This window comes from Aurantimicrobium photophilum (assembly GCF_003194085.1).
Taxonomy (GTDB): Bacteria; Actinomycetota; Actinomycetes; order Actinomycetales; family Microbacteriaceae; genus Aurantimicrobium; species Aurantimicrobium photophilum.
Genome location: NZ_CP023994.1, coordinates 338826 through 395082, shown reverse-complemented (window position 1 = coordinate 395082; position 56257 = coordinate 338826). Strand labels below are relative to the sequence as shown.

The following is a 56257-nucleotide window of genomic DNA, read 5'->3' as shown; positions in this document are numbered from 1 at the left end:
AGCCAGATCTTTCCAACGCAGCGCCATTCTTGGCTGCTGCAGTTGTGACTGGCGGATCTGTCACCATTTCAGGTTGGCCTATTGAAACCACTCAGGTGGGCAACGACTTACTTGAGATCTTGCCTCTCTTTGGTGCAACTGTCTCTCGTGATGGTGACAAGGTGACCGTCACAGGAAAGAGTGACGAAGCAGGAAACCCTGTGGTGCACGGCATCACACTTGACCTCACCACCGGAGGCGAACTTGCCCCTGCAATCGTGGCAATTGCTGCTCTGGCAACAACTCCCAGCACGATCACAGGCATTGGCCACATTCGCCACCATGAAACAGACCGCTTGGCAGCACTCGCCAATGAATTAAACAAACTTGGCGGCAAGGTTACTGAGCTCGAGGATGGGCTCCAGATTGAACCCGCCGAACTCCATGGCGGAGTGTGGTTGAGCTACGAAGACCACCGCATGGCCACATCTGGAGCCATTATTGGCCTTGTCGTGCCTGGTGTTGAGATAGAAAACATTGGTACAACGTCAAAGACCCTGCCTGAATTCCCTGAACTGTGGTCATCACTTGTGGAGTCTTCTCACTCATGAGTTGGTGGTCTGCAAACTCTGACGAGAACTCACTCGGTGAGCAATACGACGAGTCAGACATTCGGATTCGTCCGAACCCCAAAGCAAATAAGCCCCGCACCAAAACCCGTCCCGACCACGCTGACGCCGTTACCGGAATGGTGACAGGAGTTGACCGTGGTCGATACACCGTTCTCATCAATGAGATACCCGTCACGTGTTCACGTGCCCGCGAACTCAGTAAGAACGCCATCGTTATTGGTGATTTCGTCAACGTGGTTGGCGATGTCACGGGGGAACCTGGCAGCCTGGGACGAATTGTTCGCGTCGACCCAAGGTCTACAGTTCTCCGTCGTAGTGCAGATGACACTGACGAAGTGGAACGCGTTATTGTTGCCAACGCTGACCAGCTGTTGATTGTGATTGCTGCAGCAAACCCTGAACCACGGGTTCGTTTGGTAGACCGCTATCTGGTCGCTGCTTTTGATGCAGGAATTAAGCCACTCATTGTCATCACGAAGTGTGACACCCATGATCCTTCTGAATTCCTGGCAAACTTTGCCGGGCTTGATGTTCCCATCTTCCGAAGTGGTACTGATCAAGTTCCTCTTGAGGAGCTCCAGCAGGCCCTTGCAGGACACACAACTGTGGCTGTGGGCCACTCCGGCGTGGGGAAATCCACTCTGGTCAACGTTCTAGTTCCGGGAGCACACCGCGCTACTGGCCATGTCAACGAAGTGACCGGCCGTGGCCGTCACACCTCAAGCTCAAGTATCTGTTTCAAGTTGGAGTCTTCTTTCGGGAACGGCTGGATTATTGACACCCCCGGTATTCGTTCATTCGGCCTCGGGCACGTGAACCCTGACAACATCTTGGGCTCATTCAGCGACTTAACTGAACTAGCTGAGAAATGTCCTCGTGGATGCTCGCACCTCTCTGACGCTCCAGATTGCGCACTCAATGAAGCTCTTGCAGATGGGATACTGGGAGCTAATGGCGCTCACAGAATTGATTCTTTACAGCGCTTGCTTTTGACGTTTAAATCTCTTTAGGGTTCGGGGGAATTGTGAGAGTTTTAGTAACAGGTGGGGCCGGGTACATCGGCTCTCACACGGTGCTAGCTTTGCTAGAACAAGGACACATCCCTGTCGTCGTTGACAACCTAAGCAACAGTTCAGTTGAGTCCCTGAACAGAGTCTCTGAGATCACAGGCAAACCAATTGAGTTCCACAACATTGATTTATGTGATGAGCACGAGTTCCATTCATTTTTGCGCGAGCAATCTTTTGATGCCATCTTGCATTTTGCAGGATTTAAGGCAGTCGGTGAATCAGTTGCCAACCCGTTGAAGTATTACGAAAACAACATCGGATCCACGGTTTCGCTGCTCAAAGCAATCAATGCCTCAACGAGCTCAGCTCCCCCAAAAGTCATTTTCAGCTCTTCAGCCACGGTATATGGAAGCTCAACAGAACTCCCTCTGACCGAATCGTCTAAGACAGGTGAGGGAATTACCAACCCCTACGGCTATACAAAATTTGTGTGTGAACGCATTCTCACAGACACCGTTGCAGCGAATTCAGCTTTCCAAGCGATTGCTTTGCGCTACTTCAACCCCATTGGCGCCCACAAAAGCGGCAGGATTGGTGAAGATCCCGCAGGGATTCCCAACAATCTGGCGCCATACATCACCCAGGTGGCATCCGGGAAGCTCTCTGAGCTCTCCGTATTCGGTGATGACTATGACACTGCAGACGGCACGGGTATTCGCGACTATATCCACGTGATGGACGTTGCCGAAGGTCACGTAGCTGCACTGGGTCTTTCAGAACCAGGGTTCCACGCCGTCAACCTTGGAACTGGACAAGGAACATCTGTATTTGAACTCCTCACGGCCTTTGAAGCTGTAGTTGGAAGCCCAATTCCCTACGCAGTCACTCCACGTCGTCCTGGCGACATTGCTGCGTGTTATGCAGATACTTCACTGGCTAAGAAGCTCTTGGGATGGTCTTCAACTCGCGATATCTCAGAAGCATGCGCGGATGCCTGGAGATGGCAGTCCCAAAACCCCCAAGGATACTAATCAGCTAGAGAGATACTGCTGAAGTCTCTCTTGCCATGAAGCCGGAGACAATCCCGTGCTAATGATCTTTGACAGATCAAGCATGCTGTTGAGTGGACGAGGAGCAATTCCCTCTTTGCCCGCAAAATATTCTGCGGTAGTAACTCCGGTGACATCACCAGAATGATGACCTAACAATTCATAGACCTGTGAGGCGATATCTGCCCAGCTGGAAGCAGGTCCCTCATTGCTGAGGTTGTAGACCCCATAGGCAGGCCTAGTCGCCAGTAAGTGCTGAATAGCAGCTGCAAGATCTTGGGTGAAGGTCAATCTGCCAACTTGATCGTTCACTACAGAAGGTTTGATCCCTCGTTCTGCGAGTGAGGCCATGGTGCGAACGAAATTGTCCCCTTCTCCAATGACCCAGCTTGTGCGGAGAACGAAATGCTGTGGGACGGTTTCAACGAGTGCATCTGCAGCAGCTTTTGTCTGGCCGTAGACACCGAGAGGACTCAATGGCTCGTCTTCACGGTATGGCAATGTAGCGGAGCCATCAAAGACGTAGTCACTGGAGATATGCACCAATGTAATTCGGTTTTCAGTGCAGGCTTTGGCCAGCCAACCAACTGCCGTGACATTTGTTTTCCATGCAGAAGCTCGGCCTTCAGGAGTTTCAGCAGCATCTACTGCAGTAAATGCTGAGGCATTAATAACAGTGTCGTATTGTCTCCAGGGGAATGACACGTAGGCAGAGTGGGTTGTAACATCAAACTCTTCACGAGTGGCAAAATCAGCCTCCGGCATTACTTTGCGAAGTGCTAATCCCAATTGTCCGTTTGCCCCTAGAACCAAGGTCTTCTTGGGCCTCATGGGTACTACGGCATCTAGACGAGGGTGTGCTTGGTCTTTCTCAGAAAGAAGCGCGTTCTCTAGTGGAATAGGCCATTGAATACCAATGGTTTCATCTGCCAAATTCACAAAAGTGTATTCGGCGTCTGGACTCCAGTGGTCGTTGACGAGATAGACATATGCAGTGTCCGCCTCGAGAGTTTGGTAAGAGTTCGCAACACCTCGTGGCACGAATACTGCTGTCGAAGCATCAATTTCTGCTGTGAAGACGGAGCCAAATGACTCCCCTTCACGCAGATCAACCCATGCACCGAATATTTTGCCGCTGGCGACTGATACAAACTTGTCCCAGGGTTCAGCATGAATACCGCGGGTCACACCTATTTCGTCATTGAAAGAAATGTTGTTTTGTACAGGCCCAAAATCTGGAAGTCCAGCAGCACGCATCTTCTCTCTCTGCCAGTTCTCTTTGAACCAACCTCGCGAGTCTCCGTGAACGGGGAGGTCAAGAATCAGGAGACCAGGGATGCTGGTCTCCTGGATTCCCAGAGATTTACCAAACTCAGTCATTACTGGCCTTTAGAAGCGTAGAAAGCCTCAGTGGCGTCCTTAGTTGGAGCCCACCATGATTCGTTTGCCTTGTACCAGTCGATAGTTGCCGCAATACCTGACTCAAAGTCTGCATGAGTGGGCTTCCAACCAAGCTCGGTGCGCAGCTTGGTGGAATCAATAGCGTAACGCAGGTCGTGACCTGGACGATCTGTCACATGATCATAGGCGTCAGCTGGCTGTCCCATTGTGGTGAGGATCAGTTCAACGACGTCTTTGTTGTTCTTTTCTCCGTCAGCACCAATGAGGTAAGTCTCACCGAGGACACCCTTATCCACGATGGTCATCACTGCGCTTGAGTGGTCATCAGCGTGGATCCAGTCACGGACGTTCTCCCCAGCTCCGTAGAGCTTGGGTCGAACGCCACGGATCACGTTCGTGATCTGGCGAGGGATGAACTTCTCAACGTGCTGGTAAGGACCATAGTTGTTGGAGCAGTTCGAGATTGTTGCTCGAACACCGAATGAACGAACCCACGCACGAACCAGCAGGTCGCTTCCGGCCTTAGTCGAGGAGTATGGGCTCGAAGGGTTATAGGGGGTGGATTCACTAAAACGCTCAGGGTCGTCTAACTCCAGATCGCCATAAACCTCATCTGTAGAGATGTGGTGAAGTCTGGTGTCATATTTCCGCGCTGCTTCCAGGAGAGTGTAAGTACCAATGATGTTGGTCTCCAAGAATGGACGTGGGTTATCCAACGAGTTGTCATTGTGAGACTCTGCTGCGTAGTGAACAACAGTGTCACTCTTACTGAATAGCTCGTCTACGAGCTCAGCGTCACGGATGTCCCCGTGGACAAACGTAAATCGGTTCGAAGGTAGATCTAAAAGAGATGCCTTGTTACCTGCATAGGTCAGAGAATCAAGAACTGTAACTTCATGATCAGTGTTGTCCATGAGATAGTGCACAAAGTTAGAACCGATGAAGCCTGCTCCACCAGTAACGAGAATCTTGCTCACTTAACACACCTCAAACTAGCCATTTCGAATGAATGTCCAGTTTATCTGGCAGAGACCAAGTAGCAGGGTTTGCTCTGCAGGAATAACCTGTACATATGAGTACACGCCTTGAAGCTGGAAACACAGCACCCGCATTTACCCTTCCTGACCAGAACGGTAACCCCGTCAGTCTTTCTGACTACGCAGGCAAGAAAGTCATCCTGTACTTCTACCCAGCAGCCTCGACCCCTGGCTGCACTAAGCAGGCTTGTGACTTCCGCGACAGCCTGACTTCACTCGCAGCTTCCGGCTACGTTGTTCTCGGTGTTTCCAAAGATGCTCCAGCCAAGCTTAAGAAGTTTGAAACCAACGAAAGCCTCACCTTTCCGCTTCTGAGTGACCCAGAGCTTGCCGTCCACAACGCTTACGCTACTTATGGTGAGAAGTCGATGTACGGGAAGACTGTGATGGGTGTTATTCGTTCAACCTTCGTCATTGACGAGGCCGGACAGATTGAGCTTCCCCTCTACAACGTCAAGGCAACCGGTCACGTGGCTAGCCTTCGCAATAAATTAGGACTCTAACCCAGCTCAACCTCTACTATTAGGATACGTACAAATCCAAATCAAAGGTTTGATAAAGATGTCTGAAGACATCACCAACTACGAGCACAAGTTCGCACTTGCCATCAAGCACTTCAGAAAGAGTCGTGGACTCTCCCAAGAAGCGCTTGCTCACAAAGCTGGACTGGATAGAAAAACCATCAATCGCATTGAGCAGGGCCATTACACCCCGACAATGACTAACTTCTTCAGCATTTCTGCTGCTCTAGAAGTAGAACCTCAAGAACTTCTCACCGCTCATGTCGGTGGGTAAAGTTACTCTCCCCTAAAACTACAAATCATCGTTTTCTTGAGAAAACGGGGTAAGTTAAAGGGGCAGTCATGGTACATCTTTTGGGGGATTTCTTGGTTTTACAATCCGTACTGGAAACTTTAGACCAAGCAGGTTGCGGCTACACTATTGATTCATTCAAATTCGGCCCCCGCGGAGAACGTGCGGTTCAGTGGGTGGTAGCCCGACCTCTCAATCTCGATGAGCCTCAGAGTTGGCCTCCACTACAGGGAGTTCTTGAAGAACTTCCCCGTGAGCACAATCTAGAACTTGGACTTTCCAACTCCTCTGCCGAATTGCCAGCATGCCCGTTCCAGCCCGCGTTGTGCAGTGGCGCACACCACGTGGCTAGTGGTGTCGGAGTAATTGCCTAATTTATGTTCAGTCGGTTGGTTTCAACATCTGCTTTACGACTAGAAAACAAGTTGCAAAAGATAGAGCGATGAGCGTCCATCCCACAGGCTGCCATTCAATAATTCCTTGTATGAAAGATGTAGCAATTGCGAACTGAAGTATTTGCCATGTCAGGATCGCCCCACGGGTCCACGGCTGTGCCCTAAATGTCCCTATGGATGTAGCAATAAGTCCAACAGCCATGACTAGTGTGATTCCAAAGATCACAATTGCACCCGTGAGATTATCCGGGGTTTCCAGGAAGATTCTGCTCAGAAAATAGAGTGCACCGGCGGAGACCAACATTGCTTCGATGCTCACCAGCACACCTAGGAAGATAGCCAAAGGACTACGACGTTTTTGTCCGCGTCCATTTGAGCCCGGATTATTGGGTTTTTCAGGTGTAATTTCGGTCATTTCCTGCATTTCTTTGAAAAAAGTCTTGACCTTAACTTGAAGGCGTGTAACCATTATCTAAGTTGATAAGCCCCTACGTCGTTGTGGGCAAGCAAATATTCGCTCTGAATATTGCTTGGGACTGGCTCTCGACACGCATTCGTTTATTAGTCCGAATGCATCTTCACTTGGTTTTTCCCATGCCCGCAAACAAGGAGTATCCCCATGGATTGGCGTAATGACGCAGCTTGTCTCACAGTAGACCCAGAGCTGTTCTTCCCAGTAGGTAACACCGGCCCCGCTGTCGACCAGATCGACAAGGCAAAGGTTGTCTGCTCTCGCTGCACCGTCACCGAGATGTGCCTTCAGTACGCTCTCGAGACCGGTCAGGACTCTGGCGTATGGGGTGGCCTCAGTGAAGACGAGCGTCGCGCTCTCAAGCGTCGCGCTGCACGTGCACGTCGCGCTAGCTAATTAGCTTCACCAAATAAGGCCGTGAGTAATTCTCACTGCCTTATTTCATTTAAGCGTCTTTTGGAGAAGCACTGTCCCCAGCCATCGGTCGAACTTGAACCCCACTCGACCCATGCGGCCAATTTCTTTGAAACCAAAGTCTTCATGAAGTTTGAGCGAGGACTCAGCTCCCCCATCAGCGATGACAGCAATGATCTCTTTCAATCCCGCAGCTTCTGAGCGTTCCATGAGTTCCTTCATGAGTGCTTTACCCAAGCCTTTGCCGGTTGACGCAGCACGAAGGTAGATGGAGTTCTCCACGGTGTAGCGATAAGCACGTTTTTGCTTCCATGGAGTTACTAAGGCATATCCAAGAACCTGCTGGCCAGGAGAAACAGCAACGATGAAAGGCATCTTGAGTTTCTCAAGATAGGCGAACTTCTGCTTCCATTCCTTAAGCGTCATTTGGTCTTCGTCAAACGTGACCACGCTGTTGAGGACGTAGTAGTTATAGATTTCTCGGATATCCGGAAGGTCAGCAGCTGTTGCCTCACGAATAGTGAAAGAGAATGGGGCTTCTGGCTCTGGCCGTTTCTGCAGGTGTAACGGGAGCTGACGTGGTTTGAGATATTCCTCGGGAAGCACGAGCACAAGCCTACCTACTAGAACAAGGCAGATTGAGTTGGTAATGGCCAATTAATTGCTGTTTGCCCAGCTTCAACAAGAGCAGTATTTACCTTGCTGAACGGACGCGAGCCAAAGAATCCTCGTGAAGCAGACATCGGGCTCGGATGGGCAGACTCAATCACCACTGAATTGCTTAGGAATTCAGTGGCAGACTTGGCGTCATTGCCCCAGAGCACAGCAGCCAGGGGTTTGTTCACTCTGTCATTGAGTGCCCTCAAGGCCTGTTCTGTTACCTGTTCCCATCCGATTCCTCGGTGGGAACCGGCCTCGCCAGAACGGACGGTGAGTACCCGGTTGAGCAACATGACTCCTTGCTCCGCCCAAGGAGATAAGTCCCCCGTTGCAGGTAAATCGCAACCTAAGTCTGCATGGAGTTCAGAGAAGATGTTCTTCAAGCTACGAGGAAGATCATGTCTGTCGGGAGAAACAGAAAAAGACAATCCGACCGCGTCTCCTGGGGTGGGATATGGATCCTGCCCCACAATGACAACTTTGACCAGGTCATATGGAATTGTGAACGCCCTCAAAATGTTCGATGAGGAGGGGAGTATTTGCTCACCTGCGTCAATCTCCTGATTGAGCCTCTGAGCAATCTGATCCAAAACACTTTGTACTGGGAGAAGTTGATTGACCCAGCTCGAATCAATCAAGCCCTTGTTAGCTAAATCCTCAAGAGTGAGGTTGATTGTCATCGTGTTTGTGGGTGTCGTTGAGGTGAGCTGCGTGCTCTTGAGACTTCTTGTGAACTGTCTGGACTTTTTCGCTCAAGTAAGAAATGACTGTAGCTGTCGTTGCACCAACAATCACCACACCGCCCAACATTAACAAGGACGCATACACACGGCCTGCGATCGTAACCGGGATCATGTCGCCATAACCCACGGTGGTGATGGTTTCGATGGCCCACCACACTGAGTCACCGTAATTGAGGATGGTGGCACCGGCTGCATTTCTTTCTGCCGCATAAACAGCCAAAGAAAGTACGTAGATATACATCAAGGCAAACGAAGCTGCATAAGCCACAAGCCGAGCTCGCACAGAAGAGCCCTGGCGGCCACGGAACCAACGCAGTCTTGATAAATACATCAAGAGCAAGAATGGGCGCGTGAATGGAATTGCCATTGAGATGAGGTCTATGACGTTGCGCTTGAAAAAGATGCGCTTATTCGTGGAAAGTGTGAGTCGAACAAAGTAATCAATGATGAACATGATCCAGATGACACCTAGTGTCAGGAGGATGTACTTATCTATGCCCTGGGTAAATACCTCATCGTTGAGGATCAGAACCGAGTAGCCCAGTAGGAATATGAAAGACAAGAAGATAAAGGGAAGTGTGGTGAATTTCTCCCACTTGATCTCTTTGGGGCTTCTTGTATCTTCCACGAGAACGCCTGCAGCGTTCATAATGACTGGCTTTGGAGTCGATTCCATAGTTCTAGGCTAGTTAATATGAGCACACAGCGGGTCGCGTTATGGGATAACGCCCGTTTTGGAGCCATCGCGCTCATGGTTGCCGGCCACACTTTGACCAAGATGGTCGGCGAAAACGACGCGGCTTTCACTCTCTATGTGTTTATCTACGCGTTCCACGTTCCCGTCTTTGTAGCTGTGTCTGGCTACTTCACCAAGGGAACTGCGCCGGATGACCGGCGTATTCGCTCTGTGTACACTGACATTCTGGTTCCGTACATCATCTTTGAAGTGATTTGGTCCGTAGTTCTCTTCTTCTACACCGGCAACTTCCGTCTTGACCTCACCAGAGCATCATGGACTCTCTGGTTCCTTCTAGCTCTCGCTATTTGGCGAATTGTGCTGCCCTATTTGGTCGCACTGAAATATCCACTTCTCATCAGCATTATTATTTCCATAGCATCTGGCTACTTCCCCATCGATCAAACTTTCTCAGCAGCACGAGTACTTGGGTTCCTACCCTTCTTCGTATTCGGCTGGCAGTTGCGTGAATGGAACCTCGGCGAGCGCTGGATGGCGCTGTGCTCACAATCCGTCATTCGATGGCGAGTGATTGCAACTGTTTTCATGGTACTTGTTGCCGTGGGCATAGCTGTCAGTGTTCCCTTCCTCCGTGAAGCTCAGATCCGCAGTTTCATTACATATGACTCTGGCTACGCCACCTTTGGATATGACCAGTGGTCGGGTGGCCTGGGCCGTCTCGCCACCATGCTGGTGGCGGCGGCCATGATTATGGCCTTCTTGATTCTGATTCCTCGTGAACAAACCTGGTTTACCCAGTTTGGCCAAGCAACAATGTATGTCTACTTACTGCACACGTTTGTGCTCTATCCCCTGCGTGAGAACGGTGTCCTCGACGGGGAGCGTCCGCTCTGGTACATCCTCCTAGCCGTTATTGGCTCATTTGGATTGACCGTTCTACTCTCCACAAAACCAGTGGTGAAACTGTTCAAACCGATTGTTCAACCCAACCTCAATTGGCTCTTTGTTACACCGCGTGACTTGCGCAATTGAGTACTACTCCTGGCGGGCGTAACGTCAAAGCAAGTTTTCACCACCCGCCTAAGGAGCACACCATGAGCAACGACCAAGCAAACTGGAAGTTTGAAACCAAGCAGATCCACTCAGGCGCGCAGCCAGACCCCGTCACTAACGCTCGTGCGACTCCGATCTACCAAACCACCTCCTACGTCTTCAACAACGCAGAGCACGCCAAGAACCTCTTCGCTCTTGCCGAGTTTGGAAACATCTACACCCGTATCCAGAACCCCACTCAAGACGTCGTTGAGCAGCGTGTTGCAGCACTTGAGGGTGGAACTGCAGCACTCCTGGTTTCTTCCGGTCAAGCAGCTGAAACTTTTGCTGTTCTGAACATTGCTGAAGCTGGTGACCACATTGTGTCTTCCAGCTCGATCTACGGTGGTACCTACAACCTGTTCAAGTACACCCTGGCGAAGCTTGGTATCGAAGTGACATTCGTCGAGAACCAAGATGACGCAGATGAATGGCGTGCAGCTGTTCGCCACAACACCAAGCTCTTCTTCGGTGAGACCATTGGTAACCCACGTATCAACATCTTGGACATCGGTCTGGTTTCTAAGGTTGCCCACGAAGCTGGTGTGCCTCTCATCGTGGACAACACCATTGCTACGCCCTACCTGATTCGCCCTCTCGAGCACGGTGCTGACATCGTTGTTCACTCAGCTACCAAGTTCCTCGGTGGTCACGGAACCGTTATCGGTGGTGTCATCGTGGACGGTGGCAAGTTCGAATGGTCTAAGAATGTAGAGAAGTTCCCAGGTCTCACCGAACCAGACCCCTCGTACCATGGCGCGAGCTACACCACCGTTCTTGGTGACGCTATTGCCTACATCATCAAGGCACGTGTTCAGCTTCTTCGTGACCTCGGTTCTTCCATCGCTCCTGCGAGCGCATGGCAAATCATTCAGGGCATCGAAACCTTAAGCCTGCGTATCGAGCGCCACGTGGAAAATGCAACTGCTGTTGCAGAGTGGCTGGAAGCACACCCTCAGGTTGCTTCTGTCAACTACGCAGCACTTCCCTCCAGCCCCTGGTACACCGCAGCTAACCGCTACGCACCTAAGGGTGTTGGTGCAGTGCTGTCCTTCGAACTCAAGGGTGGCGTTGAAGCAGGTAAGGCATTCGTGGACAACCTTGACCTGTTTAGTCACTTGGCAAACATTGGTGACGTTCGTTCATTGGTTATCCACCCAGCGTCCACCACTCACTCGCAGCTCACTCCTGAACAGCAGCTGACCAGTGGTGTGACTCCTGGATTGGTTCGTCTTTCTGTTGGTCTCGAGAACATCGAAGACATCAAGGCAGACCTCGCGAAGGGTCTTGCTGCAGCTGCAGCAATCTAGGACTAAACGCACTAGTAACTAGTCGAGGGGCTTTGCTTTGAAGCAGAAGCTGCTCTAAGGCAAAGCCCCCTTAGTTTTTTGAAAAACTTCACCCGCCAAATTGTTTTCTTGATATCTCTGAAGATTAAGTAGAATTTGGAATATGTCTGCTGCAAATAATGAACTGCCATTCGAGCTGCAAATTCGTCTTGATAATCAACAAGAAACTGGAGTTTTTGCAGATTTTGCAAGTATCTGGCATACACCTTCTTCCTTTGTCTTAGATTTCATCTCTGTAGTACAACCAGCAATGTTGCGAAAAACTGAGGATGGCAGTGAAGCGCCGCCGCTAATGAACGGAACCGTCTGTTCCAGAGTTCGTATTCCACCTGAACAAATTTTTCAAATTATTAAGGCACTTGAAATTCAAAGCCAACAATGGCTCTCAGAATCTGGAAGATCGGAACCACCTCCCCCCTGGAACCCAGATTTTTCACGAGAAACCAATTAAAGTTGAGAATTTGAAATGAGCAATTTACGCATCCCCCAATTCATTTATTCAATGCCCACGGTCCAGTCAGTCGATGATAAGAGTTGGAACGTTCTTGTTGGTCCAGGAACTATTTCAATAAATAAATATCAATCAACTTTCATTGATCTCCGAATTGTTAAAGAAATTGAACCAGCATACGTAAATCACCACTGGGTGAATGATTGGTCTTCTGCTGAAGACGCTCTATACGACGAACTATGAAACCTGGTGATATCTACTTAGTTTGGTTCCCCTTTAGCAATGAAGAACTCAGTTCTTTCAAAAAAAGGCCAATCGTCGTATTGTCTGAACACAAAAGTTTCAACCCTCATGATGAATCAGCACTTGTAGCGATGGTCACTGGGAGTGAATCAAGAGTAAATAATCCGGCATCCGGCGATGTATTAGTAGAAGACTGGCAGAATTGCGGTCTCGTCAAAACAAGTGTCATTAGAACATCTCGTCTTTGGACATTAGAAACCCGAGATATTGACAAAAAACTCGGTAATTTAAAGCCCACACAATTAAGTGAAATTCAATCTAAAATTCTGACTACTTTTCCAGAACTCAAGAAATGTTGTTAGGCATTATTTGATGACAAGGCATAACGCTATTCTGCTGGTATCAACAGTAGGTCACATTCGCCACCTGCAACTCAATCGCGCGGAGAAGATGAATGCTGCCAATAGGCAGATGCTCTCTGAACTCTCCCTTGAATATGCTGAGGCAGACCGCGACGATAACGTCCGCGTTGTCGTCGTATCTGCCGCAGGCGACCACTTCACTGCCGGTCTAGACCTCGGCGATGTTTTGGGAACAGCCTCCCAATCTGGACTTGATCTCACTCCTCAAGGCGGTATAGACCCCTGGGGAATTACAACAGCTCCTATTTCCAAGCCTGTCATTGTGGCAGTTCAGGGAACATGCCTGACTTTGGGCGTGGAATTGATCCTTGCCTCTGAACTGGCTGTGGCAGATGAAACCACTGTATTCGGACAACTCGAGGTCACTCGCGGAATTATGCCGTTTGGCGGGGCAACAACGCGCTTTGCTCAGCGCGTGGGCTGGGCACATGCTTCTCGTTATCTCCTCACCGGAGAAACCTTCTCCGCTGCAGAAGCACTTCGTATTGGACTTATCAATGAAGTTGTTCCAGCTGGTACCCAAGTGGAACGAGCAATGGAGCTTGCCGGGCTTATTGCAGAACAAGCTCCACTGGCAGTTCAGGCCACGTTACGCAATGCCCGTGTAGCTCGAGCAGTCGTTGAGAAAGAAGCACTCAGCCAGCTTCCGAAGGAACTGTCCGCGCTTCTTTCCAGCCAAGACTTCCACGCAGGCGTTGCTGCATTTACTACTAGGTCAAAGCCAGAGTTCACAGGCAAGTAGGCTTAATCCACTATGGATTGGCAAGATTCGGCCGACAACCTGCCCTCAGGCTTTATTACTGATGAGCAGGTTCGTTCTGTTGCCGGAAAGCCCCCCGTTACAGGCGCATGGCGTGATGGTGATGCCCCCGGCAACCGTCAGTTTGCCAACTTAGGCCCCTTTGACTTTGAATGTGGTGGATCACTCCCCCACGTGCGCATTGCCTATGAAACCTGGGGCACGCTCAACGAAGCCAAAGACAATGCCGTGCTTGTTCTACACGCCCTCACTGGCGACAGCCATGTTGTGGGGCCAGCTGGTGGCGGTCACACCACAGCTGGCTGGTGGAACGAAGTAGTTGGCTCAGGTCTCGCTATCGACACTGACAAGTGGTTTGTCGTTGCACCAAACGTTCTAGGTGGCTGCCAAGGTTCTTCTGGACCTGCTTCTCTTGCTCCAGATGGATACGAGTGGGGTTCACGCTTCCCCTACACAACCATTCGTGACCAAGCACGTGCTCAGGCTCAGTTCTCTGACGTTATTGGTATTGATAAGTGGGCGGCTGTCATAGGTGGCTCCATGGGTGGCATGCATGCACTCGAATGGGGAGCCATGTTCCCTGAGCGAGTGGAACGCTTGGCTGTTCTCGCGGCCCCACCTGCAACGAGTGCGGATGAAATCGCTCTGAACACAGTTCAGATCGAAGCAATCATGCTCGACCCTGCATTCCGCGCTGGTCACTATTACGAAGCTCGTGATGGCGAAGGCCCCTTCCGCGGCCTTGCACTTGCGCGCCGAATTTCATTCCAGAATTTCCGCACGCCCTCAGAACTCAACGAACGCTTTGACCGCTCTTCACAGAGTGACATTAGCCCTCTGGGCAAGGGCGGCCGCTTCGCAGTTGCCAGCTATCTCGACTTCCACGGCAATAAGTTCACTCGTCGCTTTGACGCCAACAGCTATGTGACGCTCGTAGAAGCCATGAACTCTCACGACTTGGGACGCAACAGAGAAAGCATCGAATCGGTGCTAGAGTCCATCACGATTCCCACACTGATTATCGGCATTGATAGTGACCGCTTCTTCCCACTTGCAGGTCAGAAGCGTCTGGCTGCTCACATTCCAGGAAACATCAATGGTGACGAGCCTGCTCTCCTAGAGTCAGACTTTGGTCACGACGCATTCTTGATTGAATCAGAGTTTGTCGGAGCTCAGATCTCTCGCCTCTTGGCTTCATAGAGCACCGAAGCAGAGACGGCCAGCAAGACGAGCTCACCTATATTGCGCAAGGTGAGAATGCTGAGTTCAAGTGGCTGAACATTGAGCACACCGTTGTAGAGATACGGGTAGAAGCCCTGCGTGAGTGCACCAAGCACAAGGGCAATCACTGCCGGCGCAACGAACCTTTTTTGCTCAAGGATTAACCCAGCAATAATCGGTGCTGCAAGCCAGCCAATGTATTGCGGGGAACCCACCTTGTTGAACACAATCAACACCATGGTCAAGGTCAATGCCACAGCAGGTAGAACATGGCTGGGGCTTGAACCCTTGCGGTGAAGCCAGATACCCCAGCCCAAAGTTCCGAGGAAACCAACGCCGAGGAGGACTGAGGAGAGTTCGGCAACTGTTCCTGTGCCATCTCCCATGACCTGGAAGGTAAGAATGACACTGTCGTAGTAAACGGCATATCCCTGTTCATGGAACGAAGCCAACCAGAGGAAAGGAGTGGCAAGCGGAGCTTCAATTTGGAGCCCGCGATCTGTCTGCTCCCCCAGGAAGCTGAAGATATTTGCTGCGCCGCCTATGATGATCGCGATTGCAACAATCATCACGGAAGTAATCACAACCGAAAGCAACACAGTTTTGCGCTTGTTGACTGCAACCAGCACTGCTGCAATCAATGCAGCAGGCCACACCTTGATCCATGTTGCGAGTGCAAGGAGAGCCCCTGCTATTGCCGGGCGCTGCACGGCAGTGAGCAATCCAACAATTGCTAACGGTGTGACGATGCTGTCGAGCCTTGCCACGGAGATCGGTCCAAGTAAAAGCAGGAATGCAAGCCACCACCATGCAGCGGTGCGCTGAAGATCGTTTCGCTTCGTTCCACGGGCCGAGTACAACAAATATGCGAACGCCCCCGCATTGAGGGCGGTGACCAAAACAATCCAGCCAATGGGATAGAGTCCCGGCCCGGCAAGTAGCGGCAAGAGAATCGGGATCAAAGCGGCAGCTGGGTATACCCATTGTGAATCCAGCCCAACTATTCCAGCCCCACCTGCTGCCTGGCCTGCCCAGAACTCATAGACAAAGCTCACATCACCATAGGGAACGGCCTCAGCAACATATCCCTGCCATCCCAGCCACAAGCTGAGCACTGCAAATGCAGACCACATCAGCACAGGGTTGAGCCAGTAGGTTTTCCTAAACATTTTTAGTGCTTGCCTTCAGAAAGAACCCACGCGACTGCACGACCAACAGACTCTGCAACATCAAGTGCAGGAAATGGCCCATCTTCACCAGCTAGTTCTGCAGCTTTACCATGCAGAAAGACTCCAGTTGCAGCCAACTCAGCTAATTCATGAAGTGATGGAACTCTCTTCACCGAATGAGTGGCAACAACTGCCGCAATAATTCCTGCAAGAACATCTCCCGTTCCCGCGGTCGCAAGCCATGCTGTGGGAGAAGTGACTTTCACCAGGAACCTGCCACCAGTAGCTTCTTCAGGAGTTGCGACAAGTGTTTCATGCCCTTTGAGTACAACGACAACACCTAATTGGTCAGCTGCTGAAGCAACCCATTCTTCTCTCGTTGAACCATTTCGCGGAACGAGTCGTTCCAGCTCACCCTCATGCGGAGTAATGATGGCTGGCGCAGAGACATGGCCGAGGAAACCTAATCCGCCAGCATCAACGACGACTGGTTGAAGTCCTAATGCTGCGTGAGCGAGCGCTGGAAGTTCAGGATTGAGACCTGGCGTTGATTCCATTCCAGAACCCACGATCCATGCATCGACGGCCCCAGAAACGGTGACCGTTTCAGGCCGACGTGCCAAGGCGAGGCCTGCAGGGGCCTTTTCTCCTAAGAATCTGACCATGCCGATGCCTGTACGGTGTGCTGCTTCGACGCCGAGTACAGCAGCTCCTGGATATTTCTCGGAGCCTGTAACGACTCCCAAAACCCCGTGGCTGTATTTGTTGTCTTGTGGACCAGGGACACGAATGTGGCGTGCTGCGTCAGCAGCTCCCCATTCTCGTATCTGTTCCGTCACGGCAAATCCCTCGATTACCTGCGCCTGGTGGCGTCTTGGACTTCACCGACGAGTTCTTCAATGATGTCCTCCAAGAACAACACACCAGTGGTGTTCCCTTGAAGATCAACAACTCGAGCAATATGAATACCGCTGCGCTGCAGTTCTGCCAAAGCGTCTTCGAGGTCTGTGGTTTCGGTCAACGTGGCCAGCTGGCGAATGCGCTTGGCTTTAATGGGTCCAGTGTGGGTTCCAGCTTCAGAGATGTCGTCATCGAAGGTCAGGACATCTTTGAGGTGGACATAGCCAATGGGTTCGTTATCAGCGTCGCTGATGACGTAACGAGAGAAGCCATACTTGGCCACAGCTTGTTCAAGGTCGCTCACGCTTGCCGACTCGGGCAAGGTGACGAGGTTCGCAAGCTCAACCTTGATATCCCCCGCCTTTTTGGTGGTGAATTCAAACGCCGCAGACAAAGTTCCTGAGAAGTCTTCAATCATTCCCTCTCGAGTGGAATGAGAAACAATGGTGGCCACTTCGTTGAGAGAGAAAACACTATTGGCTTCTTCACGGGGTTCAACCTTAACAAGTCTCAATACAGCGTTGGCCACACCGTTCATGGCCCAGATAACAGGCTTTACAACCCGAGCAATAAAGACAAGAGGTGGCGCCAGCAAAAGTATGGCCTTTTCAGGAACGGAGAACGATGCATTCTTTGGCACCATTTCCCCAAAGATGACGTGCAGGAAGGTGACCAAGATTAAGGCAACAGCGAAGCTGATGCCACTTATCCACCCGTCATCCAAACCAGTTCCAGAAAGTCCCAACTCAACCAAGTGGTGAATTGAGGGTTCTGAGACGTTCAGAATCAGCAAGGACGCTACCGTGATTCCCAGCTGACTGGTGGCCAGCATCAGACTCACGCGTTCCATGGCATAAAGCGCAGTTTTGGCTGCAGCGCTGCCCTTTTGGGCAAGCGGCTCAATTTGGGAGCGACGTGCAGAAATAACTGCGAATTCAGCTGCCACAAAGAAGGCGTTCACGGCAAGGAGAACAACCAGCCAGATCAGACCAGCCCAATCACTCATTACTCTCACCCACTTCAACAACAACGGGCGTGAAACGAAGACGGTCAATACGACGGCCGTCCATGCGGACCACCTTGAATTCACCTTCGGGAACAGTGACGATGTCACCTTGTTCCGGAATGCGTCCCAGTTGACTCATAACAAAACCGGCCACGGTTTCGTAATTGTCATCTTCCGGAACGGTAATTCCGGCACGCTCCTCCAGCTCGTCTGGTCGAAGTGATCCTGGGAAGGTGAGGTAGTCGGCAGAGCTGACAACACCAGCACGGGTGCGGTCATGCTCGTCTGCGACCTCACCAACAAGTTCTTCAACGAGGTCTTCAAGAGTGGCGATACCTGCCGTGCCACCGTATTCATCAACGACGATAGCCATCTGGAGACCCTTGCCACGAAGTTCTGCAAGCAAAGCATCAAGGGACATGGTGTCTGGGACGCGTAAGGGTTCAATCATCAGCGCCGAGACAGGAACGTCGTTGCGACGTTCCCTCGGCACTGAAATCGCGTTCTTGACGTGAACAATACCCACGACGTCGTCGAGGCCATCCTCAGTGACGGGGAATCTAGAGAAACCGGTCTTACGGGCCAACTCAAGTACGGCACGTGCAGAATCTCCTGGTTCCAGTGATTCAATGCGCAAACGTGGCGTCATCACATCACTGGCAGAAAGTTCACTAAACGCAAGTGTCTTGCCCAACAGTGTTGCGGTGTCTTCCTCGAGGGCGCCCTCGCTTGCGGAGCGCCGCAAGAGAGACGAGAGTTCCTCTGCCGATCGAGCTCCTGAAAGCTCTTCCTTGGGCTCAAGACCGAAGCTTCGAAGTACCGCATTTGAGAGACCGTTGAGAACTGCGATGAGTGGCTTGAACACCGTGGTGAAAAGTGTCTGGAAAGGGATTACAACCTTCGCTGTTGCCTGCGGTAATGCCAAGGCAAAGTTCTTGGGAACGAGTTCTCCCACAATCATGGAAAGCACGGTGGCAATGACAACGGCGCTCACTCCGGCGACGGTGCGAATAACTGCTTCGTTCCACCCCAAAGCCGAAAGTGGCTGGAAAAGCAGCGCTGAAAGCGCAGGTTCCATCAAGAAACCTGTCAAGAGCGTCGTCAACGTGATACCCAGCTGTGCACTGGAGAGGTGGGTTGACGTAATGGTCAATGCCTTGATGGTGAGGCCTAAGCCTCGAACGCCACGATCACGTTGGGCTTCAAGTTCTGGCCGGTCAAGATTGACCAGAGCAAACTCCGCGGCGACGAAGAAACCCGTCCCAACCGTAAGAACTAAACCGGCTGCGAAAGCTACCCACTCAGCAAACATGAGATTCACCACGCTCGAAAATCATCAGTGACGAAGAATTGTCACTGGTTCGGGCAGGCGGGGGGTCGTCCATTTCCCTTTTATTCTAGCCAGATGGCTCGGAATTGACTGTGAAGGCTAGTCAATGACGTTAGCGAAACGGAGAGGAATTTCAATAAAGACATCGGTTCCGCCTTCGGCAGCAGCATTCCACTCAATAGATCCACTGAGCTCACCTTGAATGAGTGTCTTCACAATCTGTGTTCCTAGACCATCTCCAATAGCTCCTTCAGGCAAACCGGTTCCGTTGTCCACGATGTGGACGGTAAGAAGTTCTTCGGAACGATTCGCTTCAATAACAACAGTGCCCTCACGGCCTGCCAGGCCGTGTTCTACCGCGTTGGTAACCAGTTCTGTGAGTGCCAGAGCTAGAGGTGTGGCATAGCCGCTAGGAAGCACCCCAAAACTTCCGGTGAGTCGTGGGTGAACGGTGGTGCCGTGGATAGCAGCCACTTCAGCGCTCAGCATCAGTACGCGGTTGAAAACGTCATCGAAGTCCACATTTTGGGTGAGACCTTCAGAAAGGGTGTCGTGAACAACGGCAATGGAGGCAACACGGCGCATTGCTTGTGTGAGTGCTTCACGTGCTTCGTCTGATTGGGTTCTGCGTGCCTGAATACGCAGAAGCGAAGCAACTGTCTGGAGATTGTTTTTCACACGGTGGTGAATCTCACGGATGGTGGCGTCCTTAGTAATGAGCTCCATCTCTTGGTGACGCAGCTCTGTGACGTCTCGGCAAAGCACAATCGCACCGGTTCGCTCACCGAGGTGGCGAATAGGGATTGTGCGCAAGGAAACAGTCACACCACGGGCTTCAATGTCAGCGCGCCAGGGTGCACGGCCCGTGACAACAACAGGAAGTGATTCATCGACATTGATCTTGCCTGTGAGCACACGAGTGGTGACCTCGGCCAGCGACTCGCCTTCCAGCTCATCGGCGAAGCCGATGCGGTTGAAGGCAGAGAGAGCGTTGGGGCTGGCAAAGGTGACAACACCGTCAACATCCAGGCGAATAAGACCGTCTGTTGCACGAGGCGCTCCACGGCGTGGTGAAGGTGCTGCGTCGAGGTCTGGGAAGTCACCGGAGGCAATCATGTCAAAGAGGTCATTGGCGCAGGAATTGAAGGTCATTTCCTGACGACTGGGTGAACGGCTCTCAGAGAGATTGGTGTGAAGGGAGATGACAGCAATGGGGCTACTCGGTGCGGAGTCAGTCGAGCCCTGACGCACGCGGCGGATAACAGGCACCGCACGAACGCGAGTAGGGGTCTCTTCATACCAAGCTGGGGAAGAGGACTCGATGATGCTCGCGGTTTCGTAAGCTTCGCCTACCTGTGCGCGCCATTCAGCTTTGATTTTTTGGCCGACGAAGTCGCGATAGAACAATGTTGCTGAGCTGGAGGGACGAGCATGGGAAACCGCAACGAAGGAACCATCTTGGGTGGGCGCCCAGAGAACAATGTCCGCAAATGCGAGGTCAGCAATGAGCTGCCAGTCCCCAATGAGCATGTGGAGCCATTCAATATCGGCTGCGGAGCCAATTCCTTGGGATTCCATGATGTTACTGAGGGTCGACATACCTCTAGCCTAGAGTCATGCGTAAGAAGTGGTTGTGGCGGACATTAGCTGTCCTTGCCGGATTAGTGGTGGTGACTGTTCTCGTGTTTACCGTGAGCCCTTGGCCTAGTGCCTTGATTATTCGCCAGGTATTCCAAGATGGCGCAAAGAAGACCGCTGCCATCATGGCCCCCTACGCCCCCACTAGCGGTGTGGACTCCGTCTTGGACGTCCAGTACGCAACTGATTCAACCCAGCCTCACGTCAAAGCCAGTGACTTTACGCAGCTAGATGTGTTTTATCCCACGGGCACTACAACCCAATTGGGCACGGTTATCTGGACTCACGGAGGCGCGTGGATCTCTGGCAACAAATCCAATGACCGCAGCTACTTCGAGATCCTGGCCTCTAAGGGATACACCGTGGTGGGACTGAACTACACCTACGGTCCCGAAGCGACCTACCCCACTGCGGTTTTTGAACTCAACCAAGCACACCAGTTCTTGCTGGATAACGCTGAGAAGTTCCATATCGACCCCAGCAAGATTGTTCTCGCAGGGGACTCAGCCGGAGCACAGCTTTCAAGCCAACTTGCTGCACTGATTACCAACCCTGATTTCGCCAAGGAAATGGATTTCACTCCTACTCTTTCTCCTGAGCAGCTGCAAGGTGTTGTGCTCAACTGTGGCGTGTATCAACTCACGTCGTTGATTGGTGCCAAGGGAATCCTGGGCTGGGGAGATGATGTGTCCTTGTGGGCATACACCGGAGACCGTGACATCACCACCTCACCAGCAATGGCTCAAATGTCGACGATTAACCACGTGACCGGCAACTTCCCTGCCACGTACATCTCTGGCGGAAACGCAGACCCTCTCACGGCCGAGAACTCCAAGCCTTTTGCAGCGAAGCTGCAATCTCTTGGCGTGAATGTCACAGAACTCTTCTGGCCTGCTGACTACACCCCACCTTTGCCCCACGAATATCAGTTCAAGCTGAACCTTGATGCAGCTCAGACTGCTCTGAATGAGACACTCTCGTTCCTGAACGAGAGAATTGGTTCCTCCACAGATTAATTTCCCTTGGCGAAAATGTCCGTGGTACCTGCAATTGTTATGAAATGCAGGCCAAACCGAGCGCAATTGTCTATGTAGACGCGTTCAATCTTTATTACGGCTCACTTTTGGGCACGGAATACAAATGGGTTGATTTAGAAGCGCTATTTGACAGGCTTCTTCCTGACTATAAGGTCAAAGAAATTTACTACTTCACTGCCCAATTACAAGCGAAAGCAAACCCGCGCGATCCCGGCGCACCTCTGAGGCAAAAAACGTATTTGAATGCATTGACAACACTCAAGAGAGTGAAGGTCGTTTTCGGAAATTTCATGGTCCACCCCTCATCTGCGCCAAAAAGAAGGAAATCACGTATTTGGGGAATCAAAATGCCCAAAACTTGGTCTTTCGGTCGCGGGGTCAAGATTTGGAAAGTGGAAGAAAAGGGTTCTGACGTTTCTCTCGGCACCCGCATGACCCTCGACGCTGCCAGAAGCGAAGCTGACCTCTACGTCATGGTTTCAAGTGATTCTGACCTTGCGCCCACGGTGGAAATGATCCGCTTAGAGACACAAGCAAAACTTGCGCACATTCCGCCACATCCAAAACTGAGTAAACGTCTCAATGCATGTGATTTTGAATTTACTGTCAGGATTTCCCGTGGCGCATTGCGCGAGTCTCAACTACCCAGCAATGTGATTCTTCCAAAAACCGGCGCAGTTATTTCAAAACCATCCGGCTGGTAAAAAATAACGCCCCGAGTATGCTTCGGGGCGTTAGGCCCAACGACGAAACGTTGGGGGATGTAAGAAAAATATAACAGACTGGACTGACATTTCGGTGAGTTGCCAAAAATAGTGGAAAACTAAGCGCTCAAACGCTTTCTGTGAAATCTGCCTTGCTTCACAGCAGTAACCCCTGTTTCTTGGCTGAATAGTCCAGCTAGCTTCTGAAACTGCTTTCTCAGCTTGCTGTTCTTTGCCGAACTACTGAGTGGTCTCCCCGCCGCATAAGACGACGTCATTGCCTTGTCATCTGCGACTAGTTCGTGAACCTCATGCAATCCAGCAAATCGACTCAGCGTGGAAGCTGCTTGGGCAGAACCCCTGGCATCTAGCCCCGAACGAACTTTGTTGAGCACAATCACGCGTAGTGATTCAGGGAATTCCTCCACCAGCACATCATGTGCTCGAATAAACCGAGCTATGCCCAGTGCATCTGCAGAAGCCACTTCCACGATGCAGTCGGCATGCTTCAGCACGGTCAACGTGGACGCATTACGCCGTGGCGCAAAGAGATCACTTGTGATCTCTTCATCTGTCTCGAGATTAAATCCCACGTCCACCACGATGGCGTCAAAATTCTCCCGAACCACCCCGATTACTTTTCTGACACGTTCGGCAGAAAGCTCAGGCCAGCGATCTGGTCTCACAATCCCTGAGAGCAGGGACATGTTGTGAACTCCGGTGTTCATCTGGTGACTCAGGCGTTCGATCTCAGCGATGGTGAGCTGGTCAGACTCTGCCAATCGACACACAGCAGCAAAGCCTGCTGCTTCATCGACCAGCCCCAGCATGGGAGCTATGGCTCCGCCATAGCTATCAGCATCGATAAGAAGCACTCTCTGGCCTTGTTCTGCCAGTTCTGCTGCCAAATTGATGGCCACAGTTGTGCGACCAGGCGCACCAGTGGGACCCCAGACGGCAATCAGCCGAGACATTAGGCCTTACCCCGACTTGGAACGAGAGAAATGGCATCGCCATTGGCTTGGGATTCAAGAAGTGCTGCAACTTTGGACTGTGGAACCACGATCTCGACGCGCACTCCCCCGTTTGAGGAAGCAAGTCCAGTGGCTTCTGTGATGTGAGCAATCTGAGCACCAGAAATGATCACTGCAGGAGGGCCGAAGACTCCCTGACCTGCCGCCATGGATGCCCACACATCAACATTGGAGCCAACCACTGCATCTGACGAGAGGGGAACGTCAAGCTGGACCACCACGTTCGTGGTGGCGACCTGCTTGGCCGTTCCCACTGCACTGATTGGCACAAGTTCTCCAGCACTTACAGCCTTTGTAACCACAGCGCCATGTGTGAGCCCGGAGGCATCCAGATAGGCCGAGCTGGACTTTCCGAGCTTCACATCTGTAAGAACTAGATCAGTCTTCTGCAGCACATGGCCAGGGGTGAGAGATTTCGCTGCGGCATACACACTGGTGGTGTTTTCCGCTGAGGTCACCAGTGCAAAACCGGCTAGGGCAGTAATGACGACAATGGCAATGCCGATAATGAGCCGCAGGTCGAGGCGGCGAGAGGTTGAGTGAGTCATGACAAGCATCTTCTCTAAAGTGCTGTGAACTCTGCTGTAGTTATCCACAGATTGCTCTTTGGCAGGTTTTGAGGGCTCAACGTTTCATATTGTGTGGATATGAATGATTTTGACTCTACTGATGTGAATATGGACCGTTTTCTCACCGTTGCTGAAGCAGCAGAACTTCTCAAAGTTTCTGCCTCTGATGTGCACGAACTCATCGACTCTGGTGAGCTTCACGGCTTTCGAGTGGGAAAGCGAGGTCCCTGGCGCATACAGCATGACGTGTTGGATCAATTCGTCGTGGATCAACATGAACTGGCACGCAGAAGTGCACTCTGGAACAGCTCTCTTTCTTCCGCCTCCAATATCATTGAGCTCTAGCTCAGTGACATGTGTTCTTTCAGTTCGCGCACCACAACTTCGGCAAGGATTGAACTAGCCAATGCCACTTGAGCGGGGTTTCCCACGAGTGTTTCTGCCCGCCCAGCCATGACGCTCCCCAATGATTGCGGGCCCTGGGCAAACAATCGATCCAAGAGCTCAAGTGCTTCAAACGAAACTTGTTTGGCGAGTTCGTCGATGAATAAATTTTTGAATTTCTGAACTAACTCAGACGTCGGAACTGCCCTTAACAATCGATAAATGTCATGCGCGTCTTTGTCGTCCAGGCGACTGTCATGATCCTCTCGATCTGCAATTTTATGAAGTTTAGCTACGAGTAATCCGGCAGGCCCCGCCACTTTGACGCTGAAAGATCTCGTGTCAGATGCATGAAGAGAGTGAATGAGTTGATAGTCAAAATCAACAAGAGTTGCTTCAATCCCACGTGTTTTCCTCATTGATTTATCGCCGTGAGGTGGCAATCTCACCCCACGCCTTCCATTCCCGGCTAATAAGGACGGGACCATGAGGTCCACAGGTATTCCAGCTGGACTAACCCACGTTCCAGGCGAATCAACGAGGCCGGGCATGAACCCTGCCGAACGCATTGCATTTTCAATCAAAGGCTCATTGGAAAGTTCGCGAGGATCTACAGCAAGATCTCCATCTGTTGTCATTTCAGCAAGAGCCACATCGGTCAATGCGCCTGTATGTAAGTACACAGCTTGTGCGCCAATCACAATTATCGAATCCCGATGGTCACCCAGGGCTTCCAGCGCATCTAGTAACGCCAATCGCGCAGTTACGACCAGAGAATCAGGACTTTCGCCAAAGCTGTTCATGAGCCGCCATCCAATCCATGAGTGCTTCTGCTTCGGTAGGGCCTCGTCCTGGACTTCCCAAGAGATCAGCCACCACCTGCGTGGGAGCAGCCACTCTTAACCCATCATTGTTGTTGCTAGCACCCTCCACTAAGACTTTGAAGGCAGGCTTCACCAGCACCACATTCGCACCCTCGGGTGCTGGTCTCAAGTTATATTTCTGGGCAAAATACTCTGGATCGGAGACATAAAAAGTTGCTAAACGCGTGGGCGAAACTGTCTCCCAGGATGAGGTGGCACAAGATCCGGTAGCAACGTAATCTTTCTGATCTTCTTGCCCCAACATCTCAAGTAGTCCATCAATACCTCGTGGAGCAATCCACGTCGACGTTTTGTTTGTAGATAGAAACCCATAATCTTGACTCCATCGCAGGAGTAACTTCTGCCAATCACGAACGGCATATCTTGAAGCTTCATCCTTGGTAATGAGGTTTTCCCTTTCAAGAAATTCAACAACTCGATACACCGAGCCTGTTGCTGATTCAGAAAGTTCAACTAGCTCACGAATTTTCCATGGTCCTGCGTAGTCAAGAAGTGCTCTCACTACCTTTGCGGCAGGCTCTCCACGAAGTGTCCCCATGGGGCGTCCTGGTTTTTTCCAGGGGTTGTTATTTGATCCACGATCACATATGTACATGTCGGGAGAACGAGTCTCTATTCTGAGATTTCCTGTGAAATCTAAATAGGAAATATTTCGCGAAGAGAATGCCTCGCGGACGCTTGCGGGTAAGTATCGAGAAACAACCAGAATGTTTTCAATACTGGAAAGAGACGTCATTTTGGTGGCATCTTCAACCAGCCGTGGAACATCTCTCAGTTCAACTATGTGCTTGGCCAATAGGCCCAGTGTGCATTTCTGGCCACCCGGGCTTAATACTTCCAATACCTCATTTGATTCGGATCGTATTCCTTGAAGTCCCTCTGAAAAATATGCCTTCCACCCAATTGGCAAACGACTTTGCAGCTGAGAGACAGTCCCTCGCAGCATTTCAGATTCTGTAGCCGGTGCTTCTCCGATATTTCCGCTCATGTTCAGATAATAGCATTATTCAGCCGTCGGTTGAAACAATTAATTATCTGAACATTTACTATTCAATTCTGACGAAGAACAGATCTCGAAGTGGCAGCAGGTGCCTCGAGCCGTCACTACTGACATCAAGATGATCTGCTCCAACCTGGTCGAGAGTTCCTTGAAACTTTCCCAGCGCCGTGTAGAGCATGACTCTTTTTCTCCGTCTACTCACATCTCGCAGCACGAAGGCAAAGTTCACCTTCTCTGCCAACCGAGAACTCCGTGAGAGTTCTCTCAAGTCGTGATCAGAGACTTCGCCTACAGGTGTACCGAGGCTTTCCTTCACGTACTCCTGTGGGATTCCCACACTGCTGAGTGCGTGAAGAGCGAGAATCAATGGCCCGCGAATATCTGACGGCTCCAGCACCTCAATTGCCGCCCAGTCCTTGCCCACGTTCTTGATCTGAAGCGTTAATGCTCTGCCATCCTTGGTCAGCGCCGTCAGAACTGACGCGGGGTTGGCCTGATGAAGTGCCCGCAGGCGCTCTCGAAGCGTCAGCTTCGCGCGCCGCTCACGCTCTTCATCATCGAGGCGGTTAATGATCTCTGCATCGAGTTCACGTTCGAGTTGATTTTCTAAATCTTGGAAGAGGGTGTCGAAGTCCATAGCTAGCGAAGGTAAGGAGCGAACCTGTGAATCTGCTGGAGTTATCCACATGTTTCCTGAGAAATAGACTTTCAGTCTAGTTTCCATGTCACAGTGTTGACATGAATACCGCACCCGCATTCCCCGCAACTCGCACCAGCTTCGTCAACGATGACTTCTTTGGCCACCAGCACACCGCAACTTCGGCACTTCCCGATCCCCAGCCGATGGTGGAAAACTTGGCGCGCAGCGTGATGGAAATTCTTGCTGGGTGTCGTGACCTCGAGCAAATCTCTCGCTGGGTCACCGATGACGTCTATCGAAACCTGCTCCAGCGCGTCCACATCTCGCGTCGAGCACGTGCCGTGAAGAAGCAGCCCTCGGTCCTGCCCACCTTTGGTCTGGGGCGCACGATCATTACCCACCCCGTGGATGGCGTGATTGAGTCGGTGGTCATTGTGCACGGCAAAGCTCGCACTCGTTCCATCGCTATTCGCTTGGAAGGTATGGATGGCCGCTGGCGAGCGACCGCGATTCACGTTCTCTAAGCCCTTACTGCAGGCATTTCATTGTTGTATCGCTTAAACAAGATGGCGACACGTATCGCAGACTCGCTCACGATGGTGAGCAAACCAACGGTGATCAAGAGGCTTGCAAAGTAATTGGAAAAATTGCTGTTTTCGGAAACCGTTTTGACGATGACCAAGAAAACAAGGGCGATGTATTCCGCACCGCTGTTTCGAAGAATCACGGCCTTCTTTTCACGCAGAGGTCGAACCCACATGATCCGTGTGCGATAACGGGCGAAGAAGTAACCCAGCACAACCCCGACACCCCCGGCAACCCAGTGCCAGACATCACGGGAAAGGTCATCCCAAAGAACTACACCAATGAAGAGAACTTCAAATACGGGATCAAGGATGGCGAGCCACAATAAACTCACGTATTCCTTCTTGGGTAAATGAAGGACTTTCTTGCCGTAATTTCTCGCTTTGAGGTCAAAAATGACCATCACAAGTATTAATGGAGAAAGCCAAGCTAGCAGCAGCCAGTCATTCTCCATGAAGTGATTCTAAGTTGAATCCCTGGTGGGAGATAGCAATCCGAAAGAGAATTACTTCTTCTTTCGGCGTTCTGCGCGGTTACCTGCAGGAGCACCACCGGTCGATTGACCGAATGCGCCACGTCCGCCACCTGTTGGGCCAACTGGACGGTTGTCCTCAGGAACAATCTGGCGGCCGTTGTCTGCAGCCTGCTGAGCACGAGCAGTCTCTGCCTGCTCAACACGACCCTTGTCGTCTCGAACCTCGACATGACCGTCCTCTGAAGGTGCAGTGTAGCTCAGGTGGGCATTGGCGTCTTCAGACTGTCCCAGGCCCTTAGCAGCGATGCTGGGGTGCTGTGGGTCGCCCTCAGCGGCGTTGACCTGGACTTCGAGGTTGAACAAGAAGCCAACAGATTCAGCCTTGATAGCAGCCATCATGCCCTGGTAGAGAGCAAAGCCTTCACGCTGGTATTCAACGAGTGGGTCACGCTGTGCCATGGCACGCAGACCAATACCGTCCTTGAGGTAGTCCATCTCGTAGAGGTGGTCACGCCAACGGCGGTCCACCACGGAGAGAACAACGCGACGTTCGAGTTCACGCATAGCAGTTTCGCCGAGTGATTCCTCACGGCGAGCGTAAGCAACGACAGCGTCAGACTGGATCTCGCGACGCATGAACTCCTTGTTCACGCGGCCCTTGTTTCCAGCTTCCTGGATAACCTCGTCGATGGTGATGCCCACAGGATAGATTGTCTTGAGCTCTGCCCAGAGAGCGTCGAAGTCCCAGTCATCTCCATTGCCCTCAGAAGTGTGAACGGCAAGAACTTCGTCAATGACGTCTTCGAGGAATGCGAGTACGCGATCCTTGAGGTCATCACCTTCAAGGATGTGTGCACGGTCAGAGTAGATTGCTTCACGCTGACGGTTGAGAACGTCGTCATACTTCAGAACGTTCTTACGCATTTCAGCGTTACGAGCTTCAACCTGAGACTGTGCAGAGCGAATAGCGCGTGACACAATGGCTGACTCGATCGCAGTGTCATCAGGAATGTTGCTGCGCGTCATGATGGCTTCTGCCGCACCCGAGTTGAACATTCGCATGAGGTCATCAGTGAGCGAGAGGTAGAAACGGCTCTCACCGGGGTCACCCTGACGTCCGGAACGACCACGCAGCTGGTTATCGATACGACGAGACTCGTGACGTTCGGTACCAAGGACGTAGAGTCCACCAGCTTCAACGACCTTGTCAGCTTCGGCTTGGACGCCTTCCTTCACCTTGGTGAAGGTGGCTTCCCATGCTGCTTCGTACTCTTCTGGAGTCTCAGCTGGGTTCAGGCCCTGAGATGCAAGTGCGGTTACCGTGAGGTGCTCTGCGTTACCACCGAGCATGATGTCGGTACCACGACCGGCCATGTTGGTGGCCACGGTGACAGCACCCAAGCGACCAGCCTGAGCAACGATCGCTGCTTCACGGGCGTGGTTCTTGGCGTTGAGGACTTCGTGCTTGATGCCCTTCTTGGCCAGAAGCTTGGAGAGGTATTCGCTCTTCTCAACCGAGGTGGTACCAACCAGAACAGGCTGGCCCTTGGCGTGACGCTCAGCAATGTCGATGGCGACCTGCTCAAACTTGATCACTTCGTTCTTGTAAACAAGGTCAGGCTGATCGACACGTGCCATGGGCTTGTTGGTGGGGATAGGAACCACACCAATCTTGTAAGTGCTCATGAATTCGCCGGCTTCTGTTTCAGCCGTACCGGTCATACCGGAGATCTTCTCGTAGAGACGGAAGTAGTTCTGCAAGGTGACAGTAGCCAAGGTCTGGTTCTCAGCCTTAACCTCAACACCTTCCTTGGCTTCAATAGCCTGGTGAATACCTTCGTTGTAGCGACGACCAGCCAAGATACGGCCAGTGTGCTCATCCACGATGAGTACTTCACCGTTCATCACGACGTAGTCTTTGTCGCGCTTAAACAGTGCGATGGCCTTGAGGGAGTTGTTCAGGAACGAGATCAGCGGGGTGTTTGCTGATTCGTAGAGGTTGTCGATACCGAGGTAGTCCTCAACCTTTTCAATACCTGGCTCAAGGACACCGACGGTGCGCTTCTTCTCGTCGACTTCGTAGTCAACGCCAGCTTCCAGAGTGGTGGCGATCTTGGCAAACTCGGTGAACCAACGGTTTGCTTCACCCGAAGCAGGACCAGAAATAATCAGAGGCGTACGAGCCTCATCGATGAGAATCGAGTCGACCTCATCGACGATGGCGAAGAAGTGCCCGCGCTGAACCTTGTCAGCAGCACTCCACGCCATGTTGTCGCGGAGGTAGTCGAAACCAAACTCGTTGTTGGTTCCATAGGTAATGTCACACAGGTACTGTTCACGACGAACAGCAGGAACCTGACCTGCGGTGATCACACCGGTTGTCATACCCAGGGCGCGGAAGACGCGACCCATGAGTTCTGACTGGTAGCTAGCCAGGTAGTCGTTCACGGTTACGACGTGAACGCCACGACCCGCAATGGCGTTGAGGTAGGCGGGAAGGGTAGCGACCAGGGTCTTACCTTCACCAGTCTTCATTTCGGCGATGTTGCCAAGGTGCAGGGCAGCACCACCCATGAGCTGAACGTCGAAGTGACGCAGGCCGATAGTGCGGCGTGCTGCTTCGCGCACGGCAGCAAAAGCTTCAGGGAGCATGTGGTCGAGGGATTCTCCCTCGATGTAACGCTTGCGGAAATCAGTGGTCTCAGCACGAAGCTCTTCATCGGTGAGGTTAATGAAGCCCTCTTCGAGTTCGTTGACGGCCTTAGCCAGGTTCTCGAGCTTACGAAGGGTTCGACCTTCGCCCATGCGCAGGACCTTGTCAAGAATGTTAGCCACGTATATCTCCGGAAGTTGTGTGCGCAGTAAGCGCTAAGGGCGGTCCACACGCATGCGTGTAAGACCGCCCTCAATGCTACCGGGAATGAGCTTTCCCCGTCTGTACGAAGCCTGTAGACGAGGTGAGCATTCTCCGTTAAGCCGCTGGTGACGGAATGATGGCGTGCTCTCCCGTGTTCACGCGTTCCAGGTCTTCAGGTGTGGCAGGAACAATGTCCAGCTGAGCAAAGGCGTCAGCGCTTGCTTCGTGGATAGAGAGGGGCTTCTGGTGGCCGTTGTGGTGAATCTTCTTCTTATCGCGAGCGCGACGAAGCTGTTCCATCATGCGACCCATGGCCAGATCAAAGGCGGCATATTTGTCTTCGCCATCTGATTCGGCACGGAGAACGGGACCGGCTTCAACGAGCTTCAGTTCGACGTGATCGCCGCCGACAAGTCCCTTACCGCCGTGGTGCTTGCTGACGGTGACATCCAGTTCGAGTGGACGGTCTGCGAGCTTTTCTATTTTGTCGGCCTTCTCGGTGACGTAATTACGGAATCGGTCAGTGATTTCAATGTGACGAGTGATGAAGTTGAGTTCCATGACGACCTCCCGTAGTTGGCGTTTACGCCCAACTTTTGGGCGATCCTTTCACGCCAATCGATGTTGTTTGAAAATGTAGTCCTGTTTGATCGGTTATGTCACGCATTTTTATCTGCGAGTGTCCTGAAAGTTTTTGGGAGTGTAGGCAAGCACTGCCGCTCCCAGGACTTCTGCGCCCCCGGCACGCAGTGCCCGGGCGCATTCCAGCAGGGTTGCACCTGTCGTCAGTACGTCATCAACCAAGATGACTCTCGTGCCTTTCGCAGCTGGCTTGGCTGTGTAAACGCCCTTCATGTTGCGAAAGCGCTCCATGCGACCGAGCTGGGACTGATCTGCTCTCCTTCTGCTGATGGTGAGGAGTTTCTGCGGACGCACACCGGCTGCCGTTGCCAACATGCCAATGGGCGAATACCCGCGCTGACGAAAACTTGCCCTGCTTGAGGGCGGAACTACCCACGTAACCGGATAAGAACTTTCTAAAGTCACTTGGTGGTAAATGGCCTTCATGGCGTCTCGAAGAGGCATGGCCAGATGTTTGGCCACCGAAGTTCGTCCCTTTTCTTTGAAGTGATGCAGCACGCCACTCAGTGGCTCCCCCAGTTCCATAGCAAACCACAGTGGCAGCCTCTGCAGAGATTCCTCATCAAAGAGCTCGCGGTATTGGAGATTTGCAACTAAGGCTGCTCTGCATTCCTTACAGAGGTTACGATCTGGAAGATCGCAGCCAGCACAGGAAATGGGAAGCGCCAATGCCAGAGCATCTGCACAGTGCTCTTTGAACTCGTCGAATGTCCACATCCCTGCAGTGTGACTGTGAGGATTTCACGCTTCAGCTCATAGATCTAAAGTGGTGGAAAACTTCCTCGGAACTTATTGCTGTACGGCGAGTGTTTTCACACCCGTGACAGCACTGAGCCACTGAGCACTACTGCGCTGAGTGAGCACATTGCCTTCTGCGGTGAGGATTCGAATACCTGCGACCGTATTTGCCCCCACGATCGAAATAGGGGTGCCTGTGGTGACCTTGGCCAAATCTTCGCTTTGCCCACCAATGACTTGCGTGCGGACGTGAGAAGAGGCGCCGTCCGAGGACACACTCACCACCGTGGTGGAGTCCACCCACGCAGAAGCAACGGGAGTCCCCGCTGCGAGCGAGAGAGTAACTGGAGCACCCAACTGAATGGGAACTGACTTCTCTCCACGAACAAGAGCACTCACCACCAACTGGTAGCTGCCGTTGGTTTCCAGCAGCGCCAAAACGCGGGTGCCATCTCGGGAAATCGAGAGCGACAGAATCGAATCAGCGGTTGCCCAGGGCGCTTCGAGTGGGATTTGTTTGCCGTCCGTGGGGATGACCATGAGCTTGTTGGGTTGCGCGGCAGGAACCGACCACACATATCCGAAACTATCCAGAGCAGGTGCTATCAATCCGGAACGTGTGTCCACCAACTCTGCATTTCCATTCCTCACAAAAGAAACACCCTGCGCTGTGAGGATTGCTGCCAGAACATTCCCGTTTGAAATCGTAATGGCAGTAGGTTGTTGAGCAAGCATGGTTGGTGCTAATTGTGTGGCGGTGTCCACGGTAGTGCCGGTCCAATATCCGAAGGTTTTATCGGTCAAGACAAGTGGCCTGGAATCGACCGGCTTGGGCAGAACAGAATCAACAGTGCTGGAGATGGCGTTGTTCAACGTTGCCCCGTCCACCAACATGGTGACGGCTGTGATGTTGTCGACTGATTGCAAGCTGGCAGAAAGCTGCTGCTTCATCTGTCGAATGACGGTGGGATCTGCAGAGAGCGCAGCCGAGTTCAAGTCAACCGTTGCGGTCCCCCTGGACACGGGCACGGTGTCTGCAACTAGTGCTGTGCCGGCAGGGAATGCGGTGTGAGTGGCGCCATTGGCTGACAGCCATTCAGATGGCCCAGCCAAAAGCGCCTTGGTGATGCGAGTGCTGGCTGATGCACCAGCGGGGAAGAAGCGAACATCAGGGACCAACACAGAGTTCGTGGAGTCAAAGAAATAGAGCGGGTGCGCCTGGTAAACCTGATCAAAAGTGAAACGGTCCATCACCACGCCATTGGGAGCAGAGCTAATGCGCCATTGGCCATCTACCTGCTCAAAGGTGTAGCTATTGGTCACCGACTGGGTGGGGGTCACATCTGAATAGTTGCCCTGGGCATCAACCAGTGCGTTCTGGGTATAAACCAACTCGCCCGTGTTGTCACCGGTTTGCGTGACGGTGCGCAAGCCAGCATCCACATTTACTGCCGTGGTGGCATCCCACTCTGTGGCGAATTCGGGGGTGAGGAACTGGCGAGCAATGGCGTAGTCACTGACGGGCGACGAAGACGCTTCAACAAAGCCTCGGAGGATTTCCTCGATAGAACCGTTGCGCACAGGCCCCAAAGGTAAGAACTCAATGGCATCATCTTCAACCGGAACAACGGCGGAGCCTTGATTCACTCCACTTGAGCGTGGAATGCCGGAGCAGGCCGTCAAGGCCAACAGCGAAAGTATTGCTACCGCCAAAGTGATTCCTTTGATCACACTCTTCCCGATCGCCATCACGACTCCTCAGTGGGGTCGAGAGGCAAGGGTGAAGAAGCAATAGGAATCTCAAGATCACGAGGCAGGGTCAAGCGGAACAATGCGCCCTTCCCTGGTGCTGCCCAGACATCCAGAAGGCCGTTGTGAACACGGGCATCCTCAAGAGAGATAGCCAGACCGAGACCCGTGCCGCCCAGGGTGCGCTTTCGAGAAGGATCTGCACGCCAGAAACGACTAAAGACTTGCTCCAGTTGTTCAGCATCCATGCCCACACCGTGGTCACGAACACTAATCGCCACTGCGGTGGCATTACTGTCCACCGCAATGTCGATGGGCTTGTTCTCTCCATGCTCAATGGCGTTGCCAATGAGGTTCATCAAGATACGGCGCACGCGTCGAGGATCAATATCAGCGTCAAAGTGACCACCAGGGGCAGACAATGACAGGTCGCAGCCGTGCTGCTCGGCCAAGGTTGTCATGGTTCCGACAACATCTTGAACAAGACCAGCCACGTTGGTGGGTTCTGGCTCGAGGTTTACACTTCCGGCGTCATAGCGGCTGATTTCAAGAAGATCACCCAGAAGCTTCTCGAAGCGCAGAACTTGCGCATTCAAGAGCTCGGTACTGCGACGTGTCTTCGCGTCAAAGTTCTCACGTTCTTGGAACAGCACATCACCCGCGAGTTTGATGGTGGTGAGCGGTGTGCGCAGCTCATGGGACACGTCCGAGACGAAGCGCTGTTGCATGACGGAGAGATCAGCCAGCTCGGTGAGCTGGCGCTGCATACTGCCGGCCATGTCGTTGAAGGACCTGGCAAGTGTGGCCACGACGTCTTCGCCCTTTTCAGGGATGCGCACAGCCAGGTCACCAGCAGCCAACTTCTGTGATGTCTCTGCTGCGTTTTTGAGCGGTGAGACCACCATGCGCGAGACCACCCAGGCCACGCCGCCAACCAAAATCAATAGGCCAAAGCCGGAGAACCACAACACCTGCTGAACAAACAACAGGGTTTGTTCTGATTGCTCAAAGTCATAACCAATAAACAGCTCGTACAAACCAGCACCAGGGATATCCAGCTGGGAGCCCACAACCACACCTGGAACCGTGGTGCCATTGATGGGAAGTTCAACAGATTGCCAGAACTGCTGATCCGCAGTGGTCATCACTTGAGCCTTGAGCTCGGGAGTAATGACGCCACCGGTGAGTTCAGAACTGGAGAAGTTCTGGGGAGCGAGCGGATTGGGTTCTTGATCCGGGACGCGATAGACCGCAATCAGTCCACTCGAAGAAGAATCACGAATAGCGGTTCGAGCAGCATTCATGACCGACTGCATCGATGCTTGGTCGCTGGCATCAGAAGAGTCGAAGATGCGCTGGGCAGCGACCTGGGCACGTTGTGATTCAGAGAGGACCTGGTTCAATCGGGAGGCAAAGAGGTCGTTGCTGATCGAGAAGGACATGTAGAGGCCGACCAAGATGATGGCGACACCCGAAAGTGCCATCGAGGCCACGACTGTTCGGAACTGTAGCGAACGACGCCACACACGCGTGATGCGCGCAGGAAGCCCAAGTAAGTCGAAGCGTCGAACCTTCATTGCGACGTTAGATCACAGCTCCGGCACGGTACCCAACACCGCGCACGGTGGTGACAATGGTGGGGTTATCGGCATCGAACTCCACCTTGCTGCGCAAGCGCTGCACGTGAACATTCACCAGACGAGTATCTGCCTTGTATTGGTAGCCCCACACCTTCTCCAGCAGCATTTCACGAGTGAACACCTGCTGAGGCTTGGATGCCAACGCAACGAGAAGATCAAACTCAAGTGGGGTGAGGTTGATGCAGACATCCCCGCGCTTGACCTCGTGGCCATCCACGTCAATACTCAGATCACCAATACGCAGGGTCTGCGCTGTGGCACCACTGGGTGCCATGGAGCGCAGACGCGTCCGAATACGTGCCACCAGCTCGCCCGGGTTGAAGGGCTTGACCATATAGTCATCTGCGCCGGCTTCTAAACCAGCAACAACATCTGTGGCGTCACCCTTTGCTGTGAGCATGATGATGGGCACGCCCGATTCCTGACGAATCTGACCACAGACTTCAATGCCGTCAAAGCCGGGAAGCATGAGATCCAGCAGCACGAGGTCGGGCTTGTTCTCCCGGAATGCTGCAAGAGCTTCTGCGCCATCGGCGCAGAACGAAGGCGTAAAGCCTTCGCCTTCCAGGACGATACCGACCATCTCCGCCAATGCGGCGTCGTCGTCTACAACCAGAATGCGTGCACTCATGCGTTAGAGCCTAGTCTCCAGAGACTAGTAGCGGTAATGGTCAACCTTGTAGGGGCCTTCCACAGGAACACCAATGTAGGCAGCCTGCTCAGGAGTCAGAGTTGTCATTTTCACGCCGAGAGCGTCCAAGTGCAGGCGAGCAACCTTTTCATCCAGGTGCTTGGGAAGCACAAAGACACCAACGGGGTAGTTCTCGCGGCGAACAAAGAGTTCGATCTGCGCAAGCACCTGGTTGGCAAACGAGTTACTCATCACGAAGGAAGGGTGACCGGTTGCATTGCCCAGGTTCATCAGTCGGCCTTCGGAAAGAACCAAGATGCTACGACCGTTGGGCATACGCCATTCATGCACCTGAGGCTTGATTTCGATCTTTTCGGTGCCGGCCAGGTTTTCCAGCGACGCCATATCAATTTCGTTGTCGAAGTGACCAACGTTCGCCACAATGGCCTGGTGCTTCATCGCGAGCAAATGCTCGAGACGAATCACGTCCTTGTTGCCGGTCGTGGTGACAAAGATGTCAACCTGATCCACGACATTCTCCAGAGTGTCCACCTGGTAGCCATCCATGGCTGCCTGCAGAGCACAAATGGGGTCAATCTCGCTGACAATCACACGAGCACCCTGACCACGCAGAGCCTCTGCAGATCCCTTACCGACATCGCCATAACCAGCGACAAAGGCAACCTTGCCGCCGATGAGAACATCGGTGGCACGGTTCAAACCGTCAGGAAGAGAGTGGCGAATGCCGTACTTGTTATCAAACTTGCTCTTGGTGACAGAGTCGTTGACATTGATGGCAGGGAACAAAAGTTCCTGCTTGGCAAAGAGTTCATAGAGGCGGTGAACACCCGTGGTGGTTTCTTCGGTGACACCAATGAGCTCAGATGCCACGGTCTGCCAACGGGAAGGGGTCGCAGCCAGAGTCTTGCGCAGCAGTTCCAGGATCACGCCATATTCGTGGCTGTCAGAAGCAGTAGTAGAAGGAACTGCACCAGCAAGTTCAAACTCACGGCCCTTGTGGACGAGAAGGGTAGCGTCGCCACCATCATCGAGGATGAGGTTGGGTCCGATCCAGTCAGCGCCGGCAGCGGAAGCTTCAGCGGACCAGTCAAAGATGCGCTCGGTGCACCACCAGTACTCTTCGAGGGTTTCACCCTTCCACGCGAACACAGGAGCGCCGGCAGGGGCTTCCACGGTTCCGGTTGGGCCCACTGCAATGGCAGCGGCTGCTTCGTCTTGAGTTGAGAAGATGTTGCAGCTGGCCCAACGAACCTGAGCACCAAGCGCAACAAGAGTCTCAATGAGAACTGCGGTCTGCACAGTCATGTGTAGGCTGCCCGCAATACGGGCACCCTTCAAGGGCTGTGTGGGACCGAATTCTTCGCGCAGTGCCATCAGGCCTGGCATTTCGTTCTCGGCCAGACGGATCTGGTGGCGGCCTGCTTCAGCCAAGCTCAGGTCAGCGACCTTGTATTCCAAGCCGGATTGAGCATCAAAGGTTGCAGTAGGCATCAGCACAGTCATGCTTCAAGTTTAGAGCCGGATCTGCGGCTCAATAACGATGCAGTCAGCTATGCGCGGATGAGGGCGAGGACTTCGTCTCGGATGGCAGACATGGTCTGCTCATCCGCGGCTTCCACGTTTAAGCGCAGTAGAGGCTCAGTGTTGGAAGGACGAACCGAGAACCACCAGAAAGCTTCTTCTTCTGCGGTGTTCCCGGTGATGGTCATGCCATCCAGGCCATCTTCCGTGCCGCGCGAAGCGAATGCCTCGCGCACGCGCTGCGTGGCTGCCTTCACGTCGCTCACGGTGGAGTTGATCTCTCCGCTGCTGGCGTAGGGCATGAACTCTGCCGCAAAGGCAGAGAGCGACTTGGGCTGGTGGCCAAACTCTGCAAGTACGTGCATGGCGGCCAACATGCCGTTGTCAGCACCCCAAAAGTTGCTGAAGTAGTAGTGAGCGGAGTGCTCACCACCGAACACCGCACCGGTCGCAGCCATCTGGTCCTTGATCAGAGAGTGACCCACGCGGGTGCGGACTGGCGTAGCCCCCGCACCGGCGATGGTCTCTTTCACAATGTTGGAAGAGATGAGGTTGTGAATGACGAAAATCTCTTTGTCAGGGGTTGCAGCCTTTGCGCGTGCAATCTCGCGCAGAGCCACAATCGCAGAAACGGCAGAAGGAGTGACAGGTGCACCCTTCTCGTCGATGACGAAGCAGCGGTCAGCGTCACCGTCGAATGCGAGACCAAGGTCAGCTCCGTGCTCAACAACAGCCTTTTGCAGGTCCACCAAGTTCTTGGGCTCAAGTGGGTTTGCTTCGTGGTTGGGGAAATTACCATCCAGTTCGAAATACATCGGAATGATCTCGATGGGCAAAGCAGAAAGCCCTGCTGCTGTTCCGAGAACCGCAGGCACGGTCATGCCGCCCATGCCGTTACCCGCATCGACCACAACGCGGATGGGCTTAATGCCCGAAAGATCAACCAGCGAGCGAAGGTAACCGGCGTAGTCAGCCAAGACATCCACCTCGCGGTAAGAACCGGGGGTGGCCACTGTTTCGAGGCCGTTCTCGAGGTAGTCACAAGCGCGGTCACGAATGGCAGCGAGGCCGGTGTCCAGGCTGATTCCTTGAGCACCAGCTCGAGAGAACTTGATGCCGTTATAGGCAGCTGGGTTGTGGCTTGCCGTGAACATAGCGGCGGGTGCATTCCACGAACCCGAAGCGAAGTAGGTCTCATCTGTAGAACACAGACCCAGGTTCACCACATTTGCACCACGTGCCTGCGCACCACGAGCAAATGCAGCAGCAAAGCCAGGAGAGGAGTCACGCATGTCGTGGCCAACAACGACCTCAGAACCAGCACCATCGATCTCATCAATGAAGCCGGCAGCTAGTGCTTCGACCATCTCTTCGGTGAGCTGTTCACCCACGAGGCCACGAACGTCATATGCCTTAACGATGGAACGCAGGCTGTCTACAGCAGAATTACTCATTAGATAAGTCTAAATGGCGCATCTCGTTCCAGCCCTGAGGCGCAGTGAAACCCAGTGCATGCTTTCGGCATAAATCATGTGCTGCTGATTCAGGTTCTGGAGACAGGGGCCCAATCACCGCGAGCTTGTCGTCGTAGTCATAGGTGAGCGTGAACAGCGCTGGCTGCTTGCAGCGACCTTTGGTGCAGACACGTTCCATGCTTTTCAGGTTAGCGCGGAGGTAGCATGGGCGCATGGACAGCACATTCCCCAGCACGGTTCCCAACCGTGGTCTTAGCCGTGATCGTCACGGCCGGGGAATGCGTGGACCGGTCACCGGTCCACACCTGCCTCAGCTTCGTGGCCGCTATGAAACCTTCATGCTCACCATTGCTCACACGGTGGACTACTTGCGCAGCATGTGGGCAGAAGAGCTCGCTGACGTGCACTTCGACGTGGCACCAACTCCCCCACGAGTGGAGGTCAACGGCGTAGTGGAACGCTGGAAAGTTGATCACGAACGCAGACGCATAGTTCTGTATCGCGTGCCCATTCAGCGCATGAGCAAACTCCACAAAGACGACCCACTTCATCGCCAGATGATGATTGAAAGCGTTGTCTTTAGAGCAGTTGCAGAACTGCTCGGTAAAGACCCCTGGGATCTAGGACCTGAGCGTTTACGCCCCTAAAGGCTTCTAGCGAGGGTAGACAGTGATGCTGGAGCCCAGCACATTGGCAGGATTCAAGGCGATAGCCGAACCAATGCCTGAACCGCTGAAGGTCAGTCCGCCCACAAGACCCTCGACGCCCTTGACGTTGTATTTGGTATCTGCACTCAGTGGTGAGGTCACCATCTCACCTGCTTTCACCTTCAAAGTGATGTCCTTCTGACCCTGAGCAGACAATGTGATGTCAGCGGTTCTGTTGGCGGGGTTATAGAACGTCACCGTCGGTGCAGGTCCGGCTGGCACGGGAACCAGGATCTGGTCAGTGAGGAAACTGCTTGAGCTCAACCAGGTGAAGTCACCACCGGTTTCGGCAGCTGCCGGAACAACGGGTGCCGCAGGGTCCACGGGTGCTGCCGGAGTGGTCGTTCCCGTGTCAGCTCCTTGGACGGTGCGAATGCCTGCAACAAGTGGCTCTTGCGAAGTCAAGATCACGGTGTAGGTACCATCCTTGATGCCTGCCAGTGGAAGCTGGGTGACCTTCTTTGCTGGAAGGTTGGCGGAATACTCAATCTTCTTTCCTGTGCTGGAGAGCAGCGTCACGTTGACTTTGCTGTCCTTCTCACCCGGGATAAGGACACGAATGGTGGGCTCGAGGTCACTGACAACGTTGCCCACTTCGGAGCGATCGTGTTCAGCCTGACCCGCAACAAAAACACCAGGAATGATCTGCTGGGTTGCCAAGCCTGAACCGGGTGCAACCCACTCCACACCCGAGGGTGCCAGGGTGCGGGTGACGGATTGCTGCAGGTTGGCAAGAACCTGACCACCATTGCTCATCACACGAACGACGGGTGCAATTGCATCGGGGGCATAGCCAGCGAGAGAGACGATGCGCTGTTCACCGGGCATCACAATGATGCCCTCGGTGGTCACCGCATCGATGTATCCCTTTTCGGAGAAGACTTCGAGCGTCACCGTCGCGGTCACATCTGTCGGGTTGGAGAGTGTGACGAGCGTTGTGCGACCAATTTCAGTCGAGCCGCCCACAAGCCACAAATCGTTCGCAGGCTCGGTGCACGCCGCTGCTGCTAAACCAGAGAGTGCCTCTGTTGCAGCTACTTCCGTTTGGTTTCCAGCCAACAATGGTGCAGATTCTGCATCTACTCCGGGTGGAACGGTAATGATCTTGGGCGCAGCCGACAGTGCGTCATTCTGGTTATCAGGTGATTCGAGCCAGAAGTTATCAAAGTTCTTTTCGCTGGATTCTTCTGAATACTGTGCTTGCCCCGTTGAGTAGAACGAGATGTCTTCAGCGCCCTGAGAGATCACTTCAACCAGTGGTCCTGGGCATACGCGCTGTTGAATAGCGGGAACCGGAGCGATGCTCAGTGAGGGTGCCGTGCCCACAAACTCAGGAAGCGGCAGCGTCACCAATGCAGCAATACCGAGAGCAACAGCACCAGCACTGACAAGGCCGGTGACGCCTGTCACGCCGGCGCGGATGACCTTAGTTGTTTTCGACATCTTGATCACCTGCCAGTGGGTCAATATTGGCCAGTTCGTCATCGCTTTCGATGAGTCCGGGGAGGTAACGCTTGGGGCGCGCATCAGGCATCACAGCACCGGTGGGAATAGCGAGGAGCAAAGTCAAGATAATGACCAGTGCCTGCACGGATGCGATCAAGATGCGCCAGGGTTCAATCGGCAGAGCCGATTGAAGTGGCGTCATCGCAGCTGGGTCATATCCGGGGAAACGCCAGAGCAAACCGGCATCTGTCTTTCCCACAATCTCAACACCAGCGTTGGCATCCAGGGTTGCCTTGACACGAGCTGACATGGACTGAGCCTGAGGTGACACCTTCTCGCCAACCTCGGCAAGGGAGGGGGTCAGCACCACGAAGGAAATACCCAAAGACTTAAGTTCTTCAGTGGAGTCATTACCGCTGACCGAGGCCAAGTTACTCACAGTATTAGCCAGGATCTGTTCCTGCGGAGCAAAGCCAGCGCCAGTGGTGACGAACGAGGAAGTGCCTTCCAGCGTCATGCCGGTTCCGCGCACGAGCACGGCACCGAGACCTCCATCTGGCTGTGGTGTGAGCACGAGGGTGCCAACCTGAGGATCAATAGCTGCCTGCGCAACAACATAGGCGGGGAGGGTTTCACCGTTACCGGCAACAACTTTGGAGTTACCCAGGCTTGAAGCAGCAAGTGCAGGAAGAGCAAGCAGAGTCACGGCAGCAATACCTGCCACGGCTGGATAAAACGAGAAGCGTCGCAGGATGGATGCTCCTGTACCGGCGGCAACCATGAGACCCAGCCAGGCCAAGCTCAGGCCATTGCCTGGCCACACCGCAACAGGTTCCCCACCGTTGAAGGACACGTAGAAACCTGACGCGAATACAGCGGTGACAATACCGAGGACCATCACCAACACAGCGAGCTGTGCACGGATGGGGTACTGCGAGAACAAACCAACGAAGGCCAGGGCCACCAGGACACCGACCAGGATGGCAACCCACACACTGGCGACGGGATTAGCCCAGGGTAGGAAGCCTGCTGCCTCCAACCAACCACCGAGACCCTCGGTGGGGAAGCCCAGCGCCAACTGCCAGTGCGGTGCCGTTGCACTCGCAATGGCAGGACCTGGATCTGCCGCCAAGCCAAAGAGATTCAGCCCGAAGACCTGAATCACCACAATCGGAGCCACCAGTGCAGCGGCAGGAATAGGGATAGCCAAGAAGCGTGGGACGTAGCGGCCGGTGAGAAGCAGCGTGCCAATCCAGACCACAAGAAGTGCGGGTGTCAGTGACGGAGCACAGGACACGATCGCTGCGAAGAGCAGCGCGGTTGTGGCCGAGGCAGACCAGGAACGAGCTGCACGGATACCTGCGAAAAAGAGGAAGGGAAGGAGGATATGGGCGATGACCGCTGCTGGGCGACCTTCGGTCAGGCCGCTCAAGAGTGCTGGGCTGAGACCATAACCCAAACCGATGAAGGCACGAATACCTGCACGCTGCGTCAATCGGGCTGCAAGTAGCCATGCTCCTAAGCCAGCCAGCGGCATAGCCATGAACCACAACAAGACGAGTGAGAAGCTGGGCTGCCAGAAGGTCAACGTTCCAAGCAACGCGACAACGCCGGCAAAGCCGTCTGCAGGTCCCACCACGCTGAAGGCACCATCACGCCAACCCCAGAGAGTCTGCGCCCACATATCGGACACAGAAGATCCCAGGGGCAGCAGTGCTCCGCCCGAGAGTGCATTGGCACCCACCAACGTGGAGAACCCTCCGACGGATAAGAATGCCAAAATCAAAACAACCCACGCGCCACCACTAGAGAAGAAATGTAGGGGCTTCTTCTCGCCGTGAACGCGCAATTGAATGGCTTCACGGGCAAGAGATTCGCGGCGGCGAACATCCGCGCGCGAGACTCGAAGAGACGCAATCGAGCTCCACGATGCCACACGGGTTGACTTGAGGAGTTTGCGTGCGCGGCCAACCGAACCACCTGAGAAGGCAGCTGAGAGTGCAGCACGGAATTCACCCGAAACAGCACCCGGGCGCTTGGCCAACAGTTGACCCAGTGAACGAAGAACAGCTGAAGGCAGCAAGCCCAACCAATGCCAGAACAAGGCACCACTGTTGGAATACACCAGACGGCGATACAGCTCTGCTGAGCGGTACTGACGTGCACGCTTCTTGCGCGCGCGGTAGCTATCAGTTCCAACCGGTCCAATGACACCGTCACCGGCGTTCATGACGCGAGCGGTGGGAACGACCGAAACACGGTGGCCGGCGAGACGTGCACGGACACAGAAATCGAGAGAGTCGTCCACGACGCGGAGATGGTGATCAAAACCAGCTAGTTCTTCCCAGACCTGCTGGCGCACGAGCATGCCGTTCGCACCCACACCCATCACATCAGAGACGAGATCGTGCTGTGCCTGGTCGAGTTCGTCCACGACGAGAGAAATAGTGCGACCACCCTGGGCCATGGTCAAGCCATATTCGCGAATGTAGTCGGGACGGTCCCAGTCCATCTGCTTGGGGCCCACAACAGCAACCGAAGGAGATACTTCCAGGGCACCGATAAGCTCTGCCAATGCGGTGGGTTCAGGAGCACTGTCTTGAGCTAAGAACCACAGGTACTCATCGGGTCCTGAAACAGCAGGGAATGCCCGGGCGGCCACGTCGAGAGCTTCTCCGAAGCTGAGACGACCGCCCCCGGTCAAAACCTGGGCTGCACCGAAAGCTTGCAGCTGTGCAGCAGCGTTGTTCTTGGTTGAATTGTCGACTGCCAGAACGATGTCTGGTCGTCTGGTTTGCTTCGACAGGGCGTCGAGGGTTCGCGCGAGGTGCTCGCCACCCTGACGGGCAACGATGATCGCAGTGACTCTCGTTTTCATCCTTGCCAGCCTAGGCAGGAGAAGCCAAAAACCCGCCCAATTGGGCGGGCGTGGCTAGGAAACTACTGGATTAGGCAGCTTAGGCGCGACGGCGGAGCTTGCGACGTTCGCGCTCGCTCAAGCCACCCCAGATGCCGAAACGCTCGTCGTTAGAGAGGGCGTATTCGAGGCATTCGCTGCGAACTTCGCAGGAGGTGCAAATCTTCTTAGCGTCGCGAGTGGAGCCACCCTTTTCAGGGAAGAAGGACTCAGGGTCAGTCTGTGCACAGAGTGCATCTGCCTGCCATGCGAGGGGGTTGTCGTCAACATCAATGTTGCGAGAAGAAGGGGTTCCTGGAACTCCCAATCGAACTGGATCTACAAACCAATTCTCTGGAACGCTTGCGCGATATTCCGGTGCCATAAAGAACTCCCACCCCGGTGTCTTACGCACGCCACCATGGCGTGCTCTAAGTAATTACACCGTTGTCATTCGTTTACGTCAAGTCGAGATTTGAAAACTTTGAAGACGCGCTGGAGACTTTGCGAACAAATAGGTGTTTATCCCCTAGAGGGCGATGAAGAGTTCACCCGCACCTGAGAACGAAATAGCCTGTTCTTCCGCGGAAATAAAGGCATTTTCCCCCTGGGAAAGCTTTAGCGAGGATTCTGCGCCTCGTAACGTCACATTTCCTGATGTGCACGTAACAATTGCGTGACGAGTGAGAGAAAGGGTGTCTGAATCACTCGTTTTCGAAGAAACCTCAACATGCGCCAGGACAAAGTCCGGAACATCAGGGACGAACAGGTCGATGCCTGGAGCCACATTTCTTGGTTCCAAAATGGGCACCGGAACAACTTTGTCGCTTACGACGGAAAGCAGTTCGGGAACATCCACGTGCTTCGAGGTGAGTCCTCCACGCAACACATTGTCGCTCGCTGCCATGAGTTCAATACCGAGACCACGGATATAGGCGTGCATATTGCCCGCTGGCAAATACAGCGCCTGTCCTTTGGTCAGGGTCACTCTATTCAGAAGCAGAGCAACAACGATGCCTGGATCACCGGGGTAATCCTCAGCCAACTCGATCAGAAGTGAATCTTTCACGAGCTTGCCGGCTTGCGAGATCTCTGCAACCAGTGCTGACGCGTTGTCACCGGTCAGCGCCCAATCCAGCGCCCAGCGAATGGAACCTTCACCACGCTGGGCTAGTTGGGCAGTGAATTCGGCGAGCGCCGACGTGGGAGCACAAGCCTGGGCGTTAGCTGCAGCCAAGCTCTCTAGCTTTGAAATAGTCTGCTCAACTTCTCTGAAACCACAGAGAGCTTCGAAGGTGTCGCTGAGGGCATAGATCAGTTCGGGCTTGTGAGCGTCGTCTCGGTAGTTCCGGTTCGGCGCATCTAGAGCAATGCCCGCCGCGTTCTCGCGGGCAAAACCTTCACGCGCCTGCTCAGGTGAGGGATGCGCCTGGATAGACAGCGGGTGTGCTGCGGCAAGTACCTTGAGCAAATACGGCAAAGGCTGTTCGCCTCGTGCTGCAAGGTAGTCAGCAATCGTGGCAGATCCACCCGCGTCTGCTGGGTCCACAACTTGTGTAGGTGAACCTGGATGTGTACCTAACCAGAGTTCTGCTTCGGGCTTCCCCGTGGGGGCCTTGCCGCGCAGTTCTGCGATGTCGGTCAGCGAACCCCAGGCATAATCTCGCGGGGAGTTATCGACACGAATCATCACGAGGATTAGCCTAGCCACATGACCTTTGAGAGCCTGCCAAGCGACTTCTTCCATCTTGAGGCGAGTCTGTCTCCTGTTGAACTCGACAAGTTGATGGAATTGCGCACCTACCTCGAGACCGAAATCAAGCCCGTGATCAATGATCACTGGGACCGTGCTGAATTCCCGAAGGCTCTGGTCAAGGGTCTCGCCGACACCAAGCTGATTGGAATGGCCTGGCCAGAAACTGAACCCTTCCCCACCACAGCGGTCTTCCGCGGATGGGTCGCCCTCGAGCTGGCACGCATCGATGCCAGCGTTGCAACCTACGTGGGTGTGCAGAACGGTCTGGCAATGGGTTCGCTCGGCGTATGCGGTTCTGATGAACAACGTACCTACTGGCTTCCCAAAATGCACACCGGTGAAATCGTTGGCTCCTTCGGACTGACCGAACCACTCTCGGGTTCTGACTCGGCACAGGGCCTGCGCACCACCGCCACCCGTGATGGGGACGAGTGGATCCTCAACGGCTCTAAGCGGTGGATTGGTAATGCGACCTGGTCCGATATCTGCGTGGTGTGGGCAAAGGACACAGCAGACGGTCAAGTAAAGGGCTTTATTGTTCCCACGAATACTCCTGGTTATGTCGCCACCAAGATTGAACGCAAACAGTCATTGCGTATTGTCCAAAACGCAGATATCACCTTGACGGATGTGCGCGTCCCCGAAGCGAACCGTCTCCAGAAAGCCAACAGCTTTGCCGACACCGCAACCGTGTTGCGTCTGACGCGTGCTGAGGTTGCCTGGGCAGCTGTCGGTATCGCCGTGGGCGCCTACGAAGCCGCACTGGCATATGCCAAGGAACGTATCCAGTTCGGTAAACCCATTGCATCCCACCAGATGGTGCAGGACTTGCTTGTGAAGAGCCTGGGCAATATCACCTCGAGCCTCTCCCTCGTTCTAGAAACCTCCCGCATGCAAGACGCCGGAAAGATGAAAGACGAGCACGCAGCACTCGCCAAGGCTGTTGCTACAGCACGTATGCGTGAGTCTGTTGCGTGGTGCCGCGAGATATTGGGCGGTAACGGAATCGTGCTCGATTACGACGTGGCACGCTTCTTTGCCGATGCTGAAGCGATCTACAGCTACGAGGGGACCAGAGAGATGAACACCCTCATTGTGGGCAGGGCCATCACAGGTCACGCCGCATTCGTCTAGCCTTGATACATGCCCGCCAAAGAATATAGAAAAGCGAAGACCGGCCTTGCCGTAGTCACGCTGTTCATGCTCTTTGCCGGTGAGGCAATTCGCAACCTGCTCGGTTGGGAAATCTTCATGGGTATGGGCGTGCTCATCACCGCGATTTACATCGTGGTCATCATTCGTGCACGCCATCTGATTCATTGGCGCAGCATTCCTTTCTGGCTTGCCTTCTTTGGGCTTTTTGCAGTGGCTTCGGTCACGTGGGCATACTCCCCCGCCAACACGGCACTCACGCTGTGGCCATTTATTGAAGTCACCATCGGCGGTGTGGGTATTGCCCTGACTTTGCCCTGGAATGACTTCATTCGTGCATTGGGAACAACACTGCGCTGGATCCTTGCAGCGTCATTGTTGTTTGAACTGTGGGTCAGTGTCTTCGTTGGGCACGCCATCTACCCGGTCTTTATCGACACCTCAGGCGAGAAGGTCCCAGCCGTTTATCAGTGGAGTCGCAACCTCCTCCTCGAGGGCGGCCCCATTCAAGGCGTCGTGGGAAACCGCAACCAACTTGGTTTCATCGCTGTCATTGCCCTGATTGTGTTCAGCATCCAGCTAGCCCAGAAAACGGTCTGGCGTAATTGGGGAACAGTCTGGATTCTAATTGCACTGCTGACAATCGGACTCACCCGTTCCGCAACAGACATCATCGCGTTGGCTGCAGTGGTTGCCGTCGCTTCACTTGTGTTGTGGATGCGTTCCGTCCCTGCCACCAAACGTCGACCTGTTTATCTCACCGCTTTCGCCGTGATTATTGCTCTGACCGTTCTGGTCAATGTTGCAAGCTCTGCCATTTTGGCCGTGTTTGGCAAAGGGTCAGACCTCACCGGTCGCACCGACATTTGGGCTGCTGTCACCGCCATGGCCGAGCAGCGTCCTGTCTTCGGTTGGGGCTGGCTGAGCCCCTGGGTTCCCTGGCTTGAGCCGTTCAACAACCTTGCTGTGCGCTCAGGCGTCCATTACCTCCAGGCCCACAACGTGTGGCTCGATGTCTGGATGCAACTGGGCTATGTGGGTGTGATTGCGTTAGCAATCGCCATGTTTGCTCTGTTGTCTCGTTCGTGGTTCATCGCCATTGACCGCCCTCAGTGGGACCTGGTTGAAACCCGTCCTTACAGTGCAAGCTCCTTGCTTCCGCTCTTGGTGACGGTTGCCCTGCTTGCCCAGAGCTTTGCCGAAAGCCAGCTCGTGGTTCAATCTGGCTGGGCACTTGTTGTGATCTTGTCGCTGACCGTCATGGTTCCCACGCGCATTACTAAAGCACTGAATTAGGTCTTGCTATGAGCCCTACTACTGCCACTATCGCTGAAGCTGCCTACGCCTTCTTCTCCCATGCCCGCTTCGCGCGCGCGATGAGCATTCTGGTCATCGCCACCGCGCTGGGCACACACCTCCTGCGTTCCGTGGTGGGTGTTGCCGGCCTCACCGCCATTGTGGTGAGCGAACTGGTTCTCTGTGGGTTGATGCTGATAGCTCGGCGTCGCGTGGTGCGTTGGAATGCCTTCCTGCCCATCTCCTTGGCAGTTTTTATTGCCTGGTGCGCAGTCAGTTACTTTTGGTCCTACTACCCCAAAGCAAGCCTGGTTGGCATAGCGTCTCAGCTCAGCTTTGCTGTGCTGGCGCTAGCCATCTCCTCAACGCGTGACACCATCCAGCTCATTCGGGCCATCGGTGATGTTTTGCGAGTGTTCTTGGCCACGTCACTCACTCTCGAAATCTTTGCCGGTGTCCTTATTGATGGCCCAATCGAATTCCTTGGCATTCGCGGAAACCTCGTCAACGGTGAGGGCATTCAAGGAGTATTTGGCTCACGTAATGCATTCATGCTGGTCTCGCTGATTGCATTAGTAACCTTCATCATCGAGTGGCGCACCAAGAGCGTGACGAGAGAAGTTGCAGGCTGGTCTGTGCTTGGAGCTGCCCTGTGCGTTCTGCTGGCAGCCTCGCCGGTGGGTTACGTCACGGCACTGGTTGTCGTTGTCGTTGCTGCACTTCTCTTTGCCCTGCGCAAGATGGAGCCCTCGGTACGGCGCGGAACAGAGATCGCGGCTGCCAGTGCAGCAGGACTTGGCCTCATCGTTGCGTGGGCGCTCCGTGGCAGCATCCTAGAAGCACTCAGCAGCTCTGAGGTGTTGCAGTATCGACTCTTGCTGTGGAGTGAAGAGCTTCGCTTGGCTGCAATGAAACCCCTCGAAGGTTGGGGATGGGTGGGTCTCTGGCCACGGAAGACTCAACCATTCACAGTGATGAATTCCGGCAGTGGCGATATTCACAACTCTGGACTCAACATCTACCTCGACGCTTGGCTTCAGGTCGGCATCGTGGGCTTAGCGTTGTTACTTATTCTTCTGGGGTTTGCGTTTGCCCGAAGCTGGAGCTTGGCCACCTCAAAGAAGAGCGAGATCTATCTCTGGTCACCCCTTGTGCTGAGTCTTCTGCTCGTATCTGGCCTCGCCGAAAGCACAGCATTGACTGAGTGGGGTTGGTTCTTTGTGGTTTTGATTGTGGCTCGCAGCTCAGCAGAGCTGAGCTGGCGCCGCACCAAAGACTAACTCGTTCTGCTCTCTATGGAGCTGGAGTTTCCGTGGGCTCGGGTGGGTGAATCACCGAGTAAACGTAGCCGTGGATACCTGCATAGTCGGGGTATTCCGTGTCAACCGGGAAGGGCTCATAGTAGGGCGTGAGCTCAATGTGGTTGATGGGCAGTTCTTTCGTCTTGAGCCCCAGATCTACGAAGTAGCCGAGCATGGACTGTGGGATATCGGTCTTCACAACCTGCGTTCCTGCAGCGGCAATTTCCTGGAACTTGGTCAGGACGTTGGCAGGGTTCATCTGACGAAGCAGGGCTTCTTGAACCTGCTGCTGACGTGCCATGCGGTCATAGTCACCTGTGCCAGACCAGCGCGAACGCATGTACATCATGGCGTGGTAGCCGTCCATATGCTGAGGACCAATCTCGATCCATTCGCCGACTTCTTCTTCAGGGGTCTCAGGCTCAGCGATGGCAATACGCTCTTCGACGTTGATATCTACTCCACCAAGAGAGTCAATCAAGTTCTGCAGACCCTGCATATCAATCAGGACGTAGTACTGAATGTCCAACCCGGTAATCGCTTCCGCCGCATCACGCATAGCTTCGATACCAGGTGAGCTACCTTCAGCCGCAGCGTTGGGGTAAAGATCAGGATGATCATTTTCAGCCGCAACATAAACAGTGTTCAAGCAGGCCCAGCGGGTGCAGTATTCACCGGTTTCCTGGGTGTATCCGTTGGGATACACCGAATACATGGGCGAATCTTCATTGAACGGAATGGCCTGCAAGTCACGAGGCATACCGATGATTGTCGCCTGACCAGTCTCTGCATTGACGCTGACAACCTGAGCGGTATCGGGGCGCAAACCATCACGGTCTTCGCCAGCGTCTCCACCAAGAAGCAAGAAGTTGTATTGGCCATCGATCGGTGGCTGGCTTGGTCCCGCTACGAAAATCTTTCCCAATGCACTGTTGAGACTTCCGGTCAGGGTTCCCGCATAGGCTGCCCCGCCAGAAATAAAGAGCATCAAAATGACCGTGACGCCTGAAATCCACCAGCGTGCACGAGGCCCTGTCTTCACGACACGAATTAAACGCAGGGTGTCCAGCGTGAGCACAGCCCACAGAATCGCATAGAAGAAAAAAGCAAGCTGTCCAACGAAAAGGGTAGGTCCCCACGTTGCGAGGAAGAAGACAGCAGTAGGCCACAGCAACCCGATAAGGAATGTGAGCAGAAGAAAGCCCACGAGAACAAGAGTTGCGCCTAGGCCAATCTTGCCCAAGCGTTTGTTACCCGCTAACGCCTGCACCGATCCCGGCAGCACGAAGTTGAGTACAACCAACCACCAGGCGCGGGTGGTCATGACCTTCTGCGAACTGGTGTCGGGATACCTCAGTGGGCTGGTCTGGCTCATAACTGAGACTTGAGAGCCTTGTTCTTCTCTTCAACCAGATCGGCCAGGCCGGAAGCATACGCTTCGACAGCCTTGAGCAGGTCTGGGTTACTGGTGGCAAGAATCTTGACGGCCAGCAGCGCCGCATTGGTGGCGCCACCGATAGACACGGTGGCAACAGGAACACCCGCAGGCATCTGCACAATCGACAGCAAAGAGTCCATGCCATCGAGCTTGGCCAAAGGTACAGGTACTCCCACAACAGGAAGGGGGGTCACGCTGGCGAGCATGCCGGGCAGGTGCGCAGCACCACCGGCACCGGCGATGATGACCTTCAGGCCGCGGCCTGCAGCTGCCTTACCAAAGGCAATCATTTTCTCAGGTGTGCGGTGCGCAGAGAGCACCTCAACCTCGAAGGGGATGCCAAAGTCGTTGAGCACGTTGGCGGCAGAACTCATGACAGTCCAGTCAGAGTCAGATCCCATAACAACGGCGACGAGTGGTTGCGTTTCAGCCATTGTTCAAGGCTAGGGCTCAGACCTGAAAGAATCCTGCTGCGCCACGCGCCTGATAGGCAACCTCGGGCAGATCATCTCCGGAGGCATTGACGTGGCCAACCTTGCGACCCGGACGTGGTTCCTTGCCATAAGTGTGGATTTTCACGGTGGGGTGCTCTGCCATCGCGTGAGGGAACGGAGAGAGCATGTCACCAGATGCGGGGCCTCCCAAAATGTTCACCATCACGGTGAACGGTGCCGTCAGGCCGGTTGCACCCAGTGGCAGGTCGAGCACAGCTCGCAAGTGCTGCTCGAATTGGCTGGTGGTGCTGCCGTCCTGGGTCCAGTGACCTGAGTTGTGAGGACGCATCGCGAGTTCGTTCACCAAGATACGGTCGTCGGTGGTCTCAAAAAGTTCCACGGCCATCACACCGGTGACATCAAGTTCTGCCGCAATCTGGGTGGCAATCGAGCCAGCCATATCGGCAATCTTGCCCTGTGAGTGTGGTGCGGGGGCAATTACTTCGCTGCAGACACCATCTGCCTGGATGCTCTCCACCACAGGCCACAGTGCCATTTCGCCGCTGGGGCGTCGGGCAATCAGCTGGGAGAGTTCACGGCGGAACTCGACGAATTCTTCAAGAAGAAGCGATTCACCTGGCTGAAGAAGTTCTAGCCAGTCGGCAACCTCTGCAGCGCTCGTAATAACGCGAACACCCTTACCGTCATAGCCACCACGAGCCGTCTTGGCCACAGCACGGCCACCCCACTCTGCGAGGAAGCCTGTGACGTGTTCTGTGGTTGACGCCTGCGTCCACCCCGGAACAGGAATACCGAGATCACCCAAACGCTGACGCATGCGCAGCTTGTCTTGAGCAAACTCGAGAGCGTGAGGACCTGGCTGCACGGAATAGCCACGCTTAATCAGCTCTGCCAACACATGGGCAGGAACGTGTTCGTGATCGAAAGTAATGACGTCGCAATCCGCTGCGAAAGCGAGCACCGTTTCGACGTCGGTGTAGTCGCCAACCTGTGATGCGGCGATCTGCGCCGAAGAGCCTTCGTTCTCAGCAAGCACTCGGATATCTAGGCCTAGATTAATTGCAGGGGGCACCATCATGCGGGCCAATTGGCCGCCACCTATAACGCCAACTACAGTTGTCAACGGCTCATCTTTCACGTGATTGAACGGGTTTGAGAGTGCACTTACGGGGAGAAACATGACCACATCGGAGCGAGTGATCGCAACCGAGCCCTCCCCGAGCCTGTTTACTCGCTTGCGAAGAGGCCTGTTGGGCTACTTCGTCAAGTTCGGACTGGTCGGATTAGTCGGACTTGTCGTCGACGTTTCACTCTTTAATCTACTCTCCCTGTCTGGCCCCGGCTGGTGGGCCGAGCCTCTGACGGCCAAGTTCATGAGCACTTCGGTGGCCATCGTGGTCAACTGGCTGGGCAACCGCTACTGGACTTTCCGCCGCGATAAGCGCTCAGATGTTGTCCGCGAACTCTTCGAGTTCGTCCTCGCATCTGTTGCCGGCATGCTCGTGACCTTGGCCACCTTGTGGTTCACCCACTATGTATGGGGCTTTGATTCTTTGCTGGCAGATAACGTCTCTGCCAACATCATTGGCTTAGGTCTGGGAACCCTGGTTCGCTTTGCGCTCTATCGCTGGTGGGTGTGGAGCGCGAAGCGATGAGCACCGTCGTCATCATTCCCACCTATAACGAACTCGAGACCCTGCCCGAGGCAGTGAAGGCCGTTCGCATCGCTGTTCCCGACGCAAACATCCTCATCGTGGATGACAACAGCCCCGATGGCACGGGAGCCAAGGCGGATGCTTTGGCCAGTGCTGATCCCTTCGTGCACGTTCTTCACCGCACCGAAAAAACAGGACTCGGCGATGCCTACCTCGCTGGCTTTGCCTGGGCACTTGAACACGGATTTGAGATCATCGTCGAGATGGATGCCGATGGCTCCCACCCAGCTAGCCGTCTCGGTGCACTCATCGGTGCTGTCTCTGCACCCACCGTTCCTGGTGCGCACTACCCCGGCTTGGCTATTGGTTCACGCTGGGTCACAGGTGGCTCTGTCGTGAACTGGCCTGCGCACCGCTTGTTCCTCAGCCGTGGCGCAAATGCCTATGCTCGCATTGCACTGGGAATCAATGTGAAAGATTCCACCGCAGGGTTCCGCGCCTTCCGCGCGGAGGTCCTGCGGGGAATCCACCTCGAAGAAGTGAACTCGCACGGCTACTGCTTCCAGATTGATCTCACCCTGCGCGTGCTCGATGCCGGTTACACCGTGGTGGAGCTCCCCATCGAGTTCAAGGAACGTGAAACCGGTGAATCCAAGATGAGTAAGAACATCGTGGTTGAGGCGATGAAGTCAGTCACCGCGTGGGGATGGCAGCGCCGTTTCGGCAAGAAGAACTCCACGAGCTCTTCGTAATCAGCTCAAGTACTCGGTTCTAATACTCGTTCGTCCAGCGCTGGTCATCACGACGCAGCTGAGCAGACAGCGGAGCTTGTGAATCAACCAACTCCGAGAGGGCGGAAAGAACCAGGTTTGCCTTGGGTAAATCAAAGAGACGAATTGGTGCTTCTGCGCCGGTGTTGAGAAGAAGGTCTCCAGCACCAAAAACTGCCTGCACAGCGTTCTGACGCACCGTCACATCATGGATGCGACCATAGAGCACTTCTTGCTTCGTGCGAGTCAAGATGCCCCGATAAATAATCACGCGTCGGGTGGTGATGATGACGCGGTTACCCAACCAGGTCACCAGGGGGAAAACCCACAGCACAATCAAGAGCAGTGCACTGAGCAGCCAGAACACGAGGTTCATCCACAGCTCGGGGAAGCCTTCAGAAAAGAAACCCCACGCGGTTGCCACACCAATCAGCGCCAGGGTGGGCATGAACAGAACGCGACCGTGGCGACGAAGTCGCACAACGACGGGTTCTGCTGCTTCCGTGGGCGCAGGCTCATAAGCAACGGTGGGGTTAGACATTAGGTCAATTATTGTCGGCGGGAGAACCCCAACCAGGGTGACGCGCTGGGATAGTGGGCTAGATCACGCGCAAGTGAGTGACATCTCCGGCAGAGACCACCAGAGGCTCAGCACAGTTACTCATCTCCACGATGAGGGAGCCGTTTTCACTCAGGCCTATCGCGGTTCCGACGGGACTCTCACCAGAGGGAAGTTCCACGCGGACGGATTTCCCAATCGTGTTACACAGCTCGGTGACCTGATCGAGCAATCCTGAGCTGCGCACATTGCCCGCAGCAGAGGTGAACACTCGGGTGATGCGTGCGAATTCAGTCAAGTACGCCGCCAGCACCTCATCGAGTGCGGTCTGTGCTCCTTCCAGCACAAGCGAGGTGGCAGTGGGAACAGGCAGGTCAACCTCGGCGAGCGCGATGTTGACGCCCGTGCCGACAACGAGTGCCAGACCTTGGGGTGTGACAACAAGTTCACTGAGAACACCGCAGACTTTCTTCTCTCCGATGAGCACGTCGTTGGGCCACTTGATTGTGGCCTTCTTTCCCTCCGGCAGGACGCTGTTGCAGGCCCTGGCCATGGCGAGCCCTGCTAACAGCCCCATCCAGCTGAGGGACTCTGGAGGAAGGGGGCGTCCTGCAGGAGTTTCTGGGCGCAGCAAGACAGACACGGCCAAGGATGCTCCGGCAGGTGCGCTCCAGTCGCGGCCAAGTCGCCCCTTACCCGCCACTTGGTTATCGGTGGCAACCACCGAGAAATCAGGCCATTCGGCTCCGTCGCTCGAGTTCACAGCAACAACTAAATGCGTATTGGTGGAACCCACTTCATCCAGCCAGAGCAGGCGTGATGCATGAGGTGTGCTGAGCGAAAGGTCCATAAGAACAGTTTGGCAGGTGTTTTTTGTAGGGAAGCTCTAACCCTTTTTCGATACCTATGGCAAGTAGAGTGAAAAGCGTGACTGAAAACGCGAAATCTATCGACCCCTTCACTACTGCTGGAAAGCTTGCCGATCTGAAGGCACGCTACAACGAAGCAGTTATTGAGAACGGTGCCAAGGCAGCTGAGAAGCAGCACGCCAAGGGCAAGATGACTGCCCGTGAGCGCATCGAAGAACTTCTCGACCCCGGTTCCTTTGTAGAGCTGGACGAATACGTGCGTCACCGCACTACCGCTTTTGGCATGGACAAGAACCGTCCCTACGGTGACGCTGTCGTCACCGGTACCGGAACAATTCACGGCCGCCAGGTTGCTGTTTACTCGCAGGACTTCACCGTGTTCGGTGGATCCTTGGGTGAAGTAGCCGGTGAAAAGATCATCAAGGTCATGGACCTCGCCATCAAGACGGGCGTTCCTATCCTCGGCATCTTGGACTCCGGTGGAGCTC

General features: G+C 53.9%; 58 protein-coding genes (2 of these 58 only partly in view). 23 read left to right on the top strand and 35 right to left on the bottom strand.

Features of this window, described 5'->3' with window-relative positions; translation table 11 throughout:
* The 3 genes in view from aroA to galE are tightly spaced (at most 14 nt apart) and all read left to right on the top strand, a layout consistent with a single transcriptional unit that may run on beyond the window.
* On the top strand, positions 1–590 hold the end of the coding sequence (gene aroA / locus AURMO_RS02070) for a 3-phosphoshikimate 1-carboxyvinyltransferase (RefSeq protein WP_110232929.1). 790 nt of this gene lie to the left of the window's left edge; 590 of the gene's 1380 nt are visible here — the last part of the coding sequence; the start codon falls outside the window, past its left edge; it ends in the stop codon at positions 588–590.
* Entirely contained in the window at positions 587–1621 is a 1035-nt protein-coding gene (gene rsgA / locus AURMO_RS02065; RefSeq protein WP_110232928.1) for a ribosome small subunit-dependent GTPase A, read from the top strand. The genes aroA and rsgA overlap by 4 nt, the downstream gene beginning before the upstream one ends.
* 14 nt (positions 1622–1635) lie before the next feature.
* The gene (gene galE / locus AURMO_RS02060; protein WP_110232927.1) at positions 1636–2652 is read left to right on the top strand and encodes a UDP-glucose 4-epimerase GalE; all 1017 of its coding nucleotides are present in this window, start codon (positions 1636–1638) and stop codon (positions 2650–2652) included.
* Here galE and AURMO_RS02055 read toward each other — a convergent pair whose 3' ends face one another.
* Together AURMO_RS02055 and rfbB are read right to left on the bottom strand one after the other, a co-directional pair.
* Complete coding sequence (locus AURMO_RS02055) at positions 2653–4050, bottom strand: sugar nucleotide-binding protein (protein WP_110232926.1); 1398 nt, start codon at positions 4048–4050, stop codon at positions 2653–2655.
* Positions 4050–5048, bottom strand: a complete 999-nt coding sequence (gene rfbB / locus AURMO_RS02050) for a dTDP-glucose 4,6-dehydratase (RefSeq protein ID WP_110232925.1) — start codon at positions 5046–5048, stop codon at positions 4050–4052. The genes AURMO_RS02055 and rfbB overlap by 1 nt, the downstream gene beginning before the upstream one ends.
* 95 nt (positions 5049–5143) lie before the next feature.
* Here rfbB and bcp point away from each other — a divergent pair, with 95 nt between their 5' ends.
* Together bcp and AURMO_RS02040 are read left to right on the top strand one after the other, a co-directional pair.
* Positions 5144–5611, top strand: coding sequence for a thioredoxin-dependent thiol peroxidase (gene bcp / locus AURMO_RS02045; RefSeq protein ID WP_110232924.1), 468 nt, complete (start codon positions 5144–5146; stop codon positions 5609–5611).
* Between the two features lie 58 nt (positions 5612–5669).
* A complete protein-coding gene (locus AURMO_RS02040) occupies positions 5670–5903 on the top strand; it encodes a helix-turn-helix transcriptional regulator (protein WP_110232923.1) in 234 nt (77 codons plus the stop codon).
* Positions 5904–6302: 399 nt separating this feature from the next.
* On the opposite strand, the gene AURMO_RS02035 is transcribed toward AURMO_RS02040, so the two are convergent.
* A complete protein-coding gene (locus AURMO_RS02035; RefSeq protein WP_110232922.1) occupies positions 6303–6785 on the bottom strand; it encodes a hypothetical protein in 483 nt (160 codons plus the stop codon).
* Between the two features lie 150 nt (positions 6786–6935).
* Here AURMO_RS02035 and AURMO_RS02030 point away from each other — a divergent pair, with 150 nt between their 5' ends.
* A complete protein-coding gene (locus AURMO_RS02030; protein WP_096380259.1) occupies positions 6936–7184 on the top strand; it encodes a WhiB family transcriptional regulator in 249 nt (82 codons plus the stop codon).
* 45 nt (positions 7185–7229) lie between these two features.
* Here the strand turns inward: AURMO_RS02030 and AURMO_RS02025 are convergent, their stop codons facing one another.
* The 3 genes from AURMO_RS02025 to AURMO_RS02015 are packed head-to-tail and all read right to left on the bottom strand — an operon-like array spanning position 7230 to position 9281.
* Entirely contained in the window at positions 7230–7808 is a 579-nt protein-coding gene (locus AURMO_RS02025; RefSeq protein ID WP_110234835.1) for a GNAT family N-acetyltransferase, read from the bottom strand.
* Positions 7809–7825: 17 nt separating this feature from the next.
* Positions 7826–8542, bottom strand: coding sequence for a uracil-DNA glycosylase (locus AURMO_RS02020; RefSeq protein ID WP_110232921.1), 717 nt, complete (start codon positions 8540–8542; stop codon positions 7826–7828).
* Positions 8520–9281: a potassium channel family protein gene (locus tag AURMO_RS02015; RefSeq protein WP_110232920.1), complete on the bottom strand. Its 762-nt coding sequence runs from the start codon at positions 9279–9281 to the stop codon at positions 8520–8522. Before AURMO_RS02015 ends, AURMO_RS02020 begins: the two co-directional genes overlap by 23 nt.
* A gap of 18 nt (positions 9282–9299) precedes the next feature.
* Between AURMO_RS02015 and AURMO_RS02010 the strand changes: the two genes are divergently transcribed.
* The 6 genes from AURMO_RS02010 to metX all read left to right on the top strand — a co-directional run bounded on the left by AURMO_RS02010 (position 9300) and on the right by metX (position 14819).
* A complete protein-coding gene (locus tag AURMO_RS02010; protein ID WP_110232919.1) occupies positions 9300–10334 on the top strand; it encodes an acyltransferase family protein in 1035 nt (344 codons plus the stop codon).
* A gap of 62 nt (positions 10335–10396) precedes the next feature.
* Positions 10397–11704: a bifunctional o-acetylhomoserine/o-acetylserine sulfhydrylase gene (locus AURMO_RS02005; RefSeq protein WP_110232918.1), complete on the top strand. Its 1308-nt coding sequence runs from the start codon at positions 10397–10399 to the stop codon at positions 11702–11704.
* Positions 11705–11846: 142 nt separating this feature from the next.
* Positions 11847–12194, top strand: coding sequence for a DUF3467 domain-containing protein (locus AURMO_RS02000; protein ID WP_110232917.1), 348 nt, complete (start codon positions 11847–11849; stop codon positions 12192–12194).
* A gap of 239 nt (positions 12195–12433) precedes the next feature.
* On the top strand, positions 12434–12799 hold the full coding sequence (locus AURMO_RS01990) for a type II toxin-antitoxin system PemK/MazF family toxin (protein ID WP_110232915.1): 366 nt from the start codon (positions 12434–12436) through the stop codon (positions 12797–12799).
* Between the two features lie 10 nt (positions 12800–12809).
* Positions 12810–13601, top strand: coding sequence for a crotonase/enoyl-CoA hydratase family protein (locus AURMO_RS01985; protein ID WP_110232914.1), 792 nt, complete (start codon positions 12810–12812; stop codon positions 13599–13601).
* A 12-nt stretch (positions 13602–13613) separates the two neighbouring features.
* On the top strand, positions 13614–14819 hold the full coding sequence (gene metX / locus AURMO_RS01980) for a homoserine O-acetyltransferase MetX (RefSeq protein WP_110232913.1): 1206 nt from the start codon (positions 13614–13616) through the stop codon (positions 14817–14819).
* Here the strand turns inward: metX and AURMO_RS01975 are convergent.
* From AURMO_RS01975 to AURMO_RS01955, 5 genes are all read right to left on the bottom strand, one after another.
* Positions 14792–16009: a glycosyltransferase 87 family protein gene (locus AURMO_RS01975; RefSeq protein ID WP_110232912.1), complete on the bottom strand. Its 1218-nt coding sequence runs from the start codon at positions 16007–16009 to the stop codon at positions 14792–14794. The two genes, metX and AURMO_RS01975, sit on opposite strands and share 28 nt — an antisense overlap.
* A 2-nt stretch (positions 16010–16011) precedes the next feature.
* The gene (locus AURMO_RS01970) at positions 16012–16848 is read right to left on the bottom strand and encodes an ADP-dependent NAD(P)H-hydrate dehydratase (protein WP_110232911.1); all 837 of its coding nucleotides are present in this window, start codon (positions 16846–16848) and stop codon (positions 16012–16014) included.
* A gap of 14 nt (positions 16849–16862) precedes the next feature.
* Positions 16863–17915 (bottom strand): hemolysin family protein, encoded by a 1053-nt coding sequence (locus AURMO_RS01965; protein WP_110232910.1) that lies wholly within the window; start codon positions 17913–17915, stop codon positions 16863–16865.
* Complete coding sequence (locus AURMO_RS01960; protein WP_110232909.1) at positions 17908–19227, bottom strand: hemolysin family protein; 1320 nt, start codon at positions 19225–19227, stop codon at positions 17908–17910. Before AURMO_RS01960 ends, AURMO_RS01965 begins: the two co-directional genes overlap by 8 nt.
* 117 nt (positions 19228–19344) lie before the next feature.
* Positions 19345–20844, bottom strand: a complete 1500-nt coding sequence (locus AURMO_RS01955) for a sensor histidine kinase (protein ID WP_110232908.1) — start codon at positions 20842–20844, stop codon at positions 19345–19347.
* A gap of 17 nt (positions 20845–20861) precedes the next feature.
* On the opposite strand from AURMO_RS01955, the gene AURMO_RS01950 reads away from it, so the two are divergent.
* Together AURMO_RS01950 and AURMO_RS01945 are read left to right on the top strand one after the other, a co-directional pair.
* The gene (locus tag AURMO_RS01950; RefSeq protein WP_110232907.1) at positions 20862–21899 is read left to right on the top strand and encodes an alpha/beta hydrolase; all 1038 of its coding nucleotides are present in this window, start codon (positions 20862–20864) and stop codon (positions 21897–21899) included.
* 44 nt (positions 21900–21943) lie between these two features.
* A complete protein-coding gene (locus AURMO_RS01945; protein WP_110232906.1) occupies positions 21944–22624 on the top strand; it encodes an NYN domain-containing protein in 681 nt (226 codons plus the stop codon).
* Positions 22625–22743: 119 nt separating this feature from the next.
* Here AURMO_RS01945 and AURMO_RS01940 read toward each other — a convergent pair whose 3' ends face one another.
* Both AURMO_RS01940 and AURMO_RS01935 read right to left on the bottom strand, forming a co-directional pair.
* Positions 22744–23598: a CpaE/TadZ family protein gene (locus AURMO_RS01940; RefSeq protein WP_110232905.1), complete on the bottom strand. Its 855-nt coding sequence runs from the start codon at positions 23596–23598 to the stop codon at positions 22744–22746.
* Entirely contained in the window at positions 23598–24206 is a 609-nt protein-coding gene (locus AURMO_RS01935) for an SAF domain-containing protein (protein ID WP_162532643.1), read from the bottom strand. The genes AURMO_RS01940 and AURMO_RS01935 overlap by 1 nt, the downstream gene beginning before the upstream one ends.
* Before the next feature lie 99 nt (positions 24207–24305).
* On the opposite strand from AURMO_RS01935, the gene AURMO_RS01930 reads away from it, so the two are divergent.
* Complete coding sequence (locus AURMO_RS01930) at positions 24306–24572, top strand: helix-turn-helix domain-containing protein (protein WP_110232903.1); 267 nt, start codon at positions 24306–24308, stop codon at positions 24570–24572.
* On the opposite strand, the gene AURMO_RS01925 is transcribed toward AURMO_RS01930, so the two are convergent.
* From AURMO_RS01925 to AURMO_RS01915, 3 genes are read right to left on the bottom strand one after another with little or no spacing between them, the layout of a single operon-like run.
* Positions 24569–25414 (bottom strand): hypothetical protein, encoded by an 846-nt coding sequence (locus tag AURMO_RS01925; RefSeq protein WP_110232902.1) that lies wholly within the window; start codon positions 25412–25414, stop codon positions 24569–24571. The genes AURMO_RS01930 and AURMO_RS01925 overlap by 4 nt on opposite strands.
* On the bottom strand, positions 25389–26483 hold the full coding sequence (locus AURMO_RS08890; RefSeq protein WP_162532642.1) for a hypothetical protein: 1095 nt from the start codon (positions 26481–26483) through the stop codon (positions 25389–25391). Before AURMO_RS08890 ends, AURMO_RS01925 begins: the two co-directional genes overlap by 26 nt.
* Positions 26484–26541: 58 nt before the next feature.
* Positions 26542–27183 carry a hypothetical protein gene (locus tag AURMO_RS01915; RefSeq protein WP_110232900.1) on the bottom strand — a complete coding sequence of 214 codons (642 nt, stop codon included), beginning with the start codon at positions 27181–27183 and terminating at the stop codon, positions 26542–26544.
* A 50-nt stretch (positions 27184–27233) separates the two neighbouring features.
* Here AURMO_RS01915 and AURMO_RS01910 point away from each other — a divergent pair, with 50 nt between their 5' ends.
* Positions 27234–27659 (top strand): Rv3235 family protein, encoded by a 426-nt coding sequence (locus AURMO_RS01910; RefSeq protein ID WP_110232899.1) that lies wholly within the window; start codon positions 27234–27236, stop codon positions 27657–27659.
* Here the strand turns inward: AURMO_RS01910 and AURMO_RS01905 are convergent.
* The 10 genes from AURMO_RS01905 to AURMO_RS01860 form a co-directional block, all read right to left on the bottom strand.
* A complete protein-coding gene (locus AURMO_RS01905; protein WP_110232898.1) occupies positions 27656–28174 on the bottom strand; it encodes a hypothetical protein in 519 nt (172 codons plus the stop codon). The two genes, AURMO_RS01910 and AURMO_RS01905, sit on opposite strands and share 4 nt — an antisense overlap.
* Positions 28175–28225: 51 nt before the next feature.
* Positions 28226–31030, bottom strand: a complete 2805-nt coding sequence (gene secA, locus AURMO_RS01900; RefSeq protein ID WP_110232897.1) for a preprotein translocase subunit SecA — start codon at positions 31028–31030, stop codon at positions 28226–28228.
* Between the two features lie 136 nt (positions 31031–31166).
* Entirely contained in the window at positions 31167–31613 is a 447-nt protein-coding gene (gene hpf / locus AURMO_RS01895) for a ribosome hibernation-promoting factor, HPF/YfiA family (RefSeq protein ID WP_110232896.1), read from the bottom strand.
* 108 nt (positions 31614–31721) lie between these two features.
* Positions 31722–32411 carry a ComF family protein gene (locus AURMO_RS01890; RefSeq protein ID WP_110232895.1) on the bottom strand — a complete coding sequence of 230 codons (690 nt, stop codon included), beginning with the start codon at positions 32409–32411 and terminating at the stop codon, positions 31722–31724.
* Between the two features lie 72 nt (positions 32412–32483).
* Entirely contained in the window at positions 32484–34181 is a 1698-nt protein-coding gene (locus AURMO_RS01885) for an LpqB family beta-propeller domain-containing protein (protein WP_110232894.1), read from the bottom strand.
* Positions 34181–35758 carry an MtrAB system histidine kinase MtrB gene (gene mtrB / locus AURMO_RS01880; RefSeq protein WP_110232893.1) on the bottom strand — a complete coding sequence of 526 codons (1578 nt, stop codon included), beginning with the start codon at positions 35756–35758 and terminating at the stop codon, positions 34181–34183. Before mtrB ends, AURMO_RS01885 begins: the two co-directional genes overlap by 1 nt.
* A gap of 7 nt (positions 35759–35765) precedes the next feature.
* The gene (gene mtrA / locus AURMO_RS01875; RefSeq protein WP_110232892.1) at positions 35766–36452 is read right to left on the bottom strand and encodes an MtrAB system response regulator MtrA; all 687 of its coding nucleotides are present in this window, start codon (positions 36450–36452) and stop codon (positions 35766–35768) included.
* A 24-nt stretch (positions 36453–36476) separates the two neighbouring features.
* Positions 36477–37976 (bottom strand): adenosylhomocysteinase, encoded by a 1500-nt coding sequence (ahcY, locus tag AURMO_RS01870; protein WP_420807777.1) that lies wholly within the window; start codon positions 37974–37976, stop codon positions 36477–36479.
* Between the two features lie 47 nt (positions 37977–38023).
* The gene (locus AURMO_RS01865; protein WP_110232891.1) at positions 38024–39448 is read right to left on the bottom strand and encodes a phosphomannomutase/phosphoglucomutase; all 1425 of its coding nucleotides are present in this window, start codon (positions 39446–39448) and stop codon (positions 38024–38026) included.
* A complete protein-coding gene (locus tag AURMO_RS01860) occupies positions 39441–39647 on the bottom strand; it encodes a DUF3499 family protein (RefSeq protein WP_110234833.1) in 207 nt (68 codons plus the stop codon). Before AURMO_RS01860 ends, AURMO_RS01865 begins: the two co-directional genes overlap by 8 nt.
* Before the next feature lie 34 nt (positions 39648–39681).
* On the opposite strand from AURMO_RS01860, the gene AURMO_RS01855 reads away from it, so the two are divergent.
* On the top strand, positions 39682–40116 hold the full coding sequence (locus AURMO_RS01855; RefSeq protein ID WP_110232890.1) for a metallopeptidase family protein: 435 nt from the start codon (positions 39682–39684) through the stop codon (positions 40114–40116).
* Between the two features lie 6 nt (positions 40117–40122).
* On the opposite strand, the gene AURMO_RS01850 is transcribed toward AURMO_RS01855, so the two are convergent.
* The 4 genes from AURMO_RS01850 to manA all read right to left on the bottom strand — a co-directional run bounded on the left by AURMO_RS01850 (position 40123) and on the right by manA (position 46208).
* The gene (locus AURMO_RS01850; protein ID WP_110232889.1) at positions 40123–41619 is read right to left on the bottom strand and encodes a DUF5719 family protein; all 1497 of its coding nucleotides are present in this window, start codon (positions 41617–41619) and stop codon (positions 40123–40125) included.
* Positions 41603–44500 carry a glycosyltransferase gene (locus tag AURMO_RS01845; protein WP_110232888.1) on the bottom strand — a complete coding sequence of 966 codons (2898 nt, stop codon included), beginning with the start codon at positions 44498–44500 and terminating at the stop codon, positions 41603–41605. Before AURMO_RS01845 ends, AURMO_RS01850 begins: the two co-directional genes overlap by 17 nt.
* A gap of 79 nt (positions 44501–44579) precedes the next feature.
* A complete protein-coding gene (locus AURMO_RS01840) occupies positions 44580–44903 on the bottom strand; it encodes a WhiB family transcriptional regulator (RefSeq protein WP_110232887.1) in 324 nt (107 codons plus the stop codon).
* 144 nt (positions 44904–45047) lie between these two features.
* Positions 45048–46208 carry a mannose-6-phosphate isomerase, class I gene (gene manA, locus AURMO_RS01835; RefSeq protein ID WP_338021100.1) on the bottom strand — a complete coding sequence of 387 codons (1161 nt, stop codon included), beginning with the start codon at positions 46206–46208 and terminating at the stop codon, positions 45048–45050.
* A gap of 21 nt (positions 46209–46229) precedes the next feature.
* Here manA and AURMO_RS01830 point away from each other — a divergent pair, with 21 nt between their 5' ends.
* The 3 genes from AURMO_RS01830 to AURMO_RS01820 are packed head-to-tail and all read left to right on the top strand — an operon-like array spanning position 46230 to position 50002.
* Entirely contained in the window at positions 46230–47408 is a 1179-nt protein-coding gene (locus AURMO_RS01830; RefSeq protein WP_110232886.1) for an acyl-CoA dehydrogenase family protein, read from the top strand.
* 9 nt (positions 47409–47417) lie between these two features.
* On the top strand, positions 47418–48722 hold the full coding sequence (locus AURMO_RS01825; protein ID WP_110232885.1) for an O-antigen ligase family protein: 1305 nt from the start codon (positions 47418–47420) through the stop codon (positions 48720–48722).
* Between the two features lie 8 nt (positions 48723–48730).
* The gene (locus AURMO_RS01820; protein ID WP_110232884.1) at positions 48731–50002 is read left to right on the top strand and encodes an O-antigen ligase family protein; all 1272 of its coding nucleotides are present in this window, start codon (positions 48731–48733) and stop codon (positions 50000–50002) included.
* A 13-nt stretch (positions 50003–50015) separates the two neighbouring features.
* Here the strand turns inward: AURMO_RS01820 and AURMO_RS01815 are convergent, their stop codons facing one another.
* Genes AURMO_RS01815 through AURMO_RS01805 form a run of 3 tightly spaced genes read right to left on the bottom strand, consistent with a single transcriptional unit; the run spans position 50016 to position 53039 of the window.
* Positions 50016–51398: an LCP family protein gene (locus AURMO_RS01815; RefSeq protein WP_110232883.1), complete on the bottom strand. Its 1383-nt coding sequence runs from the start codon at positions 51396–51398 to the stop codon at positions 50016–50018.
* Positions 51395–51895, bottom strand: coding sequence for a 5-(carboxyamino)imidazole ribonucleotide mutase (purE, locus tag AURMO_RS01810; protein ID WP_110232882.1), 501 nt, complete (start codon positions 51893–51895; stop codon positions 51395–51397). The genes AURMO_RS01815 and purE overlap by 4 nt, the downstream gene beginning before the upstream one ends.
* 16 nt (positions 51896–51911) lie before the next feature.
* Positions 51912–53039 (bottom strand): 5-(carboxyamino)imidazole ribonucleotide synthase, encoded by a 1128-nt coding sequence (locus tag AURMO_RS01805; protein ID WP_110234831.1) that lies wholly within the window; start codon positions 53037–53039, stop codon positions 51912–51914.
* Between the two features lie 55 nt (positions 53040–53094).
* Here AURMO_RS01805 and AURMO_RS01800 point away from each other — a divergent pair, with 55 nt between their 5' ends.
* Both AURMO_RS01800 and AURMO_RS01795 read left to right on the top strand, forming a co-directional pair.
* Positions 53095–53571 carry a GtrA family protein gene (locus AURMO_RS01800; protein ID WP_110232881.1) on the top strand — a complete coding sequence of 159 codons (477 nt, stop codon included), beginning with the start codon at positions 53095–53097 and terminating at the stop codon, positions 53569–53571.
* Complete coding sequence (locus AURMO_RS01795) at positions 53568–54323, top strand: polyprenol monophosphomannose synthase (RefSeq protein ID WP_110232880.1); 756 nt, start codon at positions 53568–53570, stop codon at positions 54321–54323. The genes AURMO_RS01800 and AURMO_RS01795 overlap by 4 nt, the downstream gene beginning before the upstream one ends.
* Before the next feature lie 19 nt (positions 54324–54342).
* On the opposite strand, the gene AURMO_RS01790 is transcribed toward AURMO_RS01795, so the two are convergent.
* The gene (locus AURMO_RS01790) at positions 54343–54882 is read right to left on the bottom strand and encodes a PH domain-containing protein (RefSeq protein ID WP_110232879.1); all 540 of its coding nucleotides are present in this window, start codon (positions 54880–54882) and stop codon (positions 54343–54345) included.
* A gap of 58 nt (positions 54883–54940) precedes the next feature.
* Complete coding sequence (locus tag AURMO_RS01785) at positions 54941–55750, bottom strand: biotin--[acetyl-CoA-carboxylase] ligase (RefSeq protein ID WP_110232878.1); 810 nt, start codon at positions 55748–55750, stop codon at positions 54941–54943.
* 77 nt (positions 55751–55827) lie between these two features.
* Between AURMO_RS01785 and AURMO_RS01780 the strand changes: the two genes are divergently transcribed.
* A protein-coding gene (locus AURMO_RS01780; protein ID WP_420807776.1) for an acyl-CoA carboxylase subunit beta crosses the window boundary here: on the top strand, positions 55828–56257 show its 5' portion. Its footprint extends 1169 nt past the window's final position; 430 of the gene's 1599 nt are visible here — the first part of the coding sequence; the start codon lies at positions 55828–55830; its stop codon lies off the right edge, out of view.

Coding starts and splice junctions, on each gene's coding strand:
- metX (WP_110232913.1), top strand. CDS start 13,614: ATGGATTGGCAAGATTCGGCCGACAACCTGCCCTCAGGCTTTATTACT.
- AURMO_RS01890 (WP_110232895.1), bottom strand. CDS start 32,411: ATGTGGACATTCGACGAGTTCAAAGAGCACTGTGCAGATGCTCTGGCA.
- AURMO_RS01965 (WP_110232910.1), bottom strand. CDS start 17,915: ATGAGTGATTGGGCTGGTCTGATCTGGCTGGTTGTTCTCCTTGCCGTG.
- hpf (WP_110232896.1), bottom strand. CDS start 31,613: ATGGAACTCAACTTCATCACTCGTCACATTGAAATCACTGACCGATTC.
- AURMO_RS01850 (WP_110232889.1), bottom strand. CDS start 41,619: ATGTCGAAAACAACTAAGGTCATCCGCGCCGGCGTGACAGGCGTCACC.
- AURMO_RS01990 (WP_110232915.1), top strand. CDS start 12,434: ATGAAACCTGGTGATATCTACTTAGTTTGGTTCCCCTTTAGCAATGAA.
- AURMO_RS02005 (WP_110232918.1), top strand. CDS start 10,397: ATGAGCAACGACCAAGCAAACTGGAAGTTTGAAACCAAGCAGATCCAC.
- AURMO_RS02040 (WP_110232923.1), top strand. CDS start 5,670: ATGTCTGAAGACATCACCAACTACGAGCACAAGTTCGCACTTGCCATC.
- AURMO_RS02030 (WP_096380259.1), top strand. CDS start 6,936: ATGGATTGGCGTAATGACGCAGCTTGTCTCACAGTAGACCCAGAGCTG.
- AURMO_RS01840 (WP_110232887.1), bottom strand. CDS start 44,903: ATGGCACCGGAATATCGCGCAAGCGTTCCAGAGAATTGGTTTGTAGAT.
- AURMO_RS01945 (WP_110232906.1), top strand. CDS start 21,944: ATGCAGGCCAAACCGAGCGCAATTGTCTATGTAGACGCGTTCAATCTT.
- ahcY (WP_420807777.1), bottom strand. CDS start 37,976: ATGACTGTGCTGATGCCTACTGCAACCTTTGATGCTCAATCCGGCTTG.
- AURMO_RS01860 (WP_110234833.1), bottom strand. CDS start 39,647: ATGGAACGTGTCTGCACCAAAGGTCGCTGCAAGCAGCCAGCGCTGTTC.
- AURMO_RS08890 (WP_162532642.1), bottom strand. CDS start 26,483: ATGAGCGGAAATATCGGAGAAGCACCGGCTACAGAATCTGAAATGCTG.
- AURMO_RS01910 (WP_110232899.1), top strand. CDS start 27,234: ATGAATACCGCACCCGCATTCCCCGCAACTCGCACCAGCTTCGTCAAC.
- AURMO_RS02055 (WP_110232926.1), bottom strand. CDS start 4,050: ATGACTGAGTTTGGTAAATCTCTGGGAATCCAGGAGACCAGCATCCCT.
- AURMO_RS01825 (WP_110232885.1), top strand. CDS start 47,418: ATGCCCGCCAAAGAATATAGAAAAGCGAAGACCGGCCTTGCCGTAGTC.
- AURMO_RS01975 (WP_110232912.1), bottom strand. CDS start 16,009: ATGTTTAGGAAAACCTACTGGCTCAACCCTGTGCTGATGTGGTCTGCA.
- AURMO_RS01820 (WP_110232884.1), top strand. CDS start 48,731: ATGAGCCCTACTACTGCCACTATCGCTGAAGCTGCCTACGCCTTCTTC.
- AURMO_RS01815 (WP_110232883.1), bottom strand. CDS start 51,398: ATGAGCCAGACCAGCCCACTGAGGTATCCCGACACCAGTTCGCAGAAG.
- AURMO_RS01795 (WP_110232880.1), top strand. CDS start 53,568: ATGAGCACCGTCGTCATCATTCCCACCTATAACGAACTCGAGACCCTG.
- AURMO_RS01855 (WP_110232890.1), top strand. CDS start 39,682: ATGGACAGCACATTCCCCAGCACGGTTCCCAACCGTGGTCTTAGCCGT.
- AURMO_RS01935 (WP_162532643.1), bottom strand. CDS start 24,206: ATGACTCACTCAACCTCTCGCCGCCTCGACCTGCGGCTCATTATCGGC.
- AURMO_RS01885 (WP_110232894.1), bottom strand. CDS start 34,181: ATGGCGATCGGGAAGAGTGTGATCAAAGGAATCACTTTGGCGGTAGCA.
- AURMO_RS01800 (WP_110232881.1), top strand. CDS start 53,095: ATGACCACATCGGAGCGAGTGATCGCAACCGAGCCCTCCCCGAGCCTG.
- AURMO_RS02035 (WP_110232922.1), bottom strand. CDS start 6,785: ATGGTTACACGCCTTCAAGTTAAGGTCAAGACTTTTTTCAAAGAAATG.
- AURMO_RS01785 (WP_110232878.1), bottom strand. CDS start 55,750: ATGGACCTTTCGCTCAGCACACCTCATGCATCACGCCTGCTCTGGCTG.
- AURMO_RS02020 (WP_110232921.1), bottom strand. CDS start 8,542: ATGACAATCAACCTCACTCTTGAGGATTTAGCTAACAAGGGCTTGATT.
- mtrB (WP_110232893.1), bottom strand. CDS start 35,758: ATGAAGGTTCGACGCTTCGACTTACTTGGGCTTCCTGCGCGCATCACG.
- manA (WP_338021100.1), bottom strand. CDS start 46,208: ATGATTCGTGTCGATAACTCCCCGCGAGATTATGCCTGGGGTTCGCTG.
- AURMO_RS02010 (WP_110232919.1), top strand. CDS start 9,300: ATGAGCACACAGCGGGTCGCGTTATGGGATAACGCCCGTTTTGGAGCC.
- AURMO_RS01915 (WP_110232900.1), bottom strand. CDS start 27,183: ATGTGGATAACTCCAGCAGATTCACAGGTTCGCTCCTTACCTTCGCTA.
- AURMO_RS01905 (WP_110232898.1), bottom strand. CDS start 28,174: ATGGAGAATGACTGGCTGCTGCTAGCTTGGCTTTCTCCATTAATACTT.
- AURMO_RS01955 (WP_110232908.1), bottom strand. CDS start 20,844: ATGTCGACCCTCAGTAACATCATGGAATCCCAAGGAATTGGCTCCGCA.
- rsgA (WP_110232928.1), top strand. CDS start 587: ATGAGTTGGTGGTCTGCAAACTCTGACGAGAACTCACTCGGTGAGCAA.
- AURMO_RS02000 (WP_110232917.1), top strand. CDS start 11,847: ATGTCTGCTGCAAATAATGAACTGCCATTCGAGCTGCAAATTCGTCTT.
- AURMO_RS01790 (WP_110232879.1), bottom strand. CDS start 54,882: ATGTCTAACCCCACCGTTGCTTATGAGCCTGCGCCCACGGAAGCAGCA.
- AURMO_RS01950 (WP_110232907.1), top strand. CDS start 20,862: ATGCGTAAGAAGTGGTTGTGGCGGACATTAGCTGTCCTTGCCGGATTA.
- AURMO_RS01845 (WP_110232888.1), bottom strand. CDS start 44,500: ATGAAAACGAGAGTCACTGCGATCATCGTTGCCCGTCAGGGTGGCGAG.
- bcp (WP_110232924.1), top strand. CDS start 5,144: ATGAGTACACGCCTTGAAGCTGGAAACACAGCACCCGCATTTACCCTT.
- AURMO_RS01985 (WP_110232914.1), top strand. CDS start 12,810: ATGACAAGGCATAACGCTATTCTGCTGGTATCAACAGTAGGTCACATT.
- AURMO_RS01865 (WP_110232891.1), bottom strand. CDS start 39,448: ATGAGTAATTCTGCTGTAGACAGCCTGCGTTCCATCGTTAAGGCATAT.
- purE (WP_110232882.1), bottom strand. CDS start 51,895: ATGGCTGAAACGCAACCACTCGTCGCCGTTGTTATGGGATCTGACTCT.
- AURMO_RS01960 (WP_110232909.1), bottom strand. CDS start 19,227: ATGTTTGCTGAGTGGGTAGCTTTCGCAGCCGGTTTAGTTCTTACGGTT.
- AURMO_RS01930 (WP_110232903.1), top strand. CDS start 24,306: ATGAATGATTTTGACTCTACTGATGTGAATATGGACCGTTTTCTCACC.
- mtrA (WP_110232892.1), bottom strand. CDS start 36,452: ATGAGTGCACGCATTCTGGTTGTAGACGACGACGCCGCATTGGCGGAG.
- AURMO_RS01925 (WP_110232902.1), bottom strand. CDS start 25,414: ATGAACAGCTTTGGCGAAAGTCCTGATTCTCTGGTCGTAACTGCGCGA.
- AURMO_RS01830 (WP_110232886.1), top strand. CDS start 46,230: ATGACCTTTGAGAGCCTGCCAAGCGACTTCTTCCATCTTGAGGCGAGT.
- AURMO_RS02015 (WP_110232920.1), bottom strand. CDS start 9,281: ATGGAATCGACTCCAAAGCCAGTCATTATGAACGCTGCAGGCGTTCTC.
- AURMO_RS01940 (WP_110232905.1), bottom strand. CDS start 23,598: ATGTCTCGGCTGATTGCCGTCTGGGGTCCCACTGGTGCGCCTGGTCGC.